Origin of the sequence: Halobacillus halophilus, assembly GCF_020171985.1 — a bacterium.
Lineage (GTDB): Bacteria > Bacillota > Bacilli > Bacillales > Halobacillaceae > Halobacillus > Halobacillus halophilus_A.
Genome location: NZ_JAIVAL010000001.1, coordinates 1 through 57,671, shown reverse-complemented (window position 1 = coordinate 57,671; position 57,671 = coordinate 1). Strand labels below are relative to the sequence as shown.

The 57,671-nt window shown below is 42.2% G+C and carries 58 protein-coding genes (1 of these 58 running past the window's edge); 7 read left to right on the top strand and 51 right to left on the bottom strand.

What is annotated here, in order from left to right:
* On the top strand, positions 1-271 hold the end of the coding sequence (gene guaC, locus LCM11_RS00290) for a GMP reductase (protein WP_224892310.1). It extends 713 nt beyond the left edge of the window; the window shows 271 of its 984 coding nt (coding positions 714-984); its start codon lies beyond the left edge, outside the window; its stop codon occupies positions 269-271.
* A gap of 41 nt (positions 272-312) precedes the next feature.
* Here the strand turns inward: guaC and LCM11_RS00285 are convergent, their stop codons facing one another.
* The 9 genes from LCM11_RS00285 to LCM11_RS00245 form a co-directional block, all read right to left on the bottom strand.
* Positions 313-924 (bottom strand): metallophosphoesterase family protein, encoded by a 612-nt coding sequence (locus LCM11_RS00285; RefSeq protein WP_224892309.1) that lies wholly within the window; start codon positions 922-924, stop codon positions 313-315.
* A 414-nt stretch (positions 925-1,338) separates the two neighbouring features.
* On the bottom strand, positions 1,339-1,833 hold the full coding sequence (locus LCM11_RS00280) for an NUDIX hydrolase (RefSeq protein WP_224892308.1): 495 nt from the start codon (positions 1,831-1,833) through the stop codon (positions 1,339-1,341).
* Positions 1,834-2,235: 402 nt separating this feature from the next.
* Entirely contained in the window at positions 2,236-4,272 is a 2,037-nt protein-coding gene (locus LCM11_RS00275; protein WP_224892307.1) for a heavy metal translocating P-type ATPase, read from the bottom strand.
* Between the two features lie 145 nt (positions 4,273-4,417).
* Positions 4,418-4,744, bottom strand: a complete 327-nt coding sequence (locus LCM11_RS00270; protein WP_224892306.1) for a four-helix bundle copper-binding protein — start codon at positions 4,742-4,744, stop codon at positions 4,418-4,420.
* 149 nt (positions 4,745-4,893) lie between these two features.
* On the bottom strand, positions 4,894-7,299 hold the full coding sequence (locus LCM11_RS00265) for a heavy metal translocating P-type ATPase (protein ID WP_224892305.1): 2,406 nt from the start codon (positions 7,297-7,299) through the stop codon (positions 4,894-4,896).
* A gap of 13 nt (positions 7,300-7,312) precedes the next feature.
* Complete coding sequence (locus tag LCM11_RS00260; RefSeq protein ID WP_224892304.1) at positions 7,313-7,630, bottom strand: metal-sensing transcriptional repressor; 318 nt, start codon at positions 7,628-7,630, stop codon at positions 7,313-7,315.
* A 272-nt stretch (positions 7,631-7,902) separates the two neighbouring features.
* Entirely contained in the window at positions 7,903-9,189 is a 1,287-nt protein-coding gene (locus tag LCM11_RS00255; protein ID WP_412098116.1) for an ABC transporter substrate-binding protein, read from the bottom strand.
* Between the two features lie 246 nt (positions 9,190-9,435).
* Positions 9,436-10,428 (bottom strand): LacI family DNA-binding transcriptional regulator, encoded by a 993-nt coding sequence (locus LCM11_RS00250; RefSeq protein WP_224892302.1) that lies wholly within the window; start codon positions 10,426-10,428, stop codon positions 9,436-9,438.
* A 178-nt stretch (positions 10,429-10,606) separates the two neighbouring features.
* A complete protein-coding gene (locus LCM11_RS00245; RefSeq protein WP_224892301.1) occupies positions 10,607-11,113 on the bottom strand; it encodes a universal stress protein in 507 nt (168 codons plus the stop codon).
* A gap of 1,033 nt (positions 11,114-12,146) precedes the next feature.
* Here LCM11_RS00245 and rlmN point away from each other — a divergent pair.
* Positions 12,147-13,232: a 23S rRNA (adenine(2503)-C(2))-methyltransferase RlmN gene (gene rlmN / locus LCM11_RS00240; RefSeq protein WP_224892300.1), complete on the top strand. Its 1,086-nt coding sequence runs from the start codon at positions 12,147-12,149 to the stop codon at positions 13,230-13,232.
* A 98-nt stretch (positions 13,233-13,330) separates the two neighbouring features.
* Here rlmN and uvsE read toward each other — a convergent pair whose 3' ends face one another.
* Both uvsE and LCM11_RS00230 read right to left on the bottom strand, forming a co-directional pair.
* Positions 13,331-14,302 carry a UV DNA damage repair endonuclease UvsE gene (gene uvsE / locus LCM11_RS00235; RefSeq protein WP_224892299.1) on the bottom strand — a complete coding sequence of 324 codons (972 nt, stop codon included), beginning with the start codon at positions 14,300-14,302 and terminating at the stop codon, positions 13,331-13,333.
* 109 nt (positions 14,303-14,411) lie between these two features.
* Positions 14,412-14,678, bottom strand: a complete 267-nt coding sequence (locus tag LCM11_RS00230) for a hypothetical protein (protein WP_224892298.1) — start codon at positions 14,676-14,678, stop codon at positions 14,412-14,414.
* Positions 14,679-14,821: 143 nt separating this feature from the next.
* Between LCM11_RS00230 and LCM11_RS00225 the strand changes: the two genes are divergently transcribed.
* A complete protein-coding gene (locus LCM11_RS00225; RefSeq protein ID WP_224893061.1) occupies positions 14,822-15,355 on the top strand; it encodes a DUF420 domain-containing protein in 534 nt (177 codons plus the stop codon).
* A 96-nt stretch (positions 15,356-15,451) separates the two neighbouring features.
* Here the strand turns inward: LCM11_RS00225 and LCM11_RS00220 are convergent, their stop codons facing one another.
* The 3 genes from LCM11_RS00220 to LCM11_RS00210 all read right to left on the bottom strand — a co-directional run bounded on the left by LCM11_RS00220 (position 15,452) and on the right by LCM11_RS00210 (position 17,863).
* Positions 15,452-15,898: an Hsp20/alpha crystallin family protein gene (locus LCM11_RS00220; RefSeq protein ID WP_224892297.1), complete on the bottom strand. Its 447-nt coding sequence runs from the start codon at positions 15,896-15,898 to the stop codon at positions 15,452-15,454.
* 83 nt (positions 15,899-15,981) lie between these two features.
* A complete protein-coding gene (locus tag LCM11_RS00215) occupies positions 15,982-17,019 on the bottom strand; it encodes a DUF2332 domain-containing protein (protein WP_224892296.1) in 1,038 nt (345 codons plus the stop codon).
* A gap of 82 nt (positions 17,020-17,101) precedes the next feature.
* Positions 17,102-17,863 carry an SDR family NAD(P)-dependent oxidoreductase gene (locus LCM11_RS00210; RefSeq protein ID WP_224892295.1) on the bottom strand — a complete coding sequence of 254 codons (762 nt, stop codon included), beginning with the start codon at positions 17,861-17,863 and terminating at the stop codon, positions 17,102-17,104.
* Between the two features lie 229 nt (positions 17,864-18,092).
* Here LCM11_RS00210 and LCM11_RS00205 point away from each other — a divergent pair, with 229 nt between their 5' ends.
* Both LCM11_RS00205 and LCM11_RS00200 read left to right on the top strand, forming a co-directional pair.
* The gene (locus tag LCM11_RS00205) at positions 18,093-19,430 is read left to right on the top strand and encodes a sugar porter family MFS transporter (RefSeq protein WP_224892294.1); all 1,338 of its coding nucleotides are present in this window, start codon (positions 18,093-18,095) and stop codon (positions 19,428-19,430) included.
* A 228-nt stretch (positions 19,431-19,658) separates the two neighbouring features.
* Positions 19,659-20,501, top strand: a complete 843-nt coding sequence (locus LCM11_RS00200; protein ID WP_224892293.1) for an STAS domain-containing protein — start codon at positions 19,659-19,661, stop codon at positions 20,499-20,501.
* Positions 20,502-20,571: 70 nt separating this feature from the next.
* On the opposite strand, the gene LCM11_RS00195 is transcribed toward LCM11_RS00200, so the two are convergent.
* Both LCM11_RS00195 and LCM11_RS00190 read right to left on the bottom strand, forming a co-directional pair.
* Entirely contained in the window at positions 20,572-22,236 is a 1,665-nt protein-coding gene (locus LCM11_RS00195) for a DAK2 domain-containing protein (RefSeq protein WP_224892292.1), read from the bottom strand.
* A 30-nt stretch (positions 22,237-22,266) separates the two neighbouring features.
* Positions 22,267-22,629: an Asp23/Gls24 family envelope stress response protein gene (locus tag LCM11_RS00190; protein WP_089752923.1), complete on the bottom strand. Its 363-nt coding sequence runs from the start codon at positions 22,627-22,629 to the stop codon at positions 22,267-22,269.
* A 244-nt stretch (positions 22,630-22,873) separates the two neighbouring features.
* Between LCM11_RS00190 and rpmB the strand changes: the two genes are divergently transcribed.
* A complete protein-coding gene (gene rpmB / locus LCM11_RS00185) occupies positions 22,874-23,062 on the top strand; it encodes a 50S ribosomal protein L28 (protein ID WP_014643160.1) in 189 nt (62 codons plus the stop codon).
* A gap of 93 nt (positions 23,063-23,155) precedes the next feature.
* Here the strand turns inward: rpmB and spoVM are convergent, their stop codons facing one another.
* The 14 genes from spoVM to LCM11_RS00115 all read right to left on the bottom strand — a co-directional run bounded on the left by spoVM (position 23,156) and on the right by LCM11_RS00115 (position 37,282).
* Positions 23,156-23,236 carry a stage V sporulation protein SpoVM gene (gene spoVM / locus LCM11_RS00180; protein ID WP_139205836.1) on the bottom strand — a complete coding sequence of 27 codons (81 nt, stop codon included), beginning with the start codon at positions 23,234-23,236 and terminating at the stop codon, positions 23,156-23,158.
* Positions 23,237-23,279: 43 nt separating this feature from the next.
* Entirely contained in the window at positions 23,280-23,942 is a 663-nt protein-coding gene (locus tag LCM11_RS00175; protein WP_224892291.1) for a thiamine diphosphokinase, read from the bottom strand.
* A gap of 712 nt (positions 23,943-24,654) precedes the next feature.
* A complete protein-coding gene (gene rpe / locus LCM11_RS00170) occupies positions 24,655-25,317 on the bottom strand; it encodes a ribulose-phosphate 3-epimerase (protein ID WP_224892290.1) in 663 nt (220 codons plus the stop codon).
* A 2-nt stretch (positions 25,318-25,319) separates the two neighbouring features.
* Positions 25,320-26,201, bottom strand: coding sequence for a ribosome small subunit-dependent GTPase A (gene rsgA / locus LCM11_RS00165; protein WP_224892289.1), 882 nt, complete (start codon positions 26,199-26,201; stop codon positions 25,320-25,322).
* A 12-nt stretch (positions 26,202-26,213) separates the two neighbouring features.
* Entirely contained in the window at positions 26,214-28,298 is a 2,085-nt protein-coding gene (gene pknB / locus LCM11_RS00160) for a Stk1 family PASTA domain-containing Ser/Thr kinase (protein WP_224892288.1), read from the bottom strand.
* Positions 28,298-29,056: a Stp1/IreP family PP2C-type Ser/Thr phosphatase gene (locus LCM11_RS00155; RefSeq protein ID WP_224892287.1), complete on the bottom strand. Its 759-nt coding sequence runs from the start codon at positions 29,054-29,056 to the stop codon at positions 28,298-28,300. Before LCM11_RS00155 ends, pknB begins: the two co-directional genes overlap by 1 nt.
* 129 nt (positions 29,057-29,185) lie before the next feature.
* A complete protein-coding gene (gene rsmB, locus LCM11_RS00150; protein WP_224892286.1) occupies positions 29,186-30,538 on the bottom strand; it encodes a 16S rRNA (cytosine(967)-C(5))-methyltransferase RsmB in 1,353 nt (450 codons plus the stop codon).
* Positions 30,531-31,478 carry a methionyl-tRNA formyltransferase gene (gene fmt, locus LCM11_RS00145; RefSeq protein ID WP_224892285.1) on the bottom strand — a complete coding sequence of 316 codons (948 nt, stop codon included), beginning with the start codon at positions 31,476-31,478 and terminating at the stop codon, positions 30,531-30,533. The genes rsmB and fmt overlap by 8 nt, the downstream gene beginning before the upstream one ends.
* Positions 31,479-31,495: 17 nt before the next feature.
* Positions 31,496-33,907, bottom strand: a complete 2,412-nt coding sequence (gene priA / locus LCM11_RS00140; protein ID WP_224892284.1) for a primosomal protein N' — start codon at positions 33,905-33,907, stop codon at positions 31,496-31,498.
* Positions 33,907-35,109 carry a bifunctional phosphopantothenoylcysteine decarboxylase/phosphopantothenate--cysteine ligase CoaBC gene (coaBC, locus tag LCM11_RS00135; protein ID WP_224892283.1) on the bottom strand — a complete coding sequence of 401 codons (1,203 nt, stop codon included), beginning with the start codon at positions 35,107-35,109 and terminating at the stop codon, positions 33,907-33,909. Before coaBC ends, priA begins: the two co-directional genes overlap by 1 nt.
* A gap of 100 nt (positions 35,110-35,209) precedes the next feature.
* On the bottom strand, positions 35,210-35,437 hold the full coding sequence (gene rpoZ / locus LCM11_RS00130) for a DNA-directed RNA polymerase subunit omega (RefSeq protein WP_014643150.1): 228 nt from the start codon (positions 35,435-35,437) through the stop codon (positions 35,210-35,212).
* Between the two features lie 3 nt (positions 35,438-35,440).
* Positions 35,441-36,055 (bottom strand): guanylate kinase, encoded by a 615-nt coding sequence (gmk, locus tag LCM11_RS00125; protein ID WP_224892282.1) that lies wholly within the window; start codon positions 36,053-36,055, stop codon positions 35,441-35,443.
* A 13-nt stretch (positions 36,056-36,068) separates the two neighbouring features.
* A complete protein-coding gene (gene remA, locus LCM11_RS00120; RefSeq protein ID WP_014643148.1) occupies positions 36,069-36,332 on the bottom strand; it encodes an extracellular matrix/biofilm regulator RemA in 264 nt (87 codons plus the stop codon).
* An 80-nt stretch (positions 36,333-36,412) separates the two neighbouring features.
* Positions 36,413-37,282 (bottom strand): YicC/YloC family endoribonuclease, encoded by an 870-nt coding sequence (locus tag LCM11_RS00115; protein WP_224893060.1) that lies wholly within the window; start codon positions 37,280-37,282, stop codon positions 36,413-36,415.
* A 193-nt stretch (positions 37,283-37,475) separates the two neighbouring features.
* On the opposite strand from LCM11_RS00115, the gene LCM11_RS00110 reads away from it, so the two are divergent.
* A complete protein-coding gene (locus tag LCM11_RS00110; protein ID WP_224892281.1) occupies positions 37,476-39,212 on the top strand; it encodes an NFACT family protein in 1,737 nt (578 codons plus the stop codon).
* A 193-nt stretch (positions 39,213-39,405) separates the two neighbouring features.
* Here the strand turns inward: LCM11_RS00110 and LCM11_RS00105 are convergent, their stop codons facing one another.
* The 21 genes from LCM11_RS00105 to LCM11_RS00005 all read right to left on the bottom strand — a co-directional run.
* The gene (locus LCM11_RS00105) at positions 39,406-39,573 is read right to left on the bottom strand and encodes a hypothetical protein (protein ID WP_223254276.1); all 168 of its coding nucleotides are present in this window, start codon (positions 39,571-39,573) and stop codon (positions 39,406-39,408) included.
* Between the two features lie 168 nt (positions 39,574-39,741).
* The gene (gene pyrE / locus LCM11_RS00100; RefSeq protein ID WP_224892280.1) at positions 39,742-40,368 is read right to left on the bottom strand and encodes an orotate phosphoribosyltransferase; all 627 of its coding nucleotides are present in this window, start codon (positions 40,366-40,368) and stop codon (positions 39,742-39,744) included.
* On the bottom strand, positions 40,361-41,071 hold the full coding sequence (pyrF, locus tag LCM11_RS00095) for an orotidine-5'-phosphate decarboxylase (protein ID WP_224892279.1): 711 nt from the start codon (positions 41,069-41,071) through the stop codon (positions 40,361-40,363). The genes pyrE and pyrF overlap by 8 nt, the downstream gene beginning before the upstream one ends.
* The gene (locus LCM11_RS00090; RefSeq protein ID WP_224892278.1) at positions 41,037-41,969 is read right to left on the bottom strand and encodes a dihydroorotate dehydrogenase; all 933 of its coding nucleotides are present in this window, start codon (positions 41,967-41,969) and stop codon (positions 41,037-41,039) included. Before LCM11_RS00090 ends, pyrF begins: the two co-directional genes overlap by 35 nt.
* Entirely contained in the window at positions 41,969-42,730 is a 762-nt protein-coding gene (locus tag LCM11_RS00085; RefSeq protein WP_224892277.1) for a dihydroorotate dehydrogenase electron transfer subunit, read from the bottom strand. The genes LCM11_RS00090 and LCM11_RS00085 overlap by 1 nt, the downstream gene beginning before the upstream one ends.
* The gene (gene carB, locus LCM11_RS00080; RefSeq protein WP_224892276.1) at positions 42,727-45,930 is read right to left on the bottom strand and encodes a carbamoyl-phosphate synthase large subunit; all 3,204 of its coding nucleotides are present in this window, start codon (positions 45,928-45,930) and stop codon (positions 42,727-42,729) included. Before carB ends, LCM11_RS00085 begins: the two co-directional genes overlap by 4 nt.
* The gene (locus LCM11_RS00075) at positions 45,909-47,021 is read right to left on the bottom strand and encodes a carbamoyl phosphate synthase small subunit (RefSeq protein WP_224892275.1); all 1,113 of its coding nucleotides are present in this window, start codon (positions 47,019-47,021) and stop codon (positions 45,909-45,911) included. The genes carB and LCM11_RS00075 overlap by 22 nt, the downstream gene beginning before the upstream one ends.
* Positions 46,999-48,294 carry a dihydroorotase gene (locus tag LCM11_RS00070; protein WP_224892274.1) on the bottom strand — a complete coding sequence of 432 codons (1,296 nt, stop codon included), beginning with the start codon at positions 48,292-48,294 and terminating at the stop codon, positions 46,999-47,001. Before LCM11_RS00070 ends, LCM11_RS00075 begins: the two co-directional genes overlap by 23 nt.
* Positions 48,295-49,173: an aspartate carbamoyltransferase catalytic subunit gene (locus LCM11_RS00065; RefSeq protein ID WP_224892273.1), complete on the bottom strand. Its 879-nt coding sequence runs from the start codon at positions 49,171-49,173 to the stop codon at positions 48,295-48,297.
* 146 nt (positions 49,174-49,319) lie between these two features.
* Complete coding sequence (locus LCM11_RS00060) at positions 49,320-50,711, bottom strand: uracil-xanthine permease family protein (RefSeq protein ID WP_224892272.1); 1,392 nt, start codon at positions 50,709-50,711, stop codon at positions 49,320-49,322.
* A gap of 168 nt (positions 50,712-50,879) precedes the next feature.
* Positions 50,880-51,422, bottom strand: a complete 543-nt coding sequence (pyrR, locus tag LCM11_RS00055; protein WP_224892271.1) for a bifunctional pyr operon transcriptional regulator/uracil phosphoribosyltransferase PyrR — start codon at positions 51,420-51,422, stop codon at positions 50,880-50,882.
* Positions 51,423-51,586: 164 nt separating this feature from the next.
* Positions 51,587-52,495: an RluA family pseudouridine synthase gene (locus tag LCM11_RS00050; protein ID WP_224892270.1), complete on the bottom strand. Its 909-nt coding sequence runs from the start codon at positions 52,493-52,495 to the stop codon at positions 51,587-51,589.
* Positions 52,492-52,965, bottom strand: coding sequence for a signal peptidase II (gene lspA, locus LCM11_RS00045; protein ID WP_224892269.1), 474 nt, complete (start codon positions 52,963-52,965; stop codon positions 52,492-52,494). The genes LCM11_RS00050 and lspA overlap by 4 nt, the downstream gene beginning before the upstream one ends.
* 201 nt (positions 52,966-53,166) lie before the next feature.
* Entirely contained in the window at positions 53,167-53,700 is a 534-nt protein-coding gene (locus tag LCM11_RS00040; protein WP_224892268.1) for a DivIVA domain-containing protein, read from the bottom strand.
* Between the two features lie 78 nt (positions 53,701-53,778).
* Positions 53,779-54,552: an RNA-binding protein gene (locus LCM11_RS00035; RefSeq protein WP_224892267.1), complete on the bottom strand. Its 774-nt coding sequence runs from the start codon at positions 54,550-54,552 to the stop codon at positions 53,779-53,781.
* A 77-nt stretch (positions 54,553-54,629) separates the two neighbouring features.
* Positions 54,630-54,902, bottom strand: a complete 273-nt coding sequence (locus tag LCM11_RS00030) for a YggT family protein (RefSeq protein WP_224892266.1) — start codon at positions 54,900-54,902, stop codon at positions 54,630-54,632.
* Between the two features lie 3 nt (positions 54,903-54,905).
* Positions 54,906-55,361 (bottom strand): cell division protein SepF, encoded by a 456-nt coding sequence (locus LCM11_RS00025; RefSeq protein WP_224892265.1) that lies wholly within the window; start codon positions 55,359-55,361, stop codon positions 54,906-54,908.
* A gap of 24 nt (positions 55,362-55,385) precedes the next feature.
* Positions 55,386-56,054: a YggS family pyridoxal phosphate-dependent enzyme gene (locus tag LCM11_RS00020; RefSeq protein WP_224892264.1), complete on the bottom strand. Its 669-nt coding sequence runs from the start codon at positions 56,052-56,054 to the stop codon at positions 55,386-55,388.
* Between the two features lie 18 nt (positions 56,055-56,072).
* Positions 56,073-56,873 carry a peptidoglycan editing factor PgeF gene (pgeF, locus tag LCM11_RS00015; RefSeq protein WP_224892263.1) on the bottom strand — a complete coding sequence of 267 codons (801 nt, stop codon included), beginning with the start codon at positions 56,871-56,873 and terminating at the stop codon, positions 56,073-56,075.
* Between the two features lie 54 nt (positions 56,874-56,927).
* The gene (locus LCM11_RS00010) at positions 56,928-57,203 is read right to left on the bottom strand and encodes a YlmC/YmxH family sporulation protein (protein WP_318246129.1); all 276 of its coding nucleotides are present in this window, start codon (positions 57,201-57,203) and stop codon (positions 56,928-56,930) included.
* A gap of 283 nt (positions 57,204-57,486) precedes the next feature.
* Positions 57,487-57,671 (bottom strand): IS3 family transposase (locus tag LCM11_RS00005; RefSeq protein ID WP_224892261.1); only part of this gene is annotated, 185 nt, incomplete at its 5' end.

Sequence of the window (57,671 nt, the reverse complement as noted above, 5' to 3'; positions counted from 1 at the left end):
ATCTCCAGGAGAGACATTTGAGAAAGACGGCAAACGTTTTAAGGAATACTTTGGGTCTGCATCTGAATTCCAAAAAGGCGAAAAGAAAAATGTAGAAGGCAAGAAAATGTATGTGGAGCATAAAGGCAGCCTGGGGGATACTCTCGAAGAAATGGAACAGGACCTTCAATCTTCCATTTCCTATGCAGGCGGAAACAAGCTGGAAGCATTGAGAACGGTAGATTATGTGATTGTCAAAAACTCTATATTTAATGGAGATCGTGCCTATTAAACGAAAAAAAGGAATGAGCTAATTCAGGCTCATTCCTTTCTTTATGTGGCTGTATAAACTTCATGGGACGGAAGTTCTAACAGAGATAACTTGCCTCCGTATACAGCGCCGGTATCTATATCCACCTGATCTTCATAATAAGCAATGTGCCTCACAGGTGTATGTCCGTGAACCACGGTTTTACCAAGCCCTATCCTGGCCGTCTGCCGAGTCCAAAGCATCGTTTGTTCTTCCTGTTCCTGAAGAGGAATATGCGGCATTAATCCAGCATGTACGAATATATATTCTTCCGTTTCATAATAAAGCCTCAGATTATTCTCCATCCATTCCTGATGTTCCCGAAGTTCATCCATATTTCCATTATAAGACTTAAAAGTTGTGGAAGCTCCGTTCAAATCCCATAGTTTCTTAGCTTCCTTTTCATATTTAGAACGTATAAATAAATCGTCGTGATTTCCTTTAATAGCAATGGCTCCATCATTCTCCACAAGATCAATGACCTTTGCAACTACATCTCTAGAACAAGGACCTCTATCTACATAATCTCCAAGCAGAATCAACTGATCTTCCTTTGGATTGTAAGAAGCCTCTTGTAAGACGTCCTCAAATTTTTCAATATCTCCATGTATATCAGAAACTACAAGATAACGCATGGATCAATTCCTCCTTTAACCTGCCGCTAAATTGCAGTAACAACTTCGTAACCTGGAAAAATAGGTACAGGTAAATACTATTTATCTATTTCTTTTTTTGAAGCTCATCAAACCCTTACATACTAATTGTAACCTATTTGTAATAGAACCCATGAGAAAACAGGCCTTCCCTCCTCTGGAAGAGCCTGTCTTCTATGGATAACCTTTTATTTAGAGGTTCCGGTCAAGGATGGTATCAATCTCTTAAATGGAACCTATGCTCGGATAATTTAAGACTCAGTTTCGAGATTCTAATGAAGAAATCGCTCTCCGAGAATGTACTAAGCCTGTATTTATCTTGAAACTGAGTCTCACAGTATCTAGAGTTTTCCGGAAAGTCAGCACTTCAGAAGAAAGGTATATGCTGTTCATCCTTTAATTTTTAATATAATAAGCATAATCCAATATTTCCTGGCAGATTTCATTCCAGTCGTAATAGTAATGATGTACTTCCCTGGGATCTACAAACATTCTTTCTACGGATTCATACTCTCCTCTGAATACATAAAGATTTTCGATTTCCATTCGGTAAAAAACCTGATAACCCACTTTGGGATAAAGACTGTAATCATTCCATTTTGGTGTATTACAATGATCAACCACAATATGACCTAAGTGTTTACACTCCCCAGAGACATATCCCTCCTCCATCACTTCACGTTTAAAACACTCCAAAGGGGTTTCTTCTGGTTCCAAATGTCCGCCCGGGAAGTCCCAACCTCTATAGTTAAGATTTACTAAAAGCAACCGATCCCCTTTAAAACAAAGACCGTGAACACTTGTAATCAAATTTCTGGCAGGCAGCTGCTTAGCATATCTCCATGTTAAATTCACTCTCGATGCTCCCCAATTAACATGAATCGTAGTCAATAGACCTCCTCCTCTTTAAGTTTACCTATTCTGTTTATCTATTTAATACAATTATAATTTATAGATATTTGAAAAGTCTGACTAATTTTGGCATCTTTTCATGTTAATCCTATTAAATATTTACACGAAGATTGTGATAGTGGTAGAAAAACTTCGAAATTTACAATTTAAGTTTTCAAAGTATCACTAGAAGGAAATTCTGTACGAATTAAGGTTTAAGACAAATGTATTATAGCGATACATCTAATAACCAAATACAAGAGAATAAACTCTCTCAGTATTTTTACCCATCTTTTATTAGTAAAGGGACTCCTTGTTTTTTATACTATTCAGAAAGCCAGAGGGGACGAACTATGTTTCGGAAAACTGCACGCCCCCTGGGTTCTAACTGACAAGATCCACCTAATCTGCTTTTAATAACTTTGCATTGATGGCTACGACAACGGTACTGAAGCTCATTAAGATAGCTCCAACGGCTGGACTTAGAACAATTCCAACTGGAGCAAGAACTCCTGCCGCTAAAGGAATGGCGAAAATATTATAGCCAGCAGCCCACCACAGATTCTGGACCATTTTCTTATAGGTGTTTTTCGATAGTTTGAGAATGGAAAGGATGTCTTTTGGATTGCTTTTTACAAGAACAATATCAGCTGTTTCCACTGCAACATCTGTACCGCTTCCAATAGCGATACCTACATCGGCGGTAGCGAGAGCCGGAGCATCATTTATTCCATCTCCTGTCATGGCGACTTTTCGTCCTTCATCCTGAATTTTCTTTACTTGATCGGATTTATGATCAGGCATGACTTCTGCATATACTTCGTCTATACCGATTTGCTTAGCTACCCAGTCTGCTACCTTTTGGTTATCACCTGTAAGCATAACGGAGCGAATGTTGTTTTTCTTTAATTCAGCTACGGTTTCTTTCGCAGACTCACGTACCATATCAGCTAGAGCGATCATTCCTGCGTAGTTCTGATCAATCAAAACAAAGACAACTGTTTTTCCTTCTTCTGATAACGAATTAAATGTTTTTGTATCGTAAGAGTATCCCTTGTCCTGCACATAGCCCGGACTTACTACTTTTACAAGTCTATTCTCCACTTTTCCTTGAAGTCCCTGTCCAGTCATGGACTCGAACTCTTCCACTTTACTTAAGGAAACAGTTTCTTGTTGAGCTTTGTCCAATATTCCTTGTGCAAGAGGGTGCTCAGAGTTTTGTTCAACACTTGCCGCCCAGTACAGCAATTGATTCGTTTCAAAACTTTCCTGAGGGACAATGTCTGTAACGCCGAATTCCCCTTTAGTAAGTGTTCCTGTTTTATCAAAAATAACGGCATCAATATTTCTCGCATTTTCGAATTGAGTACGATTTCTAATGAGCAGACCTTGCTTGGCGGACAAGGAGGTCGACACGGCTACAACAAGTGGAGCAGCAAGCCCTAAAGCATGGGGACAGGTAATAACCATTACCGTGACCATTCGCTCGACAGCTGTATCAAAAGGAAAGCCCAGAACCATCCATATAATAAACGTACTGATTCCAGATACAAGTGCTAAATAAAACAACCACTTAGCTGCCCGGTTCGCGAAATCCTGGGCTCTTGATTTAGAGTTCTGAGCTTCTTGAACGAGGGTAATAACCTGGGATAGATACGTGTCATCTCCCGTTTTTTGAACTTGAATGGTCAAGCTGCCTTCTTTATTTATAGAGCCGCCTATAACTTCGTGATCTTTTCCTTTTTCTACCGGTACGGATTCGCCCGTCAGCATGGATTCGTCTATGGCAGATTTCCCCTCAGTTATAATACCATCTACCGGTATTTTCTCTCCTGGTTTCACAAGTACCAAGTCATCTGCACCAAGTTCACTGAGTGGCACATCTTCTGTTTTTCCATCTGCATTCAATCGGTGAGCTTCGTTAGGCATGAGTTTTACTAACTCTTGAAGCGCATTTGATGCGCCCATCACGGATTTCATTTCAATCCAATGGCCAAGAAGCATAATATCGATCAAAGTCGCCAGTTCCCAGAAGAAGTTACGGCCTGACCAACCAAAAATAACCAGGGAACTATATCCATATGCAACGACAATAGCCAAACCTATTAGAGTCATCATTCCTGGGTTTTTATTTTTAAGTTCATCAATCGATCCTTTAAGAAAAGGCCATCCACCATAAAAGAAGACGAAAGTTGCTAATCCAAACAACACATATTGGTCATAAGGAAAGGAAAATTCTAATCCAATAAAGTCCTGAATCATGGGTGACAAAATAAGAATAGGTATCGTTACTAATAAGGAAATATAAAACCTGCGTTTAAAATCCTCAATCATACTGCCATGATCGTGACCTTCATGTCCCTCGTGGTTTCCATGTTCATCATGTTCATGATGATGCTCTTCATCTTGAGCATCTGTGTGATTATGTTGATGATTCATCGTTTATTCCTCCTAATCAAAAAATATCACATTTATACTTTTACCGCGTAGGGGTATTTATAAACTTAAAATAATTAATATGACTGCAAAAAAAATCACAAGCTCTTTAAAAAGAGCTTGTGACCTTTAGCATGTACCAATCTTATTAAGCTATGCTTTTACAAGCGTCAACACACTTGAAGCACGCTTCTGCGCACTTCTGGCAGTGGTCATGATCATGTTTTTTGCACTCATTACCGCATGCTTCACACATTTGAGCGCATACACTCGCGAGCTCTTTAGCAAAAGGAGTATTCCTTACTAAGGCCTGCTCAAGGAATCCGCACATATCTGCACATTCGCGGTCAAGACGGATGCAATCCACCATATGAGCTACATTGTCTTCTTTTAGACAAGCATCATAGCAGTGATTACAAGCTTCCATACATTCGTGAAGTGATTCAATTACGGACTGATACTGTTCATGAGACATAAATTAAACATCCTCCTTTAAAATTGATTACATAAATCCAATTACCCTATACCCGTATGCCGTTAAACAATTTTTCCATAAAAAATCCAAATTTGTAAAAATACATAGAAAAAAAACCCGCCAGCAGGCGAGTTTTTAAATTTTCACACTTATATTTTGACTCTTTTTAGACGAAGAGCATTGCTAACCACACTGACAGAACTGAAAGCCATAGCCGCTCCTGCTACCCATGGAGCAAGTAAGCCGATAGCAGCAACCGGAATACCGGCAGAGTTATAAGCTAAGGCCCAAAACATGTTTTGTTTAATATTGGCCATGGTTTTACGACTGAGCTTGATCGCTTTGCTTAAGTTCTCAAGATCGCCGCCGATTAAAGTGAGATCCGCCGTTTCAATGGCTACATCTGAACCTGTGCCAATCGCAATACCAATGTCTGCTGTAGCAAGAGAAGGAGCATCATTAATTCCATCTCCGACCATAGCCACTTTTTCTCCTTTTTCCTGTAGTTCTTTAACCTTCTCAGCCTTTTCTTCAGGAAGAACTTCAGCATAAACCCCGTCAATTTCCACCTGAGAAGCTATCGCCTTAGCTGTTCGTTCGTTATCACCTGTTACCATGTAAATGCTAAGTCCTAATTCTTTGAGGTCCTGGATCGCTTGCTTTGAGGTTTCTTTGATCGTGTCTGCCACCGCAACATAGCCTGCAAGTTCCCCTTCTATAGCAATTAGCATCGCTGTCTTTCCTTCATTCTCATGTTTAGTAATAGTATCCTCAAGCTCGGTGTAATCAATTGTTTCACGCTTCATTAGTTTTCTTGTACCGACGTAGACCTGTTTTCCACCTACTCTAGCTTTAATTCCATACCCGGGGATGGCTTCGAACTCTTCCGCTTCCTGCGGCGTAACGCCATTCTCTTCCCCGTAATTTACAATAGCTTCAGCAAGTGGGTGTTCAGAAGCTTTTTCAGCGGCCGCCAGATAACCAAGAACCTCTGTTTGATGGGACTGGACAGTATCAAAGTTCGTGACTTCCGGTTTACCTTTTGTAACCGTACCAGTTTTATCAAGCAGAATAGTAGTCAGTCCTTGAGTACCCTCCAAGTATTCTCCTCCTTTAAAGAGGATTCCCTGTTCAGCGCCTTTACCGGTACCTACCATGATGGATGTAGGTGTAGCAAGACCAAGCGCACATGGGCATGCAATAACCAATACTGCTATGGCTGCTTCAAGCGCAGGAGGAAGTTGACCGGGAGAAACCAATGCATACCAAACCACAAATGTAATGACCGCAATGCCCACTACAATCGGAACAAAAATACCGGAAATAACATCCGCTGTCCGTTGAATAGGGGCTTTAGATCCTTGGGCTTCTTCCACTATTTTCACAATCCCTGCGAGGGCTGTGTCTTTCCCGACTTTCTCAGCCTTCATTTGGATCGTTCCATTTTTATTGATGGTAGAACCAATCACTGTTTCTTTCTCATACTTCTCTACGGGAAGGGATTCTCCAGTAATCATCGATTCATCTACAGACGTTGTACCTTTTATAATTGTACCATCTACCGGTATTTTCTCACCTGGTTTAACAAGGAGGACATCTCCTACTTCAACTTGATCCACTGGAATTTTCTCTTCTGTTTCATTCCGCAGCACAGTTGCTTCCTTGGCTTGCAAATTCAGAAGTTTCGTCAGCGCCTGTGTCGTTCTCCCTTTAGCTAGAGATTCAAATAATTTACCAACCAGGATTAATGTAATCAGAACGGCACTGGTTTCAAAATACAATTCCGGCATGATGTCTGGATTCAACTGCCATCTGATCCCTTCCGCCACGCTATAAAAATAAGCAGCGGACGTACCTAAAGCTACAAGCACATCCATATTGGCACTTTTATTCTTCAAGGCCCGGTAAGCCCCGATATAGAAAGGAGCACCGATATAAAATTGAACCGGTGTAGCTAAAACAAACTGAAACCATGGATTCATCATTAACTTTGGAACAGGAATGCCTAAATCCCAAGGCAAGTGCCCGATCATCGTATATAGAAGGGGTAAAGAAAGAATGATAGACAGGAATAGCTGGCGTTTTTTCCTTTTAAGCTCTTCCTCCTTGTAATCTTTCTGCTCATCACGGTCTTTTTTAATTACGGCGTCGTAGCCTAGATCTTTAACTTTTTCTATAATTTGATCCGTGGAAACTAACCCTGGCTGATATTCAATCACGCCTGCTTCCGTTGTTAAATTCACCGAAGCTTCTTCAATACCGTTCATACGACTTAACCCTTTTTGGATACGAGTGGAACAGGCAGCACATGTCATTCCGTGGATATCGAGTTCCACTTTGTCTGTCTGTACACCATAGCCTAATTTTTCAATTTTTTCTTTAATTTCTTGAGGCTGTGCTTGCTCGTTGTTATAAGTGATGGTCGCATTTTCCATCGTTAAATTAACGCTGGCCTCGACTCCATCCATTTTATTGAGAACCTTCTCAATACGTGCAGAACAAGCGGAGCATGTCATTCCTGTAATTCCCACGTTCATTTCTTTTTGTTCACTCATGCATTCATCCTCCTTATTTGGAGAACTGTTGGACAACCTTCATCAATTCATCAATGGCTTCTTCGCCTTCGCCTTTTCTAATCGCACTGGCTACACAATGATGCGTATGCCGCTCCATTAATGAATAGCCTACTCGGTTCAAAGCTTTGTTAATAGCCGATATCTGAATAAGGGTATCCACACAGTACCGGTCTTCTTCAACCATCTTTTGTACACCGCGAACTTGACCTTCGATTCTCTTTAATCGATTAATGACAGATTGTTTTTCTTCATCTGTTCTAGGTGTAACCGGCTTTTTCCCGCTATTTTCTGGTAAGGTATTCTCTTCCATTTTTCTCGCTCCTTCTTTATCAATATACCCCTTATAGGTATTTTCAGTCAACAATTTAACTCTAAATATAAGAGGATCGTTTCTTTTATATTTCATAATGACCAAATTTTATTAACTTCATTATGTCTGTGAAAGGAATTGTTGATTTCCCTACCTCAATAATAGTCGTTAGGATAAGTTTCGACAAATAATGAAGGTTTAATTTTGAACTTTTTCCTTAATTTCATAAAAAAAAACCATCCAGTGCTAACTGAATGGTCGATCTGCTTATATTATTGTTGTTGGTCCATTTTTTCCCACTGCTTCTTGGAGTCAGCTTCAAGTTCCTCCCAGGTCATTTTGTCACTTAAATACTTTTGAACATTTCCCCCGAGATAATCTCCCCATGTGCCCGGATATCCAAGAAATACCCAGCCTGTGGTTTTTTCTTCCGATGCATACTTGTAAATTTCCTGTGAAATTGGATCAGCGATTTTAGAAGTATCAAACTCTTTATAAGCTGGAATAAATTTAAAGTCTTGCAGTACAGCTTCTTTTCCGGCTTCTGAAGTGTACATCCAGTCAATAAAATCTTTAGACGCCTGAATGATTTCATCGTTGCTGTTTTTGTTTACAGCCCAGTAATTAGGAATTCCTACCGGCAGTTTACCCTCTTGTCCTTCTACAGGAATTGGAATAATACCCATATTATTTTCAGCGAATTCTGGGGCAAGTTGATGAACCGAAGGATAAATCCAGTTCCCCTGCTGAATCATGGCTACCTCTTCTAGCGCAAAGTATTTCTCTACTTGTTGGGAATAGTCTAAATTCAGTGTTGGCTGAATCGAATAATCCACCTGTAAGTCGATCATTCTCTGAAATTCTTTTCCTTTGGTAAACTCTACAGATTCTGCTTCATAAGCTTCTAAAACAGATTGATTGAACTCAGGCGCTAAATAAACATTTGATAAGTGATTACCCGGGACCCATTTTTCCTTTCCCGGAAAGGCAAAAACTTCTTTAATGCCTAATTGATCTTTTTGACTATCGAGTGTTTTCACAGCTTTCTCCAGATCTTCATAGGATTTAATCGATTTTGCATCAATGCCGGCTTCTTCAAATATTTTCTTATTATAGATGAAACCGTACCCTTCCTGATTAAAAGGAAGACCGTGTACTTCCCCATTTTTAGTGACTGGTTCCAATGATCCCTTAAGAGCAAGTTCCCTTGCTTTTGTATCCGATAAATCAGCCAAATACTGTTCATAATTAGCTGCTTCGGTCGGTCCAGCAATACTGAATATCTCCGGTTCCTCCCCAGATGCAAATTGTGTTTTAAGTGCGCTGGCATAATCAGATCCTCCACCCACACTGTTAATCTTAATATCAATCTTTGGATTCTCTTCTTCGTATTGTTCTGCCAAGGCTTCAAACTGATCATTAAATTCTACTTTCCCTTGAAAAATTTCAATGGTCGTTTTATCTTCTGAATTATCCGAACTGCCACCTGATGAAAATGAGCAACCAGCAAGCAAAGTACCTGACAACACAATCGGAGCTAATAACTTAAAAGTTTTCATACTTTCCATCCTCCCTTTATATGATATCGGTTTCATAAGCTCTCAAAAATTTTTTAATTCTTTATTGCTTATTATACCAGTCTTTTCAGGAATCCCTCCTCGAACCATAACAGAATCACCAAATATGATATCGGTTTCATATTTATCCGAAATATTAATTCCTGATAATATACTAATCAAGAATTAATTTGTATTATACGGCACTATGAAATCGTTTTCAACAACAAAATTAAACTATTCATAAAATTACGTAGATTCTCTTTCTATTAATTGAATGGGCAGTTGAACCTCTTCAGCCAAACTATCTTTATTATTCATCATCTTGATCAACAGTTCTACAGATTTAATTCCCATTTCATCAATGGGTTGTTTAATCGTGGTCAGTTTGGGTTCTACGATTTCGGCAAGAGGCTGATCATCAAAACCGACTACAGCTAAATCGTCTGGAATCCTTAAACCATTTTCTTTCGCTTCGATAATAATTCCTGCCGCTACTTCATCACTGCCAGAGAAAATGGCAGTAGGTTTATCATTCATAGATAGTATTTCTTTCACCACACTTTTTCCATCCTCAATGGAATGTCTCTCAATAAAAATCCAGCTGGGATTAGGGGTTAAATGGTGTTTATCCATAGCTTTTTGGTAACCAGTATTTCGATCAAGATCACGTCCGTACCCGGCAAATAATCCCCCAGTACAATAGGCGATTTTTTGATGTCCTTTGTTAATTAAATGTTCCGTACCCATATACGCGCCCTTATTCTGATCCAACCTTACTTTAGATACAGAAGATTGATTAACATACTCATTGCATAGCAGGATGGGACCATATTGCATGAAAGGTTCTATTGTCTCCCAATCATTTTCTATTGACGTCATAATGATCCCATCTACCTGTCTGTTTTTTAATAAGTTAAGAAAATATAATTCCTTATCTTTGAGATCATTGCTTTGGAAAATAATAACTTGATAATTGTTTTTAAATGCTTCCTGTTCAATAGAGTTCACTAAATAAGAAAAAAAAGGGTTCACAATCCTGGGAACAATTACACCTATCGTATTCGTCGTGTGGCCTCTTAATCTTCTCGCGGAGGGGTTTGGATAGTACCCGATTTCTTCCATAGCCTTTAATACTTTTTCTCTTTTATCGCTTGATATATAAGGATGATTATTAATCACTCGTGAAATCGTCGATTTTGATAGCCCAGTAATCCTTGCTACATCTGAAATCGTTGGCATTTTAATTCTCCCCTCAGGTACGCTCGTTATGAAATCAGTTTCATATTCATTTTACCCCTTACTTTGTTTATAATTCAATTTAATTTTAAATCTTTTATTAATCAGACCTTCTTAGAAAACCCATAATTAGGCGACACTATCCAAAAAAGAAGTCCAGGCAATCTGCCCGGACTTCTTTTCATTTTACAATTAAAACGGGAATATCCGATTCTTTAGCTACTTTTTCACTCACACTGCCGATCACAAATTTCTTTATCCCACTGTGACCACGACTTCCTATTACAATTAAATCTGCTTCGTGAGTGGAAGCAAAATTACATATTTGGTTCACTGGATCGCCTTCCAGCCATTCATATTGAACAGGAAGCCTTTCATGTTCAAGTTTTCTTTTAACCTCTAGAAAAATGGGGTGGTTGCCTGCGTAGGCCCTTGGCTCACTCTGGATCACTTCTTTTTCACTGATACGCTCCTCAGAGCCCCCTACGTAAGCACCTCCTTCTTCAAGTGTCATGTCATTACGCATGGTCATGTTAAAACCTGTATTATTTTTGTATTTATCCTTTTCTTTCTCTACAAATACCACAGAGATTTTTGATTGCTGGGTTCTGCTTAATTCTACTGCATGAGTCAAAGCTTTCTCGCTTCCTTCTGAGCCATCAAATGCTACGACTACTTTGTTATACATTAAACTACATCCTTTCCACTATTGAATAAGGAATATCCAGCATCACCCATATTTTGTTGGGCTTATTTAATATATACCCGCTGTTGACTGTATTAATTTAATAGTTAGATAACAATTGCTTAACAGATTATGTAAAACTTTATTTTCTAATGTTAGTCTGACCTAAACTTTTACACCTCTCGCCTATTTAAGTTCTTTCGCAAAAGCTTTTCTGATAAGAACCTGGAATAGTGAAAAGATTTTCTAAGGCAGTAGTTAAAATTTGTAATTAGGGACTCTTATTAATCTTCTTACTCCGATTCTTATAATTTGGCATCGGTAAAGTTAGTTTATAGTAAATTTCATAAAAGCTTATTACGCTAAAGGGCCGGATTGTGGAAGGCTCCGTTTCGAGATATTGGTTATGAGGAAGGTCCTTCGGGGGACGATTCCGCTTTCCGTGGGCATGTGCTGAGCCTCCTCAAGCTAAAGCTTTCCGGGGTCTCACCGATCATGTTTATCCCACAGGAGTCTTCATCGTCCCCCTCCGGACCTGGCCGAACAAGAGGCTCGAAACCACTTAGCATCATATCTTCTTAGTTATCATGATATCAGGGAATTAATTCCTGCTTTTTGCTTCATTTCAATTGAAAACGCTGATATAAAGGCGTTTGCTGAAATGAGTGATGAACAATTCCTCTTCTTTAATAGGTCCGTTTTTCTGCCTATGGTTGGGCTGGTGGGGAAATGGGGAGACTCCCATGGGAGAAGGAACTAGGTGAGATCCCGCAGCGAGTGAAACGAGAGAGGAAGCTCACCGTTCCCCCATAGGAAAGCGAGTCATTTCCCCACCACCCCTCTTCCACATAAAGTAACGGACCCGTTTATCTCGAAACTGAGTCTTCAAGTAACGGGAGCTTTATCTTAATATCAACATGGAAGTTTAGGAGAGTCTATAATTAAGTAAAAATTATAACATTTAGTGGAAGGTTGTAAGTTATAGCTGTATCCATTATGATAGAAATAGTGAACTTTTTTAAAGAGGAGCGTATTTATGAAACCATCCATTTATGGTTTAACGTTTGATCAATTGACGGACTGGGTCACAGAGCATGGTGAGAAAAAATTCCGTTCTAAACAAATCTGGAACTGGCTTTATCAAAAGCGCATAACTGATTTTTCTCAAATGAAGAATGTGAACCAATCTTGTATTGATCTTCTACAGGAACATTTTACAATTGAAACGTTAACCGAGGAAATAAAACAAGAATCACAAGACGGAACGGTAAAATTTCTGTTCAAATTGCATGATGGAAATATTATAGAAACTGTTCTTATGAGATTTAACTATGGATTATCCGTATGTGTTACAACACAAGTAGGATGTAATATCGGGTGCTCCTTCTGTGCGAGTGGCGTACTGCGAAAAAACCGTGATTTATCAGGCGGTGAGATTGTCGAGCAAATTATGCAGGTGCAGCAGCACCTAGACAAACAAGCGAATGATGAACGGGTAAGCCACATTGTGGTAATGGGAATAGGTGAACCATTTGATAACTATGATAACTTGATCGACTTCCTTAAGGTGGTTAACGATCAAAAAGGGCTATCTATTGGTGCTCGTCACATTACTGTTTCTACAAGTGGAATTGCACCTAAAATGTACGAGTTTGCCGACGAAGGTATCCAGATCAATCTAGCGCTTTCCATTCATGCGCCGAACAACAAGCTGCGAACAGAAATTATGAAAATCAACCGCGCTTATCCACTCGAAAAGCTTATGCCGGCCATTGACTATTATCTCGAAAAAACGAACCGGCGCATAACCTTTGAGTATATTTTGCTTAAGGACGTTAACGACCATAAGAAAGAAGCTGAAGAACTTGCTGATCTTCTACAAAATAAAAAGCATCTCTCTTACGTAAACTTGATTCCTTACAATCCTGTAGCGGATAATCCGTATGAACGTAGTGAGAAAGAATCCATTCTTACCTTTTATCAAACATTGATGGATCGCGGCATTAAATGCGGTGTCCGTACCGAACATGGAACAGATATTGATGCAGCATGCGGTCAGCTTAGAAGTAAACAAATTGAAAAAGAAAAAGCACGCAAACAAAAAAAATTACAAACCAACTAAAAGCATGAGGCTTAGGCCTCATGCTTTCTTACGGTGTTTCGTTTCTTTTCATAGAACCGCTGCTTCTATTTAGTTCCGTCATTTGCTTTATACTTTTCTCAATCTGCTTTCCATCTAAATGTACTTTCGCTCTCCATAATTACATTCGGATGTTTTTTCAGTTCGTCTACTAATACAAAAAGTGCTTCGTCCTTCTTTTTAGCTTCGATCATACAGTCAATTTGATCGGTTGATCCGGCAGTTTTTGTAACAAAATCAAGAAATAATTCCACATCCACAAAATCTGCATGACTTTTAAATTCGTGCTGACTTTTCGGACTGGATATATGCATTTTAACGGGTAAGGGTGAACGGGACCATGTATGTAATACACGTTCCCAGTTGTAATCCCACTGTTCGTTGTCATAATTGGCCAAATGGTGATGGATATCAAAAACAAGAGGGATATTTAACTTCTCACAAACGTACAAACAATTATCCAGTGTGTACGATGTATCGTCATTTTCAATCATGATCATCTTTTGAATACCCTTCGGAACGAAGCCCCAGTTGTCTATAAAGCGTTCCAACGATTTTTCTTTATCCTGGTACCTTCCTCCCAGGTGAATGACACATCGATGAGTTGGATCAAGACCCATGTGGTGCAGTAAAAGATAGTGATATTTTAGAACCTTCATTGATGCCTTGAAAATTTCTTTATCGATTGAGTTCATGACCACAAAATGGTCAGGATGGAAATCAAGCCTTATCCCCCATTTTTCAGCTAAAACTCCAAGCTCGCTAAGATCCTCTTTAATGGCTGAAAGGTAATTCCACTTTTCTAATGCTTCATGGGTAGCAAGTGGCACCAGGCGGGAGCTTAACCTGAAAAATGAGATATCATGAGTTTTATTATGCTTTAAGAGTCTTATACAGTTCTGTATATTGGATTGAGCAAGCCGCTCAAGTTTTTTAACCGCTGCTTCGCGGTCTCGAATCGATGAAAACCGTTTATACGTCATGGTTTGAGATGGGGAAGCATTTTGAAGATTAACGCTCATGGCCACATAGCCCAGTCTGTATAATGTCATCTGCCATCACCCGGTTCATTTTTAACCTAGTTTCTGCGAACCCGCAAAGATTATGTAACAACACCTGATGAAAAGAACTATGAAATACAAAATGTCCTCATTAACAGGTTCACACTATGTACAGCCACAACGATAAACCTGAAAATATTGTGATAAATACAGCGGTGAAAACCCCTTTCTCCTTCTTGCTAAATCCCATTTTCTTTTCTAGATCGACTATATAAATATTCATTAACAAAAATCCAAAAAAGGTAAACGCAAATCCGGCTGAATCATTTATTACAGCCATCATTCTCATAACTCCTAAGCCTACAAGGATCATTCCCAAATGCCCCAGCGCCATATAAAGATATTGGTTTTTCTTTTCAAATCTCATACTCTACCCTCCTTTATCTTCAAAAAATTTCTCATAAGATGTTGATATGTAACATTATCGTCACCTTTTCCTTCCTTTCTTTAATGAAGTGAAAGCTTTATTTCGATATACTTAACATGACTTGTTTTTTGAGGTGGTGAATCATAGTGGAGTTAAAAAAGGATTTTAATTATGTTCCATGGGTGGTTGGTCTTTCTATAGCGATCAATCTCATTGTGTTAGCTTTATTGTTTGTTCCTGAAATTGAAAGTGGGACTGGTTTCAACATTAAGCTGCTTCCCCTTTTGAATGCGATATTAAATTCATTTACTTTTGTCTTCTTACTGGCTGCGCTTTTTATGATCATTCGCAAAAATGTGATGTGGCATAAGCGTTTTATATTTGCAGCGTTTACAACTACAGCCCTTTTTCTAGTCTCATATCTTACGTATCACTCTATGTCTTCGTCCACATCCTATGGAGGTGAAGGGGTTTTACAGTATATTTACTACTTCATCCTTATTTCTCATATTTTACTGGCTATTGTCATTGTTCCCCTCGCCTTGATCACTCTGTTCCGAGGTCTAGCTATGAAAGTAGACAAGCATCGTAAAATTGCAAGATGGACCATGCCTATTTGGCTGTACGTGAGTTTAACAGGAGTGATTGTGTACTTAATGATCTCTCCATACTATTAATCATAACGAAAAGAGCCTGCGTTTGGAAATGGATTCCAAGATGCAGGCTCTTTTAAATTGGGGAAGCATGAAAAAAGCTTTCCCTAAGGAAAAGCTTTAGTTAATATCTATATACCCACTGTTTGAATTTCTTTTTGGAGTTTTAATCGTTAAAATCCCATTTTCGAAATGCGCCATTGTTTCTTTTTCAGAAATGGTGAAAGGCAGAGTAACCGTCCGTTCCATAACCTGCCGAGTCTGCTGCCTTTGATATTGATGGCGCTGGTCATTCCTCATTTCGGTAACTTCTGAATGTTGAACAGCAATACGTATATGGTTTCCTATGATCTCCACTTCAATCTGACTCCGTTCAGCTTCAGGAAGCTGCGCTTGAATAATGACCTCGTTATTGATTTCCTGTAGAGTAACTGGAAAGGTATGCTCATGTAAAAAATCCCCCAGTTGTTTTATGGACTGACTAAAGTACGAATCCATTGATCGGACGATTTTATGGAAGGCATCATTCAATAGTTTTGGAAATTGCTCATCCTGATTACTCATCATACTCATCCCCCTTGCTTTCCTAACAATTTATGTTGGGTGGTGCAGAAGGTTCTGGGCAGATTCACCAATGTAAGTGAAAGAATTTACTCAAACCTGATACTTGGAGACTGCCACTCAAACCAGCGGCCGTGTCCATCGGTCCGTCCAATGGTATGCTTTTGTTCCTCCTGATTGATAACAGCGTCTACGTGGAGCTTCTGATCATCCATATTGTTATAAATGTGAAATACATCCCTTCGTCTGCCAATATCCTGGATTTTATAAAGCAATTTCTTTTTCATCAAAGGTGAAAACTGGTTAGCAACATGGGTATGAAAAATACATAGGGTTTCACTCTCAGATACAATTGCAGCAAGTTCTGGCACAAGTTCAACAGCGTCCCCTTCTACAAGCTGCGGGGGATTTTCAGCATAATGTAAGGCAGCTTTCTCAAATAGCAGCCTTCGTTCATTATGCTCAGGCCAAATCAGGGCTTTTAACCACAAGTACTCTTCTTGATTAGACAAATCTGAAACATTCAGATCCACTCCGATCCGTTTACCAGCAGGTGGAGACGTTTTTAATAAAAAAGGGGTAGAACTTGTTCTTACTTCTGAAGACAAAAGAAGCGATGATTGCCTGTTTCCATATACTTCTTCTCCTCCATATGCATATGAATATTGATCCCATAACAATTGTAACCCCGCACTAGTACCAAGCTCGATCATAGCCAGAGGCTTTTTAGTTAAGCGATAAATTTCGCAAAAAACCGGGTAAAGATAAGCACATCTGCGTACTTCATTTGTCTGTACTAATTTCGTCTTCAGAAGTGATTCAATTTCCTTCGAGTACATCCTGCAGAAATTTTTAAAATATGGAAAGACATTTTCAGGATTTTCTGGCTGCTCCGTAATGCTTCTGTAGAAATGGTTAAGTTTATGTGGCTTGCCTTGAAGTAATAAATAGTGTACAGCTCCAAAAAGTAAATTAGGTACGGGCTGTCCTTTATTTGCTTTTTCAGAGAGTTTCAGAATATCCTCATCTTCAGCAATATTCCTGGCTAGTACTTCATATAAGCGGCTTACTCCTCTGCACTCTTCTTGAGCAAATGTACGGTAGATACTGGCTAACTTGCTATTCATGCTCCTTATCCCTCCAGTAGTATGTAAACAAAAAAGCGCAATTCAGAGTTTTGAATTGCGCTTTTTCTTTTATTCATGAATCTTAATCAGTAGAGCGGGACACATACGGATAAATAGGATCTTGTAAATGAAACTCGTAGGTTTCTCCATCCACGATTCCAACTACTTGCTCGCTATCATATAATTCTAATAGAAATTGAGCCATTTCTTTAGCTGTATGGTATTGAGGGACATTTCCTTCGTATTTCAGCTCATCATTATCAAACGAACGATTTATAAATTCCGTTTCAGTAGCTGCCGGTGCGAGTACTTTAGCCTGCATGGCAGCTCCTTTACCAGATAACTCCTGGGCTAGTCCCTCCGTAAACGCACTCACAAAGAACTTCGTTGCACAATAGGTTACAGCGTTAGCCACGATGGTGTAACCTCCGCCTGAGGAGACATTGATAAGCTGGGTTCCTGCTTTATTTTCATAATCTCGCACAAATAAGGAAGAGAGAATTGTTAGAGCTTCGTTGTTTAATCGAAGCATCTTCTCTATTTTAGAGAGGTCATGTTCAGCTATAGGATCAAAATTACCAAATCCAGCATTATTGATCCATGTTTCTAATTCATACTCACTAAGGTCTTCGTATAATTGATAAACATTTTCGGATACTGACAGATCTGCTGGCATTACAAGCACATTTACATCAGGGTAATTTTTCTGAATCTCACGTTTTAATTCTTCCAGCTTTTCTTCTCTTCGAGCGACTACAATTACATGTTTGCCGCGCGCTGCAAAGGCATGAGCTGTCTCATAACCTATACCTGAGCTGGCTCCTGTAATAACTGTGTACTTCATATTAAATCCTCCTGCATCTTTTATGATATATGATTCCCTCTTATCATAACCCTTCCCATTCCTTACAAGGCAAATGATAAGACTTACATCAAAAATATTTGTCCAGTTACTATCGTGAAACTTATTAAGTTTTCAATATTTTTGTTAAATTCATACATTCATGTTTGCGCTTTCCATTCCAGTGGAAAATATTTGGACACACAAAATTGTAAAAAGGTGGTTACATTCTATGAATAAGAACTTGAGTAAGGGCTGGATATTTTTCTTCGGTGCCTTAGGCGGTTTGCTGTATGGATATGATACTGGGGTGATTTCAGGTGCGCTTTTATTCATTAATGAGGACATTCCGCTATCCAACTTTCTTGAAGGGGTAGTTGTAAGTTCACTGCTCGTAGGGGCAATCGTTGGTGCAGGAATGAGCGGGTATGTATCAGACCGCTTCGGGAGGAGACGCGTAGTATTTGTTATTGCGCTCATCTACTTAATAGGCTCATTAGTATTAGCTCTATCACCTAACGCTGGAATTCTGATTACTGGTCGTGTCATTCTAGGTTTAGCTGTCGGTGGTTCAACAGCCATTGTACCCGTTTATTTATCGGAAATGGCACCTACACACCAGCGTGGCTCACTTGCCTCCCTTAACCAGCTGATGATCACCATTGGTATTGTGCTTGCTTACTTAATCAATTACGCCTTCACTCCCATTGAAGGCTGGCGCTGGATGCTTGGACTAGCTTCAGTACCTGCTCTTATCTTAATGATTGGAGTACTATTTATGCCAGAGAGCCCAAGGTGGCTCATCAAACATAATCGTGAAAAAGAGGCCCGGAAAATCATGGCTCTTACTCGTCAGCAAAGTGAAATTGATGACGAGATTAAACAAATGAAAAAGATTGAAGAGGTCGAAGAAAGTACTTGGGACGTACTGAAATCAAAATGGGTACGCCCTATGCTGCTTGTCGGAAGCGGAATTGCGGTCTTCCAGCAATTTATAGGGATCAATGCTGTCATTTATTATGCGCCCACTATTTTTACTAAAGCCGGGCTTGGAAATGCGGCTTCGATCTTAGGTACACTGGGAATTGGTATCGTTAACGTCCTAATGACGCTGGTTGCTATTGCAACGATTGACAAATTGGGCCGCAAGAAATTGCTGCTAATAGGAAATGTGGGGATGACCCTCAGCCTCGCCGTGCTTGCGACGATATTATTCACAGCCGAACTGACCACAGCTATAGCGTGGATGACCGTGGTATTCTTAGGATTGTTTATCATGTTTTTCTCAGCAACTTGGGGACCTGTTGTCTGGGTAATGCTGCCTGAGTTATTCCCTCTTAAAGCGAGAGGAGCAGCCACAGGCTTCACCACTTTATTACTTTCCTTAGCTAACCTGATTGTGTCGCTTTTCTTCCCTGTTATGCTGGGAGCCCTGGGAACAGCATGGGTTTTTGTCATATTTGCAGGGATCGGAGTACTTGCTTTCTTATTTGTCATGAAATTTGTACCTGAAACCAAAGGACGTAGTCTGGAGGACATCGAAAGGGATTTAAGAGGTGAAGCTTCATAGATAATTCTTGTTTTTAAGAGCACTATGCTATCATAGTGCTCTTTTTACATGAGGAATTCAAACTTCCTTAATGATTCTGGTAAGTTCATTCATACTATTGGATCGAATGAATAAAAACAATTTAATTAAGTAAACAGTTACTATTATCCTGATTTATGTAAATAAGTTACAATAGATCTAAAGACTACCAGGATTCAACTTTTTTTAGATAGAGAGAGGAATGAATATATGTCAAATGGACCGCAACTAATCGGGGAATTAATTTTACAACATAAGAATAAGATTGCTCAGCAAATTCACGATGAACGCATGGCTCAAGTTCAAATGACCTCTGCGCAAAACTTGGATTTTCAGAAAATCGAACAACATGTTATCGATACCCGAGTCAAATTTATACAGATTTTTGGAGAATCATTAGCAGAACAATTAGATTCCCATACCTCCTCCAATAAAATAAAAAAATGGGCAGAAGAGAATGGAAATTATTTCTTTTCATTAGGAGCAGACTTGGATGAATCTTTAAAAGATACAAGTTTCTATAGAGATTATTTATGGAAGTTTATCCGACATCACTCGATCAAAAATCAATTCTCAGCTGAAACGATCTTTAAGATACGCGCGATCATAGATCCTTTACTGGATACAGCTGTGTATCATTTTGGTCATTCCTATGTAACCTCTTTGCAGCAGTCACTTGAGAGTGCCCGGACCTCTTATCTTGCTTTATCTGTTCCTGTAGTTCCGCTTGGTCCAAGTACAGGCATTTTACCCTTGCTTGGTGCAATAGATACGGAGAGAGCTCATTACTTAATGGAGGAAACGCTGAGCCAGGCAGAAAAGTTGCATCTAGATCATTTGATCATAGATCTTTCAGGAGTCTCTACAATTGATACAATGGTGGCTAATCAACTGTTTAGAATCATCGAATCCCTTGATTTAATAGGTGTAGAAACGATTATAACCGGGATACGCCCAGAAATCTCTCATACGATGGTATCATTAGGTTTGAAGCCAAGTCATCTCAAAGTTAAAGGCAACCTCCAGCAAGCATTAAAGGAATTTAATTTTTAGCCATAAAAAAGAGGAACCTTTTCAATAGGTTCCTCTTTTATGAAGCTATAAAATATCGCTTCCTTATTTCTTATTCCACTGCAAAGATATAAGCATAAATCGGTTGTCCGCCTTTGTGAATCTCTACTTCAAGATCTTCAAACGTCTCTTCCACATAGGCTTCCAATTCAGCTACCTCTTTTTCAGCCACTTCTTCACCGGATATGATGGTGAGGATCTCATCTTCATCTTCATCAATCATTTGGTTAAGAAGTGTCTTTGCGGTCGTGAATTTGTCTTTATCAGTCGCGGATATTTTGCCATCGGCTATTCCCATAAAATGGCCTTTCTCAATCGATAGCCCTTCGATCTGGGTGTCTCTTACGGCATACGTAATCTGGCCAGTCTTTACTTCTCCCATAAGACTGGTCATTTCATCTTTGTTTGTATCAAGATCGGCTTCCGGGTTAAACCCTAAAAGAGCACTCATACCCTGAGGAATCGTTTTTGTAGCGATCACAGCTACTTCTTCTTCAGCCATATCTGCAGCCTGTTGGGCTGCCATAACAATATTTTTGTTATTAGGAAGAATAATAATGTGCTTTGCGTGCGCCTGTTTGATGGCTTCAGAAATGTCCTGGGTACTCGGATTCATCGTCTGGCCACCTTGAATGACAACGCTTGCGCCAAGGCTTTCAAACAACCGTTTAATGCCATCTCCCATGGAAACTGTAACTATACCGTATTCAGCTTTTTCTTTAGGCTTTTGAACCTCTTTTTTATTCCCGACAATGGAGGTATGCTGTTCGCGCATGTTTTCGATCTTCATATTAATCAAGCTGCCAAACTGCTGACCGAGATTCATGGCTTCTCCAGGGTATTCCACGTGAACGTGTACTTTAACTAAGTCTTCATCCGAAACAACGAGCAGCGAATCTCCCATTTCACTTAATGACTGACGGAAATTTTCTTCATCAAATGGATTTTCTTCTAACTTCTTTTCTTCGAATTTCACCATAAACTCTGTGCAATACCCAAATTCAATGTCTTCCGTGTTCATGAAATCCTGTGCCAGTTTATGGTGTTCTGCACTAACCATTTCATCCATTGATACACTTTGGTCTAATTCAGGGAGTTCTTCCCCTCTTAGGTTAGCGAGAAATCCTTCGTAAATAGTCAAAAGACCTTGCCCGCCGCTATCCACTACACCTACTTCTTTTAATACAGGGAGCAGTTCCGGGGTTCCTTTTAACGATTCACGAGCTGCATTCACTACACCTTCAATGAAAGAAATAATCTCTTCTTCTTCTTCAGCCAGATTAGCAGCTTCTTCAGCTGATTCTCTGGCTACAGTAAGAATCGTACCTTCGACAGGCTTCATCACTGCTTTATAGGCCGTGGTTACTCCACCTTCAAAAGCCTCTGCTAAATCCTTGGTTGTTAAGACTTCCTTTTCTTCAATAGCTTTTGAGAAGCCTCGAAAAATTTGAGAAAGAATGACACCTGAATTGCCTCGGGCTCCCATTAAAAGTCCCTTAGCGAAGGCTTTCGAAACTGCCCCGGCATGATTTTCTTCCACGTTTTTAACTTCGTCTGCCCCTGAAGTCATAGATAAATTCATGTTCGTCCCTGTGTCGCCATCCGGGACAGGAAATACATTTAACGCATCGATCATTTGGGAGTTCTTTTGTAGGTTATGAGCTCCTTGTAAGATCATTTCGGCTAATGTTTTGCCGTCTATATTTTGTAACGTCACGCTTGCTTCCTCCTTTGACTACAACGAAACCTATTCACTTGTCACGCGAACACCCTGAATGTAAATATTCACAGAGTCCACGGATAAGCCTACCGTTTTATTTAATGTATATTTCACTTGTGATTGAACGTTATGAGCGACTTCGGAAATCTTCGTGCCATAGCTCACAATAATAAACATATCTATATGAAGGCGGTCATCGATTTGTCTGACCACTACCCCTCTGGAAAAGTTCTCTTTGCGCAGCATTTCCGATAACCCGTCTCGGATTTGATTCTTGGACGCCATGCCTACAATTCCGTAGCATTCCACGGCTGCCCCTCCTGCAATTGTAGAAATGACATCATTGCTGATCGTAATATGACCATACTGATTAGTGAGATCAACAGACATATGAATCCTCCTTTTAAACTCCTCAACTTCGTGCTCTTATTATAACACAAGGTAGGCAATTGATTAGACGTTCACTTTTCAAAAATTGTATCTGATTTCCCTATTATACTTTGAAACAAATGAAAGTATCTGTCAAGAGAAAATTCTTGATATAATTCTTTTCACTATATTGCAAACATGTAGTGGGTATGATACATTAGTTAAGTATCTGAAGATTTATGTATGTAACAGGAGGGATTATCATATGGCACGTAAAAGTGTAATATCCGGTAAAGGAACAAACACTGGAAATCACCGTTCACACGCAATGAACGCTAATAAACGTAAGTTTAAAGCTAACCTGCAAAAAGTACGTATTCTTGTAGATGGCAAGCCGAAGAAAGTTTATGTAACAGCACGTGAATTGAAGTCAGGTAAACTTACCCGCGTATAATTCAAGACTTCCTATCAGCGTAAGATTTACTTGCGCTCCGTGTCGAAGAGGTTCTTCGACCAAAAAAAGCACCCTTCCGGGGTGCTTTTTTTGTTAATCTTTTTTAAAAGTAGTTATGACTGCGCGTACCAGGCCCCCGAGAAACCTTGGGAGTTTGATCGTATAAAATCTCAAAGAGCTCCCTCCTCCTATATCAAGCTAATGCAGAATGCTTGTTTCAGCCTCTATTAGTCAAGTCTTTACTTCTTATTACTAATAGTATGCCTGAGCGAAATGAAAAAGTACCTGTATTATGAATCAGACAATTAGAGACACATAGGGTTGAACCATAAGGTAAATGGGCATTTTGCAGAGGATAATAAAAACCTTGAAGGGTAAGATCAGTTACTTCAAGGGTCATCGGTAAAAAGGATACATAAGGAAATTCATGATCTGCTTTAAGCGTATGCTCACCTTCAGCTGCTAATTCCACTTGATTTTGATGGTCCCTTATTGTACAGCGTACTCCTTTCTTTAATAAAGGGTAAAGAAGTTGCAAATTAGCCATTGAGTGATCGATTCTTCCACCCGTCACCCCGAATAATAGAATATGCTCTGGTTTCCAATTAAGTGCCTGATTGATCGCAAGTTCAAGATCCGTTTCATCTTTTTCATTCGGATATGGCTTAAACTGGATGGATCTCTCTTTAATTCTTTCCAAAGAGGCCTGATCCACCGAGTCAAAATCTCCTATGGATACGTCCGGACATATATCATGTTCAAGGAGAACTTCGGCCCCCTGATCAGCTCCAATCCAAATACGCTCTTCTTGGTCGAATGATTTTAAATCGGGGATATAGGCTTTTGGACCGCCTCCTACAATCGCTATTGATTTCGCCAAAGAGGTCCACCTCCTTACTTAATGAATGGTTATAAACTTCGTCGTGGTTTTAAAGTAAAGCTCCCGTTTGTTAAGACTCAGTTTCGAGATATCTAGTGAAAGAGTTAGGTCCTGAGGGGAACGACTCGCTTTCCGTGGGCATGTGCTGAGCCTCCTCAAGCTAACGCTTTCCGGGGTCTCACCGATCATGTGTATCCCACAGGAGTCTCCCCGTTCCCCTCCGGACCTGGCCGAATCTGAGACTCGAAACCACCTAACACACTATTTGCTTGATGAAAAAAAGCATGGGGTGACGTCGTAATTTTCATACTAGAACGATGTGAAAAAGCTTGTTATAGAAACAATTTAGGAACTATTTAGAATAAGAGCAATCTCTCTTGAAAAGGGTCCGTTATTCTGACGTGGCTGGGTGGCGAAGGAAACGACGAGACTCCCGCGGGAGAAGGAGCTAGGCGAGACCCCACAGGGAGTGAAACGAGCGAGGAGGCTTGCCAGTTCCCCCGCAGGAAAGCGAGTTGTTTCCTTCGCCACCCTCATCAAATTCTTGGAAACGGACCCAGATTATCTCGAAACTGAGTCTTACAGTAACCGGCCCTTTAGCTCAATAATTCTTTTATAAAAATTTACAAAACGGTATGAAAGCCTTCTAAATAAAAAGCCTAAAGGAACTGCCATCAGGCACTCCTCCAGGCGTATAAAACGGCCACGTTTATTATCTTTCAGCTTTAACAGATTGACGGATGGCTTCGATGGCTTGGCCTCGATCTTTTTCTTTAAAAATGGCACTGCCGGCCACAAGTACGTCCGCTCCCGATTCAATGCAGATCGGAGCTGTTTCTTCTTTTACACCGCCATCAATTTCTATCTCAAAGGATAGCGAGAGCTGCTCACGCCAATCAGCCACCTGCTGAATCTTTGGAACTACAGACTCAATAAACGATTGTCCGCCGAAGCCAGGGTTAACCGTCATCAGGAGCACGAGGTCAACATCCTGGAGCACAGGTTTAATAGATTCAGCGGGTGTAGCTGGATTAATCACAACACCGGCCTTAACCCCAAAGCTCTTAATTAGCTGCAGAGTCCGATGTAGATGTGGACAGGCTTCCTGATGAACGGTAATAATATCCGCTCCGGCTTTTGCAAAAGCTTCAATATATTGATCAGGATTTTCAATCATTAAGTGTACATCAAGAGGCAGGCTGGTTACTGGACGAATAGCGTCTACGATAAGAGGACCAATCGTAATATTGGGTACAAAATGACCATCCATCACATCCACGTGAATATAGTCAGCGCCGCCCTGTTCCACATCTTTAATTTCTTCTCCCAATTTAGAAAAATCGGAAGCCAGAATAGAAGGAGCAATCTTTGTCATTATTAATACCTCGGCTTTCTGTTTTGTATTTCTTCTAAAAATTGCAAATAATGTTCATAACGCTGCTTGGAAATATTCCCTTCTTCTACTCCATGTTTTACTGCACATTTTGGCTCTTTATTGTGCAGACACCCACGGAACTTGCAGTCATCCTGAACTTGGACAAACTCCGGAAAACACTCCGGTAATTGTTCCAGCTGCAAATCACCGAATTCCAGTGAACTGAAGCCGGGTGTATCAGCTACAAGACCACCAGATATGTCGTATAATTCCACATGTCTCGTGGTATGCTTTCCGCGTCCCAGGCTTTTAGAAATTTCATCTGTGTCAATTGAAAGCCTTGGGTCTATCGTATTTAAAAGAGATGATTTCCCGACGCCTGACTGCCCGGCAATGACAGTAGTGCGGCCAGCCAGATGTGCCCTGATCTGTTCCATGGATTCAGCATCGTTCACTGCAGAAAGGATAACAGGATAGCCAACCGCCTCATACATCTGTTGATAGACTTTCATATCATTTGCTCTTCCTTCATCTAACTGATCCATCTTGGAAATCACCACGAAAGGTTCAATTCGTTTTGCTTCCACTAAAACAAGAAAACGATCCAATAGTAAAGCGTTGAACTCTGGATTGGCTGCAGATGTTACAATTAATGCCTGATCCACATTAGCAATTGGAGGTCTTACGAACTCATTCTTTCGTTTATCTATGGATAATATATACCCTTCATCTTGTTTTTCGGCTTTAAATTCTACGGTATCCCCTACGAGCGGACTCACTTTCTTTTTCCTGAAGTTACCACGGCCTCTGCATTGATAAACATGTCCTTCGTATAGAACATAATAAAAACCGCTCAACGCTTTAATAATTTTCCCTACTGGCATTCTTTCACCTTCTTAATACGGAACACTTCCTTCTTCAATGACCTCGTCACCTCTTTGTACTTTGTAGGATGCTTCGGTTCCTGGCTGAATGGTTAATGGAATTTCAAACACGGTATCCTCTGTAATGGTTTCCTCTTTAAATACATCGGATAATCGATGATCCATATCTTCAATATATATGAGTACTTTCTGTTCAGGCGCTTGAGTGTCTTCAGACGGTTCAGGTCCTTCACCGGAGTCTTCCCCCGTTCCGCTTTCTGGATCCTGCCCCTCATTGGACTCTTCTGTTGATTCCTGTTCAGAATTCTGTGCTGTGTCCGGTGCAAAGGGAACTTCTATCTGAATGGTTTCTGTCCTTGGAGGTTCTTCCTTAGGTCCTAGTGAAATCGTAATGGAAACCGTAGATCCTTCTTTAACCTGGGTTGCAGCTTCTGGATTCTGAGAAATCACTTCACCTTGCGGAACCTGGTCTGAATAATTCTCAGATACGTCAACTTTAAGGTTTCGTTCATTCAGATATTTCGTTGCCTCATCCTCAGTCATTCCTTCTAAGACGCCAAGATTCACTCGAGGAGGTCCACTGCTGACCCGAAAAATCACTCGCGTTTCATCCGGAATAACTTCTTCTCCTGCCTGAGGGGAAAGTTGAGCTGTAATCTCACCTTCAGGCTGCTGACTGCTTTCTTTAAATGGAATGATGGTCTCATATCCTTTATCTTTAAGTTCCTGCTCCACTTTTTCATACTTCTGTCCCGTATAATCTTCAAACTCGGCCTTCTCTTTCCCCAGACTTGCATACACTACCACTTCAGACTCTTCCTTTATAATCTTACCGGGTTCTGGGTCAGTGTGAATAACCATCCCCTCAGAAACCTCGTCGGAATATTCAGTTTCCCTCTTCACTTCCAGGTTCATTTCCCTAAGCTCACTATAAGCTTCTTCATACTCCATTCCTGATACATCCGCCATCTCTACATTTGCAGGCTGAATAATACCCGGAATTAGAAACAGGGCAGTCATTCCGCTAAGTAGTAAGATTAAAATGGGAATCAGCCAGAATCGCGCCCCTTTTTTCTTTTTGTGGCCCGGTGACTGAGCTGCTTCATCTTTAGATGGTTTGCGCTCACGTACGGGAGGGGGTGAACCATTCTGACTGTGAACGATTGTATTCTCTTCTTCCTGGGCGCCGTATGTGTCAGCCGTAATGACAGGAATTGCTTTTGTTTTCTCATCTTCCTCTTCATCAGGTGTTTCGAAAGCCGGTTCATTTACGCGGTCCGGCTCCAGACTGGTTTCTAAATCCGCTTCCATCTCCACAACCGATTCATAACGGTGAAAAGGATCTTTGGCCGTAGCTTTCAGTACAATATTTTCTACACTTTGAGGCAGGTTGTTAATCCATCTTCGAAGCGAAGGCGTCTCATGCTGAAGGTGCTTTAGAGCTATGGACACAGGCGATTCTCCCGAAAAAGGAAGCCTGCCGGTTAATAGTTCAAAAAATACAATCCCCAGTGAGTACACGTCTGATTTTTTTGTGGCCATCCCTCCGCGAGCCTGCTCAGGTGACAGGTAATGAACCGATCCAAGTACTGAGTTGGTCTGGGTTAAAGATGTAGCACTCAAAGCCATCGCAATACCGAAGTCGGTTACCTTTACATGCCCGTAATGATCAATCAGAATGTTCTGAGGTTTGATATCACGATGAATAATTTCATTATCATGGGCATGAGAAATGGCTGATGTAACCTGTCTCATAATATCGACTGCTTCCGCAACGTCGATCGGACTATGCTTTTGGATATACTGCTTAAGTGTCATGCCGTCTACGTATTCCATGACCATATAGTAAATATCTTCTTCTTCACCTACATCATAGATATTGACTATATTCGAATGCGCTAAACTGGTTGCAGACTGAGCCTCTCTATGAAACCGCGCAATAAATTCATCATCGTTTTCATGCTCTAAACGAAGAATTTTAATCGCAACTTCTCTGTCTAAAATGACATCATGCGCCAAATAGACGTTGGCCATTCCACCGCCGCCTATCATATCCTGAATTTGGTAACGGTCATTAAGTAGACGGTCGTTAAGCATTAATCCGCACCTCTTTTCTCATCCGTGCTGTCATAATGCACAACGGCAAGCGTTATATTGTCTTCTCCCCCGCGATCATTAGCAAGATCCACAAGTTCCTGGCAGAACTCCGCCCATTCTCCTTCAAAAGAAGCGAGCTTAGACAGTTCATCATCACTTACTTTGTTTGTGAGTCCATCGGTGCAAAGGAGCAGTCTGTCTCCAGGCTCAAACTCCAGTGTTTTTGTATCCACTTTAATGTCATACTCCGTCCCCAGTGCTTTAAGAAGTACGTTTTTACGGGGGTGATGCTCAGCCTGTTCCTCCGTGATTTGTCCAGATCGGACAAGTTCGTTAACGAGAGAATGATCTTCCGTGAGCTGTTTAAATCCATACGCATTAGCAAAGTAGCAGCGACTGTCTCCAATATGGGCAATCGTTATAAAGTCTTCTGTGCAAATCGCCGCGACTACAGTTGTTCCCATACCATGACAGTCCTCATTCTGATTAGCATAGGAAATAATTTCATTATTAACTGCCTGGATGGCAAGCTTTAGCCAGGATTGAGATTCGTCAGGTGTATGAAGCTTCTCTGCTTCCTGCCATTTGCTATGTAGATGAGTAGCTGCTTTCTGACTTGCTACATCTCCTGCACGGTGCCCTCCCATTCCGTCTGCCACTACTGCTAAGGTTTGACCGGAGTCATTCTTAAATACACCGCCGGCATCTTCATTATGATTCCTTACCCTGCCTTGATCTGTAAGATAAAAGCCATTCATGGACTCACCTCATTTTCGGTAAGCTCTGCGGCACAATCGTAACGGCATACTTCCTTCGATCCTCACCGCTAACCCTTGCGCACGAAAAGCAAAAAATTGGAAGGAGGGGGCCATGATTGACCCCTCCCATTATTTTGATTGTTTGACTAGTCTCGTCAAAAAGAATCCATCTGTATCAAAATCCTGCGGAAACATCTGTAGGCCAAAATCGCTTTGACCTTTCGAACCTCTCGTGACCTCAGGAAGATCATTGAAGAATTCGTGGTCGACCGTAAATTCAGGATGCTGTTTCAGAAAATGCTGTACAGCTTCTTCATTTTCGTGGCGATCCACTGTGCATGTACTATAAACCAGTTTTCCACCTTCTTTGAGAAGCGGTGCGACCCGATCCAGCAGTTCATCCTGTATTTTCCGAAGTGAAAATACGTCTTCAAGTTGTTTGTGATACTTAATATCCGGTTTACCCCTAAGGACCCCGAGTCCCGAACAGGGTGCATCGAGTAAAATCCGATCGAATGATGCTGCCTCATGCAATTCAGCAAGATTTCTAGAATCAGCTTGACTTGCCCGAATAGATGTTAACTGCAGCTGTTCAGCTTTCTTATTTACCAGTTTAGCCTTTTTAGCATGTAAATCATACGCAATAATTTCGCCCTGGTCTTCCATTTTCTCAGCGATATGGGTGGTTTTCCCCCCTGGGGCACTGCAGGCATCCAGGATGGTCATCCCTTTTTCAAGATCCATCATCTCAGCAACAAGCATAGAACTTTGATCCTGAATTGTTACTTTACCCTCAGTAAACAATGAATGCTTCAGCAGCTCGCCCTCGCTGACTACCATCCCTTGCGGCGACAACAGACTTTCTTCCACTTTGAAGCCATCTTCTCTTAACTGCTCCATAGCTTCCAACCTTGAAATACGCAGTGGCTGCACGCGAACAGATAGAGGCAGATGCTGCATGTTAGCGCGGCACATTTCTTCCGTAATGCTTCTGCCATACTGATCCATCCAGCGCTTTACCAGCCACGCAGGATGGCTCGTTTCAATCGCTAAGCGTTCCACTGGGTCCTCAATCTCATCCAGACTGCGCAGGCCTTTTCGCTGAACACTTCTCAGTACTCCATTTGTAAAAGAAGAAATTCCTTTGTGCCCGCGTCTCTTTGAAATTTCAACGGCTTCATGAATAATAGCGTGGTCTGGTACGCGCTCAAGAAACTCCATTTGATAGACGGACATATATAAAAGCCAGCGTACCCATGGTTTGATTTTCTTCTGCTTTGCCACAAAGGGCTGAACATAATAATCAATCAAGTCTCTTCGCTGCAGAGTACCATACACAATTTCTGTAAGAAGAGCCCCGTCCTGGCGGGACAAGTTCTGTTTCGTAATCTCGCGATCTAACAGAACGTGACTGAATCCGCCCTGCTCTCCGATTCGGGTTAATAGGTCAAGAGCCGTTTCCCTCAAAACATATTTATTCATCGTGCTCCCCCAGACGTTCGCCTTCGGTTAGTGACTGACCGGTTCCATTAATGAAGGAGCGACCGTCCATTCGTTTTTTACCAGAAGGCTGCAGATCCACAACTTTAACAGCCTTGCCATCACCTGTCTGCACAAGGAAACCGTCTTCTGCAATTTCCACAACAGTTCCCGGCTTCTGATTAAATGTACCGTTCACTTTTTCAAGCCACCAGACTTTGAGCGGTTTTCCATTCCACGAGGTATAAGCTACCGGCCACGGATGCAGACCGCGGACGTGATTATAAACTTCCTGTTGATCCTTGTGCCAATTAATAAGTTCTTGTTCTCTTTTGATATTTCCGGCAAAAGTGGCATGAGAATGATCCTGTGGCTGTGGTGTGATGGAACCTTCCAATAAAGAAGGAAGTGTCTGCATAAGCAGATCAGCTCCGGCCACGGAAAGTTTATCATGAAGGGTGCCAACGTGATCGTCGTCGTCAATCGGAACAACCGTTTTAGCCAGCATATCACCTGCATCAAGCTTCTTAACCATATACATAATGGTCACACCGGTTTCCTTTTTCCCTTCAAGAATGGCGTAATGGATCGGAGCTCCTCCGCGGAATTCAGGTAATAACGAGGCGTGAACGTTAATACAGCCGTATTCAGGCGCTTGAAGCAGATCTTCTGTAAGGATCTGTCCAAAGGCCGCCGTAATGATGAGGTCAGGCTCATATTTCAATACTTCCTCATACTCATTCTTAATCTTTTCCGGCTGGAAAACTGGAATACCGTGCTTTTCGGCTGCCACTTTAACAGGCGGCGGGGTCATGACCTTCTTTCTGCCTTTTGGTCTGTCAGGTTGAGTTACAGCGAGAACTACATTATATTGATCTTCCATCAGCCGGTCTAATACCGGCACAGCAAAATCAGGCGTCCCCATAAATGCAATGCGTGTCATCAAACAAGTCTCCTTTCCTACATCAACTGGTACGGTTGAAAATCGACCACGATCTGAAGTCCATTTTCCTGTTTCATTTCATCTTCATAGTAATGCAAAATCCGTTCTACGAGCTTTCGCTGCTCTGGTTCCTTCTTGTATTTTACCATGCATTGATAGCGATATCTATTATTGATCCGAGTAAGTGCGGAGGGGGTTGGTCCAAGCACCATGGACTGATCCGATAACTTCTGTCGCATAAACTGCACAATTTTTTGTGTGACTTCCTGAACCTTAAATTGGTTGGGATGAGAAACCGTAAATAAAGTTAAAAAGTAATAAGGAGGATAATTAAAAGCTTTTCTCAGTTTCATTTCTTCTTGGAAAAACTGCTCGTATTCATACTGACTGGCGAGTTCCACACTGTAATGCTCAGGTGTGTAAGTCTGAATAATGACTTCTCCTGGTTTCTCATGACGGCCGGCTCGTCCACTTACCTGGGTAATGAGCTGGAAGGTTTTTTCAGAGGCACGAAAGTCAGGAAGATTAAGTAAAGCATCTGCGGCCAGCACTCCCACCAGGGTCACGTTACCAAAATCCAATCCTTTGGCAATCATCTGGGTGCCGAGCAGTATATCAGCTTTTTTATCTCCAAATTGCTGCAGAAGTTTCTCATGAGCGCCTTTTCTTCTGGTAGTATCTACATCCATCCTGATCACTTCCGCCTCCGGTATAAGCTGCTGAAGAACTTCTTCTACCTTTTGCGTTCCGGTACCAAAATAACGAATGGTTTTGCTTTCACATTCAGGGCATTCGGTTGGCATAGGTTCTTCATGAGAGCAGTAGTGACACTTCAGGCGATTTTGATTCTTATGATAGGTCAGCGCAATATCACAGTGCGGACATTCCATTACGTGTCCGCAGTCCCGGCACATGACAAAAGTGGAATAGCCCCTTCGGTTCAGGAACAAGACAACCTGTTCCCTGCGTGCCAGCCGCTCTTCGATTTTCTCTTTAAGTACTCTGGAGAACATAGATCGATTGCCTTCATGAAGTTCCTCCCGCATATCCACGAGTTCTACCTCAGGCATCACGGCATTATTCATCCGCTTTGATAACGTTAGCAAATGATAATTACCTTTGGCTGCGCGGGCATAACTTTCAAGAGCCGGAGTTGCACTCCCCAGAACCACCGGAGAACCATGGCGGCTCGCCCGCTCGATAGCCACATCTCGTGCATGGTAACGTGTCCGGTCTTCCTGTTTATAGCTGTTTTCATGCTCTTCGTCGATAATGATGATTCCAATATTTGAAAAGGGAGCAAAAATGGCCGATCGGGCACCTACTACAACCTGAACTTCTTTCCGCTGAATCTTTCGCCACTCATCATATTTTTCTCCTGCAGAAAGGGCACTGTGCAGCACGGCTACTTTTGAGCCAAACCGTCCTTTAAATCGCTCTACCATCTGGGGAGTTAAGGCAATTTCAGGTACAAGCATGATTGCCTCTTTTCCATCGTCTATGACCTGCTGGATAGATTGTAAGTAGACTTCTGTCTTACCACTTCCGGTTACACCATGAAGCAAAAACACTTCATGCTGTCTTTGTTCTATGGATGATAAAATCGGTTCTATAGCCTTCGATTGTTCCTCAGTAAGAGGAAATGGCTCGGTCCTTTCGAAATTTCGGTTTTGATAAGGATCTCGGAAAACTTCCTGCTCATATTCCTGAAGTACTCCCTGATTCACCAGAGGTTTAACAGAGGCAGCAGTTGTGCCTAGTGTCTGAAGCAGTTGTTTTTTTGGAATGGGTTCTTTATGATCCATAAAATATTCGACAATCGCCCGCTGTTTTTTCGCTTGTTTGGATAAGTCCACCAGCACTTCTTCAAGCTGCATAGTATCCATTTGGGGCTCCAGCATGCTGGTGACTTTTTTGGTTTCCCTGCTTTTCACTTCATAATGAACATCCACTTCCCCGTCATCTATATGCTTCCTGAGCATTTTATAGCTAAGATTGGATTGTTCAAATTCTTCATAGTCAATGACAGCTCTTCCATCAAACAATGGATCTAAATCCGATTGAAGATTCTCGTCTGTAAGCTTCCAGAGTTCTTTTCTATATTTTGCTTTCATCACTTGTGGAAGCATCACCTGCAGACAGGAAATATAGTAGCTAAGAGTCTTTTGCGAGAGCCATTTTCCAAGCTCGAGCAATTCTTCTGTGAGAACCGGTGTCACGTCCAGCACATCGATAATATTTTTTATTTTTGAAAAGTCGCTCTCCTCTGAAAGAGATACGACATAACCCATTATTTTTCGGGGGCCAAAAGGGATAATCACCCTGACCCCCGGCTGGACAATTCCTTCAAACTTCTCCGGGATTCCGTAATCAAAGGGGCGGTTCGTATTTTGTGAAGGGACATCAACAATTACATTGGCAATGGTCACTAAGATTCACCCTTCATATCACGAACAGACTCTTCAAGAATATTACGGGCCAGGTCATCCTTGGACATTAAGGGATATGAGTATTCTTTACCTGTACTGAATATCATGAGTGAAGCATTCGTATCATGACCAAACCCAGAGCCTTTCTCAGCCACATTATTAATCACAATCGCATCAAGATTCTTTTTCTCAAGCTTTTGTCTCCCGTATGCCTCAAGGTCATTCGTCTCTGCCGCAAAGCCGATTAAATATTGATGTTCTTTCTGCCGGCCAAGCTCTTTTAGGATGTCCTTTGTTCGTTCCATTTCAACAGCATAATCACCTGATGATTTTTTCATCTTATGCTCATAGGTCACCTTAGGCTTGTAGTCTGCAACAGCTGCAGATTTAATCACGATATCCTGCTCAGGATATTCTTTTAATACGGCCTGATACATATCCTCAGCTGTTATAATGTTCATTCTTTTGACACCTGCTGGGGTGGTTAAATCGACCGGACCTGTGATAAGTGTGACCTCTGCTCCCATAAGCGAAGCCTGGCGGGCCAATGCAAACCCCATTTTACCAGTGGAAGGGTTGGTGAAATAGCGGACGGGGTCAATATTCTCTCGTGTAGGGCCTGCCGTGATAAGAACTTTTTTCCCTTTGAGGATTGTTGTCTTTTTGAATTCGTTTTCCAACACCTGAACGATGCTTTCCGGTTCTTCTAAACGACCTTTACCTACATAACCGCATGCTAAGTATCCTTCACCCGGTTCTATAAAACGAAAACCCCATTCATCCAATTGCTTCAGATTCTTAATTACCGCAGGGTGGCTGTACATATGCACATTCATCGCCGGTGCTATATAGACAGGAGCTTCTGTTGCAAGCAGAGTAGTTGAAAGCATATCATCAGCAATTCCTCCTGATAATTTTCCGATAATGTTCGCCGTGGCAGGGGCAAGCAAAAATAAGTCTGCCCAGTCTGCCAGATCAATGTGCTGGATTTGAGTCGGGTCTACTTCTTTAAACGTGTCGGTGTAAACCGGTCGTCTGGATAGAGCCTGAAAAGTGTTAGGCCCTACGAAGTGATGAGCACTCTCCGTCATAATTACTCTTACTTCAGCACCCGCCTGCGCAAGCTTACTTGTTAAGGCTGCTGCTTTATACGCTGCAATTCCTCCAGATACTCCTAAGACAATCTTTTTCCCTTCTAACATAGGTCCGTCCTCCTCTGTTCCTGTAAAGGATAGGAAAAGCCGCGCTATGACAACCAGGAAGCGCGGCTTTTTCTACAAAATATTCAAGAAGCTCGTAGCTTTATGTGGTTTCTGTACGAGATTGTATTTCGTCGGAATACGTGTAGTCTAGTTTACCATCACGAATTTCTTCCAATGCTACACCCACGTGCTGATGGGAAGTTGGTTTATCCACCATTGGAGCACTGCCCTGCTTCAATTCACGGGCTCTTCTTGCTGATAAGGTTACCAACGTGTACTTGGATTTGATTTGTTTCTGTAAAGAATCAATGGACGGTTCTAACATCATAATTTATTCATCCTCCAATGCTTTTTTATACTGATGAGCAACTCGCTCACGCTTGCAATGTTCACTTGCGACAATGGATTGCACTTTCGTAACCGCATTATCAATTTCATCGTTGACGACGACATAATCGTAGGCGTCCATCATATCAATCTCTTCTTTAGCTGCATGCAAACGGTTCTTCACTTTATCTTCCGTTTCTGTGCCACGATTCACAATTCTGTCTTTTAATTCCTCGAGGGAAGGTGGAATTAGAAATATGAACACGCCTTGAGGGAAGTTTTCGCGGACTTTAAGTGCGCCCTGCACTTCAATCTCTAAGAAAACATCCTTGCCCTCGTTCAACGTTTTTTCCACATATTGACGGGGCGTTCCATAATAATTGCCTACGTACTCAGCATGTTCGATCAGCTGACCTTCACTGATCAGTTTTTCGAACTCATCTCTTGACTTGAAGAAATAATCAATCCCGTCTACTTCCCCTTCCCGGGGGTTACGGGTCGTCATAGAGATCGAATAACGAAGGTCGGTAGATTGGTCGAACAGCGCTTTTCTTACTGTTCCTTTTCCTACACCCGAGGGGCCGGAAAGTATAAATAGTATTCCCTTCTCATCTATCACTGCAAAAGTCCTCCTAGTTCTCGTCGGAAATCTCGTCGCTGCTGATTACACGCTGACCTACCGTCTCCGGCTGTACAGCTGACAGGACTACATGATCACTGTCAGTAATAATAACGGCGCGTGTACGACGACCGTATGTAGCATCTACTAATTTATTATTGTCACGAGCAACCGTAATAATACGTTTAATAGGTGCAGACTCCGGTGACACGATAGAAATGATTCGGTTGGCAGATACTACGTTACCAAAACCGATATTGATTAACCTTAGACTCAAAGCTGACTCCTCCTTCTTTTGACCAGGACAATATAATCATTACCTCTATTATAAGAAAAAACTAGTCATAAACACAATTACTATTCAACATTTTGTACTTGTTCTTTCATTTTCTCTATTTCACTCTTTAATTCTATAACCCACTCTGTCACTTTTGAATCATTGGATTTCGATCCAATAGTATTTACCTCGCGGTGCATCTCCTGAACAATAAAATCAAGCCGCCTTCCAACAGATCCTGTCTGTTCAAGTGTCTTGGTAAATTGAAAGATATGAGAACGAAGCCTTGTAAATTCCTCGGTAACATCCCCTTTTTCAGCTAACAGCCCTACTTCCTGAAGAATACGGGCATCATCCGGCTGAATTTCTTCTTTCACGTATTCTTCAATTCTAGTACGAATCCTATCCTTGTATTCAGTAACAACAACCGGGCGTCGGGTTTCCAGTTTCTCAAGCAGATGACTTACGCTTGATACACGGGTCTGCAGGTCTTCTGTAAGTCTTCTTCCCTCGTTCTCCCGCATAATAATTAACTGATCGATAGCGTGTTCCAATGTAGATAAAAGTGATTGCTGGAGCTCGTTTGTGTCCTCCTCCATATCCTCGGTAAAGAAAACATCGTCTAACTTGGATACCATATCAATAGATATATCCCCCGTCAAATCGTACCGATCCTTCACTTCATGCAGTCTGTTTATGTATTGATCAAGGACATTCCAATCCACAGACACTTTCTTTTCAAATAGTCCCTGACCCTCCAGCGAAATAAAGAGGTCTATTCGCCCCCGCTCCATTTTATCCCTGACGATTTTTTTAAGTTTTTCCTCTAAAAAAAGCAGGGTTCTTGGTATTTTGGGAGAGATGTCCAAATATCTATGATTGACCGAGCGTATTTCGATCAAAACCCTGGATCCCCCTACTTCGGCGGAGCTTTTCCCATACCCTGTCATGCTATTAACCATAATCCATCACCTTTACGTTCGTTATTTAATCCTATTTTACCAAAAGGGGGACTGTAAACGCGAATCATTGACCTAAGGTCTGACTTATAAGAGAATCGCATAAGTAGTGATATTCCCAGCCTTCGGTCGTGTGGAGGCGGGCAAAACATGCTATACTGTCAACATTAGAGAGGTGAAGACAATGTCTTTTGACGGAATTGTAACCCGGGCGATCACCCATGAATTGGAGGAAACGATCCAGTCCGGACGAATTATGAAAATCTATCAGCCTACAGATACAGAACTTGTATTTACAGTTCGTGCACAGCGTAAAAATCATTCCTTATTATTATCCGCTCATCCGAGCTATGCACGTTTTCATTTAACCAAGGACGATTATAATAACCCTAAAGAACCGCCGATGCTTTGTATGCTTCTTCGTAAGCACTTGGTCGGAGGATTTATTGAAAGCATTGAACAGGTCAGCATGGAGCGGATTGTAAAATTTAAAGTCCGCACTCGCAACGAAGTAGGCGACGAAACACTTAAGACTTTAATTATCGAAGTCATGGGCAAACATTCGAATATCCTGTTAGTTGACGAAGAACAGGGACACATTCTCGACAGCATTAAACATCTCCCTCCTTCTCAGAACCGGCACCGGACCATCATGCCCGGCCAGCCTTATAAGCTGCCGCCGGAACAAGGGAAAATAAGCCCCATCGAGCTTGAGCCTGATACATTGTTAAGAAAGCTCGATTTTAACGCTGGAAAAATCGATCAGCAAATCCTTAAAACCGTAATGGGCTTTTCCCCGATGATCACTAAAGAAATTGCTCACCAGGCAAAACTTGGTGGACAAAAAGCCTATGCCGAGGCTTATAGGGATGTACGGGAGCGTATCCTGAATCATGACTACGAACCTCGCGTTCATTTAGCGGAACGGGAACAGTTTTATGTGTTTCCCCTTCACTCTTTCTCAGAAAAAGTTGAAACTTATGACACGGTCAGTGGAATGCTGGACGGCTATTATTCAGGGAAAGCAGAAAGAGACCGCGTAAAACAGCAGGCCGGAGACCTTTACCGCTTCCTGAAGAATGAACGGGACAAAAATAAGCGAAAAATTAAAAAGCATGAACAGACGTTAAAACGTTCAGAATCAGCGGAAGAGTATCAGCGTCTAGGCGAATTGTTAACCGCTCACATGCACATGGTGCAAAATGGAGACTCTGAAGTTACTGTCGTAGATTACTATGATCCTGATCAGTCAGAGCGGACTATTGAACTGAATCCAAATAAGTCCCCAAGTGAAAATGCTCAAAACTATTTCCAAACGTATCAGAAACTGAAAAAATCTAAGCAGGTTGTTCAGCAGGAAGTTAAAAAAGCAGAAGAGGAAATTCAGTATTTCGAGCGGTTAATTCAACAAGTAGAAACAGCCCGTGAGCAGGACATTGAAGAAATCAGGGACGAACTAAGAGAACAAGGGTATATGAAGAAGAAACCTTCCTATCACGGCAAGAAAAAGAACAAACCTCAGAAGCCGGCACCGGAAAGCTTTTTATCAAGTGACGGTACGCTGATTTATGTCGGCAGAAACAACAAGCAGAATGAATATTTAACCAATCGTATGGCTAACAAATCCGATATATGGCTGCATGCGAAGGATATCCCAGGCTCTCACGTAGTCATTCGGAATGATGATCCGAGCGAAGATACTCTGCTTGAAGCAGCTCAGCTGGCAGCTAATTTCAGTAAATCAAGCCAGTCTTCTTCTGTCCCTGTGGACTATACTCAAATCAAGCATGTTAAAAAGCCGTCAGGCGCAAAACCCGGCTTTGTCACCTATGACCATCAACAAACGCTTTTCGTTACACCTGAAGCCTCTTTTGTTAGAGAATTAAGACGGGCAGCCAAAGAGAAAAGCAATGAAAGTTAAGCGGCTTCCTCTCTGGATGTTTATAATCTCTGGTAAAGCGAGCCTTTACAGCTTCCTAAGTTTATGAATTAAACAAAAGCTGCTACCGGTAGAAAAGTGTCAAAATAATAATGGAGGGTGCCCGAGTTGAACTCGGGCACCCTCCATTATTTTATGGTCCTTGCTGCTTCAAAGTCATCAGAAAACTGTTCTTTCACGTTAAAAAATAGGCAAAAATAACAATAGAGCCAACATAAGAAAAAATAGCCTGCGCCCAGTACCGGTTTCTTTCTCTCTTCAGCATATACATGTTCCATAGGATAAACAGCGTAATCGAACCTGCCAGGCTCAACAGAGGCTGCCAGGAAAACATGGATTCCATGAAAGAAAAAGCCACCCACGTATATAGATAAACAAAGCACGTGAGTAACCCCAGGGACGCGTTCATTAATATGAAAAAAGAATGCTTTCTAGATTTCAATATCATCACCATTACTTTCTGATGATTCCATCCTACTAGGAGACGCTCCAAATAGCAACTGACGCTATGTTAATTTTGCGTAAAGACAGCGGGATCTTTTTTCCACTCATTCAGTAATTGGACCTCTTTCTCTTTCAATTGACCTTGCTGAATTAATTGAAGTAACAACTGATCAAAGCTCGCCAGCGATTGATAAGAAAGCTGACTTTCCTGAAAGGCCTCATTAGCTCTTTCTAAATTGTACGTAAATATAGAAAGAATCGTCTCTACTTCTACTCCGGCCGTTCGTAAAGCCTGAGCAGACTCAATGGAGGACTTGCCTGTAGAAATCAGATCTTCAATTACAACAGCGCGCTGCCCCTTTCCAATATGCCCTTCGATTTGATTGCCTTTCCCATGCTTCTTCGGGGATGAACGTACATAAACCATCGGCAGATCCATTCTCTCAGCTACCCAGGCTGCATGGGGAATACCAGCTGTTGCACATCCAGCAATTACATCGACATCAGGCTCAAGGTCTTTAATTAATTTCACAAATCCATCAGCCACACGGCGCCGAATTTCTGGATATGACATGGTCAGCCGATTGTCGCAATAGATAGGTGAGCGAAGCCCTGACGTCCAAGTAAACATGTCATCGACTTCAATTTTAACGGCTTCAATTTTTAATAAGTCCTGTATCAGCTGATCATCCATTGGTAAATGCCTCCTTCACGGTTTCATAGGCGTGCCGAGGGTTTTTGGCGTCTCTGATTGCACGGCCTACCACAATTGAATTGCTTTGTTCCTTCTTAGCTTCTTCAGGTGTTGCTACACGCTTTTGATCATGCGTCTCCCCTGAAGGCAGACGGATGCCAGGAGTCAGAGTGTAAAATTCTTGTCCTGCAGCTTCTTTTATTAGACGTGATTCTTTAACAGAACATACTACGCCATCAGCTCCATTTTGTTCAGCCATCTCTGCGTAATGACCCACCATACTTTCTAATGACCGGCTGAGAAGCAGCTCATTCTGGATCATGGCAGCATCAGAAGATGTGAGAATGGTAACCGCGAGCAATAATGGGCGTTTTGATTCGTCTACCTGTTCAAGTCCTTCACGCGCAGCCCGAATCATGTCAGAGCCTCCCTGGGCATGGACGTTCACTACATCGACTCCGAGGCGGGCCAGGTTTGCCATTGCTCGCTGCACAGTTTTCGGAATATCGTGAAGTTTCAAATCCAGAAATACAGGGTGATGATTTGCTTTTAACTTCTGGATAATTTGCGGGCCTTCTCTGTAGAAAAGCTCCATACCCACTTTTACCGGTATGCCTTCAAGTTGATACGATTCTAAAAAATGAAGAGCCTCTTCTCCCGTTTCAAAATCAAGCGCGAAATAAACCGGATGCAGCTGTTTCATGGTGAGCCCCTCCAATCACTTCCTCTATAGATGAAAAACCATATCTTTCAAGTGCTTCAGGTAATTGTTCGATCAGTTCTTTACATATAAGAGGATTCTTGAAATTCGCGCTTCCTACTGCAACAGCGCTCGCACCTGCAAGCATATATTCGATAATATCATCTGTCGTTTCAATTCCGCCCATGCCGATAATCGGCAGGTTCACGGCTTGATAGACCTGGTGGATCATCCGGATGGCCACCGGTTTTACGGCTGGTCCGGACAGCCCTCCTGTCTGGTTGGAAATAATCGGTTTTCTCGTTGCTGGATCAATTTTCATACCTGTTAGTGTATTAATCATTGATAATCCATCCGCTCCACCAGACGCTGCTGCTTTCGCGAGAGCAACGATATCCGTCACATTCGGTGAAAGTTTAACGTAAACCGGGACCGTACTAACCGATTTGACCCTGGATGTTACTTCTTCGGCAAGTCTTGGATCCGTACCAAACTGCACGCCGCCTTCTTTTACGTTCGGACAGGAGATATTCAGCTCCAGTGCATCAACTTCCTTACAAATAGTTGCGGCTACATGTTCATACTCTTCCATCGTGCTACCGGAAACATTGGCAATTAAAGGAGTATCGTAAGCTTTTAGAAAAGGAATTTCTTCGTTCACAATTTTCTCTACGCCTGGATTCTGAAGACCGATCGCGTTCAACATTCCACTGGATGTTTCAGCTACTCTCGGCGCCTCGTTTCCGTATCGCTTCTCACCAGTAGCAGCTTTTAAAATAATCGCCCCTAAATCGGAAAGATCATAAAACTGAGCAAACTCTTTTCCAAATCCAAAACAACCGGAGGCTGGCATAATAGGATTCTTCAAATCCAGTCCAGGCAGGGAGATTGAAATGTCCATTACAGCACAACCTCCTTCGCTTTAAAGACTGGTCCATCACAGCAGACGCGTCGATACCCTTTTTCATCATCTTCCGGTGTATGAACGACGCAGGCAAAACAGGCGCCAATACCACAGCCCATTCTTTCTTCCATTGAAAGATAACCGCGCACGTCATCAAGCTGATTGGCTATTGCCTTCAACATGACCGTTGGACCGCATGCAAAATACGTATCGAAGCTTCCTTTCAGCTCCCCCGTTCGATCAGTTACAAGTCCCTGTTCACCAAGACTGCCATCATCCGTCGTCACATATACCGCTCCTAGATCCTTGAATTCCTCCACCAAAAAGGATTCTTCCTTACTTCTGAATCCAAGCACTGTCGTGACCTTTATACCTTGTTCGACGAGCTGCTTCGCCAGGTAATAAAGGGGAGGGACCCCAATCCCCCCACCTACTATTAAGGCTTCACGCACATCTTCTTCAACCGGAAAGCCCTGCCCGCCTGGTCCGAGAACATCAAGTTTATCTCCTGTCTGTTTCTCGGTAAGAGCCTCCGTCCCATCTCCCAACACTTTATAAAGCAAGGTAATCTCGCTTTTGTCTGGATGTACATCTGCAATGGAAACAGGGCGTCTAAGAAAAAAACGCTCACTAACCTGAATGTGCACAAATTGACCTGGATCTTTGACTTCTTCCGCAATCTGACCTTTCAAGACCATTCGATAGGTATCTTTCGCTACAGCATTGTGCTCAACGATTTCCATCCATTCTCTTCTCATGAACTTCTCACCGCTTCCATTGGCGGAATGGCGCGGGCTGTAAAGGTCATAACATTAATCACATCTACGATCGCTTTTGCAGTATCGAGACTTGTCAGGCAGGCAATTCCGTGTTCGACTGCTTCCCTGCGAATACGGAATCCGTCAGATCTAGCTCTTGATCCTGTATTCAATGTGTTAACGACGAACTGGACATCTCCATTTTGGATTAGATCAATTACATCTCTCTGATCCGATCCTACTTTTCCGACCGCTTCTACAGGAATGGAAGCTTCTTCAATAACGGCTGCCGTTCCTTCGGTAGCAAACAGCTGAAAGCCTAACTCATAAAAAGTCTGGGCGATTTCCAGCATTTCTGATTTATCTTTATCAGCTACGGTTAATAAGACGGACCCCTGGGTTGGTATTTTAAGTCCTGCGGAAATCATTCCTTTAAATAAGGCTTTTTCGAGCGTCTGATCATATCCAATTACTTCACCTGTGGATTTCATCTCAGGTCCAAGCGTCGTATCAACGCTTCTTAATTTCTCAAAGGAGAAGACCGGCACTTTCACGTACACACCGTCCGGCTTAGGAGCTACCCCTGAAGGAAAGCCTAGCTCAGGCAGCTTTTCACCTAGAATAACTTGAGTGGCCAGTTTTGCCATTGGTACGCCGGTAATCTTACTGAGGAACGGTACGGTACGACTGGCTCTAGGGTTCACTTCAAGCACGTAAGCTGTATCCTCAAACACCACAAACTGAATGTTGATTAGCCCCTTCATGTTTAACTCTCTGGCGATTTTCGTTGTTGCCTCAATGCACTGATCTTCAAGAGCCTGCGCCAGACGCTGCGTTGGATACACACCCATGGAGTCACCGGAGTGAACACCAGCACGTTCAATATGTTCCATAATTCCTGGAATAAAGACATCGTTACCGTCTGTGATGGCATCCACTTCAATCTCCATCCCGGTCATATATTTATCTATTAAGATCGGGTGGCCATTGTGGACCGTTACGTTCGTTTCCAAGTAGGTCTTCAACTCTTCTTCGGAATAGACAATCGCCATTGCGCGGCCGCCGAGTACATAGGAAGGCCTTACAACGAGTGGATAACCAATGTGAGCGGCTGCCTGAAGGGCTTCCTCTTCACTAGTTACGCTCTCCCCGCCAGGCTTAGCGATCTCAAGCTTGTTCAGAAGCTGTTCGAATAAGTCACGATCTTCTGTCTGATTGATGGCATCCATCGTGGTTCCTAATATTTGGACTCCCTGGCGGCTTAACCCTTCGACAAGATTAATGGCCGTCTGTCCGCCAAACTGGATGATCACGCCTTCCGGCTCTTCCAGGTCGATGACGTTCATAACATCCTCAAGCGTAAGCGGTTCGAAATACAGCTTGTCCGATACGCTGAAGTCGGTAGAAACCGTTTCTGGATTATTATTCATAATAATCGCTTCATAACCCATTTCTTTAAGAGCTAGAACAGAGTGAACCGTAGCATAGTCGAACTCTACCCCCTGGCCGATCCGAATCGGTCCAGAACCAATTACGAGTACTTTTTTGTTATTGGAAGGCAGGGATTCATTCTCGTCTTCATAGCTGCTGTAAAAATAAGGCGTTTCTGATGCGAATTCCCCGGCGCATGTATCCACCATTTTGTAAACGGGCAGAATGCTCCGTTCTTTACGGTAGTTCATCACATCATCAATTGAACATTCCGCAAGACGAGCTATTTGACGATCCGCGAATCCTGCCCGTTTCACTGTAAGGAGTAAATCCTCCTGCAAACCATACTGCTTGAGTTCTTCTTCTAAATGGATAATGTTCTGAAGCTTGTTTAAAAAGAAGTAATCGATTCCTGTTTGGTCGTGCAGTTCCTCTATGGTATGTTTTCTTCTTAAAGCTTCTGCTAAGATGAAGATCCTTTCATCATCTGCGGACTTCATACGAGTAAACATTTGCTCTTTTGAAAGATCAGCAATCGAACTCATGTAAAGTTCTTCTGTTTCGCCCTCCAGAGAGCGGACACCTTTTAACAGGGATTCTTCCAGCGTCCGTCCAATGGACATGACTTCACCAGTCGCTTTCATTTGAGTCCCAAGCTTTCGGTTTCCTTTAGCAAATTTGTCAAAAGGCCAGCGTGGAATTTTCGTGACCACATAGTCGAGTGCTGGTTCAAAACAGGCGTAAGTAGTTCCGGTAATCGGGTTCTGTATTTCATCAAGTGTCATCCCTACCGCAATCTTGGCTGCAAGCTTGGCAATTGGATACCCAGTAGCTTTTGAAGCAAGCGCAGAAGAACGACTGACTCTCGGATTTACTTCAATGACATAATATTGAAAGCTATGAGGATCTAAAGCAAGCTGAACATTACATCCTCCTTCGATTTCAAGCGCGCGTATGATATCCAGGGACGCATTTCTAAGCATTTGGTATTCTCGATCACTTAGTGTCTGGGACGGTGCTACTACAATAGAGTCTCCCGTATGAATACCTACCGGGTCAAAGTTCTCCATGTTGCATACGACAATTGCGTGATCGCTTTTATCGCGCATTACTTCATACTCTACTTCTTTAAAGCCAGCAATGTTCTTTTCAATTAAACACTGTTTAACCGGTGACAAGGCGAGACCGTTTCTTGCGGTTTCCCTAAGCTGGGCTTCGTTATCGCACATGCCTCCCCCAGCGCCGCCCATTGTATAAGCCGGGCGGACGATAACAGGATATCCAATATCCTCGGCAAAGCTGAGCGCTTGATCAACAGAACTTACGATTTCACTTTCTGGTACAGGCTCGTTCATCTGGTGCATAAGAGAACGGAACTTCTCACGATCCTCCGCTTTTTCAATGGCTTCAAGCGGTGTACCTAACAATTCGACTCCATATTGCTCAAGAATACCGGATTCACTTAAGCCAACGGCCATATTCAAACCTGTTTGGCCGCCCAGGGTAGGCAGGATAGCATCAGGTTTTTCTTTACGAATAATTTTTTGCAGAAATTCGACTGTCAGTGGTTCCATATATACTTGATCGGCAAAGGTGTGATCGGTCATAATTGTTGCCGGATTGGAATTGGCGAGAATGACTTCGTAACCTTCTTCTTTTAGAGATTGGCAGGCCTGTGTCCCTGAGTAATCAAATTCAGCCGCCTGGCCGATAACGATAGGACCGGACCCGATCACCATGATTCTTCTTATATCTGTACGTTTAGGCATGCTGAGTCCCCCTTTTCTTTAGCTAGGTTTTCTTTTACTTGGCGCAGAAACTCATCAAATAAATGAGATGTATCTTCCGGTCCTGGCGAGCTTTCCGGATGGTACTGAGCAGTAAATACCGGAAATTGCTTGTGCTGGAGTCCTTCTACGGTCTGATCGTTCAGTGAAACCTGCGTCAAAACGAGCTCCGTATCAATGAGCGAATCTTTATCAACTGTGTATCCATGATTTTGGGAGGTAATATATGTCCTGCCAGATTCAAAATCTTTTACCGGCTGGTTTGAACCGCGGTGACCAAATTTCATTTTCGTCGTATCGCCTCCTGAAGCAAGAGCGATGAGCTGATGACCCAGACAGATCCCGAAAATTGGAACGGATCCAATCAATTTTTTTACGGTTTCAATTGCTTCCGGTACGTTCTTTGGATCTCCTGGTCCGTTTGACAACATCACACCATCAGGCTTAAGACGCTCGATTTCTTCTGCGGAGGTGTTATAAGGAACCACCGTCACATGACAGTTTCGCTTCGTGAACTCTCTTAAGATCCCGTGTTTCATACCGTAATCAATCAGTACAATACGATGGCCGCGTCCAGGCACGACATATGGCTTGACCGTAGACACTTGTTTAACCTGATCTGTAGCAAGCTTTGTTTCACTTAAGATTTGCAGCACTTCATTTACAGGACGTTCGCTTGCTGTAAGCATGGCCTTCATCGTTCCATGTTTTCTAATAATCTTAGTAAGCTTTCTTGTATCAACGCCGCTGACTCCAGGAATTTCTTTAGCCTTCAAAAATTCATGCAGTGTTTCTTCGCTGCGGAAGTTCGATGGCTGTTCACAGTGCTCTTTCACCACCACGCCGAGTAAGGATGGATTCACTGTCTCAAAATCATCTCGATTAACTCCGTAGTTTCCGATTAAAGGATAGGTAAAAGTGACGAGCTGGCCACAGTAAGAAGGATCTGAGATTACCTCCTGATAACCGGTCATTCCTGTGTTAAATACGATTTCCCCTATTGTTTCCCTTTCACTTCCAAACCCTTCTCCGACAAAAATGGTGCCATCTTCAAGTACGAGCTGCTTTTTCATTTTGTGCCTCCTCCCAAACGATTTCTCCATTTGATAATGTTAATACTGGAAAACCTTTAGCTGTCCAGTTATGAAACGGACTGTTTTTGCCCTTAGAGATAAATCGATGACGGTCTATGACTTTGCTCGATTTCAGGTCAATAAGCGTAATATCTGCAGGGGCCCCTTCTTCCAGGCGCCCGTAAGGCAAGCCGAACACGTCAGCCGGAGCTTGTGTCATCCAGTAAAGAAGCTCTTCCAATGTAATTACTTCTTTTTCGACTAATTCTGTATAAAGAAGAGGGAACGCTGTTTCGAATCCAGTGATGCCAAAAGGAGAATTCAAGAAACCTTGCGTTTTGTCCTCTTCCGTATGAGGGGCGTGATCGGTAGCGATAAAGTCGATCGTTCCGTCCCGTAAGCCCTCAAGAAGAGATTGCTGATCCTCAACAGATCTGAGTGGAGGATTCATTTTAAACATGGCGTCATCTTCAAGAATCGAATGTTCATTTAAAATTAAATGGTGAGGCGTGACCTCTGCCGTTACCCGGATACCGGCCCGTTTGGCATCGCGAATGACCCGGACGGACTCTTTAGTAGAAACATGACACACGTGATAGTGACAGTCAGCGGCTTCAGCCAGAAGAACGTCTCTCGCTATTTGAATGGATTCGGCAATGTTTGGGATTCCCGGAAGGTTCAAACGTTCACTAACCTCTCCCTTATGAGCAACTCCTCCGTAAACGACCGAATTATCTTCACAGTGGGCCACCACAGCCTTGTTCACACGGCTCGCTTCAAGCATGGCCTCATACATTTTTCCGGCTGTCTGAACCCCGACTCCATCATCGGTAAAAGCAAAAGCTCCATTCTCACTTAAAGCTTTCATATTCACGAGCTCTTCACCGAGCTGTCTGGTTGTAATAGATGCGTAAGGAAGAACACGTACAGAAGCATGTTGGTTAATCTTGTCCCATAAGGCATTTAAGTTTTCCTCTGTATCAGGTACCGGTCTTGTATTTGGCATTGCGCATACAGTAGTGAAACCGCCTTTTGCCGCCGCTTTTGTTCCAGTTTCAATCGTTTCTTTTGCTTCCCCGCCCGGTTCTCTCAGGTGGACGTGAACATCAACGAGCCCAGCAGATACCAGCTGGCCTTGAGCGTCAATTACTTTATCTGCTTCCTCTTCGATTGAGGAACTTACTCTTTGGATGAGGCCCTCTTTAATGAGTACCTCACATGCTTCCCATCCTCCGTTAATGTGCCTTTTTCCATTTACAATTTTCGTCTTCATTTACAGCTCCCCTTTCAATAAGGCTTGAATAATAGCCATTCGGATCGTCACACCATTGGTCATCTGCCTGAAAATCCGTGATTTTTCTGATTCGACAAGGTCGGCATCTATTTCTACTCCCCGGTTTACCGGGGCAGGATGAAGAATAATCGCATCATCCTTCATTCTTGATTCTCTTTCTTTCGTTAAACCGTACTCTTTCAAGTAGGATGAGGCAGATGTCTTTTCTTCGTGTCGTTCATGTTGAATTCGGAGCAGCATGAGTACATCGCATTGTTCAACTGCTTCATCCATCGTTATGTACCGATGGGAGAAAGATGGATCTTTCCACTCTGGTTTAGTGACAAATGATACCTTGGCCCCAAGCTGTTGAAGCGCATGAGCGTTGGAGCGTGCCACCCGGCTGTGCTTAAGGTCACCTGCAATGGCTACGTGGAGATCTTCAAACTCTTCAAATTGTTCTTGTATGGTATATAAATCAAGCAGAGATTGAGTCGGATGTTCGCCGCATCCATCGCCTGCATTAATAAGAGATAGATTTAAGTTCTCTGCGCAGCTGTCCAGAATTCCGACTTCAGACTGCCGGACGACGGCAACATCCGCACCGATCGCTTCCAGCGTTTTCAAGGTGTCATATAAACTTTCTCCCTTTGTAAGGCTAGAATCCATTCCATCGAGATGCAGAACATCCAGTCCAAGTTTCCGCTCTGCTATGTGAAAACTGCTCTTCGTTCTTGTACTTGGTTCTAAAAACAGGTTAGCCGCAAATTTTCCTTGAGCCTGCCAGGAGAGATCTCCATTTTCCAAATCCTTTGCGATTTTGAATAGATGATGAATTTTATCGTTTGTTAACTGTTTCATGGAAAGTAGATGCTTCATGTTTCTTCTCTCCCATCTCATAAGAATTTTATAAAAAAAGCACCCCCAGGTGTATGGGGGTGCTGAACTCGCATGACAAACGAGCCCAACCCGTTACACCTTTCTAAGCCTCACGGGACTCGGTTAAAACGTGTGCGTTGGTCAAACTATACGGCTCTTTTATTTTCCTCTTCCATTTCTTCTTCGATCGGTTCTTCAAACATACTGCCATTTCCTTCTCCTTTTTCTTTACCAGGAAGGATTTGGTTAAGAAGCACACCAATAATGGCTGACAGAGCCATGCCTTCGATTTGAAAGCTATCTGTGAACTGAATAAAGGCTCCTCCGATTCCGATAACAAGTATAACCGAAGAGATGACAAGATTTCGTTTTTCACCCAAATCAATCTGATTATCAATGAGCATCCGCAGGCCGCTTGAGGCAATGATTCCGAACAGCAGGATGGAAACGCCGCCCATCACAGCAGATGGAATAGAACTGATCAGTGCTGTAATCATCCCCAGGAAGCCGAATAAAATGGCAATTACTGCAGCCCCCCCAATAACGAATACACTGTAAACTCGAGTAATGGCTAGCACGCCAATGTTTTCACCGTAAGTCGTGTTTGGCGGTCCGCCCAGGCAGGAGGCAATCACAGTTGCTACTCCGTCACCTAAAATTGAGCGATTTAATCCGGGATTTCTCAGAAAGTTCCTGCCTACGACTTTTGACAGGACCATTTGGTCACCAGTATGCTCGGCTATCGTTACAAGCGCAAAGGGAACCATCAGAAAGACAATCTCCCAGCTGAACACCGAAGCCGGTGAGAAGTCAACAAAAGGTATAACAAATTCCGGCATTTGAAAAACGGCTCCTATAACTCCTCCAAATGAATCTGCTGATGTAAGAGCTGTCCACTCACTTCTCAGCCCACTCGTGTCTACGATCCCTTGAGAGAGTGCAAATAAATAACCGCCTACGATTCCGAACAAAATCGGTAGCAGTGAGAAAAATCCTCGGAAGAATATAGAGGCGATAATGGTTATGGCTAAGGTGACCAGCGCTACCATGAAATGAGTGCCGCTGTACACATTTCCTTCCTGGCCTGGCAAGTACATAGCCATATCGATGGCGGTAGAAGCTAGTCCCAGTCCAATCACCATAATAACGGGGCCAACAACGATCGGCGGAAGCAGTTTCGTCAGCCATTTGGTTCCAAACAAGGAGATGAAGAGGGCGACGAACCCGTACACAATCCCCGTCAGAAAGCTTCCGATCATGGCTCCGGCTATACCGTGGTTCTCGGATACTTGAATAATAGGAGCGATAAAAGCGAAACTCGATCCGAGATAAGCCGGTATTTTTCCTCGTGTAATTAATAAATAAGCTAGTGTGCCAAACCCACTGGATACTAAGGCAACAGACGGCGGCAATCCGGTTAAGAACGGAACAAGTATAGTCGCGCCGAACATCGCAAATAAGTGCTGCAGGCTTAAGGTTAACCATTGATGCATTTTTGGAACTTCGTTAATATTAAGAGCGGCTTTTTGTTGGCTCATCGTTGATTTCCTCCTTTATATTTACATACAGATAGTGAGAAATTCTGGTCATAAAAAAACCTCCTTGCTTAAAAGTACGCAAAGAGGTAAACGTGTGAATGGAACACGTGTATCATTACGACCTTTTAAGCCTCACGGGACTTTCTTAAAGGTAGCTATTGGTATGATTTATTTTTCAAATATGGTCACTTGATCCGCTTCGTCGGTCTCAGAAAGAGTGACGGTTACTACTTCATCCTGAGAAGTAGGTACATTCTTTCCTACAAAATCTGCACGAATCGGAAGTTCCCGGTGTCCCCTGTCCACAAGTACAGCCAGCTGTACTTGAGATGGCCGCCCGAGATCAATGAGAGCGTCCATTGCGGCACGCACTGTTCGACCTGTATAAAGGACGTCATCTACGAGAATTACTTTTTTACCATCGATATTAGCTTTAATATGCGCCGCTTTCAATTCCGGCTCCACCTGGTCCTTCTTCGGAGTCAAATCGTCACGGTAGAGGGTAATGTCCAGCTCACCGCCAGGCAGGTCTTTGCCTTCGATTTCCTGAATTTTATTTTTCAAACGTTGAGCAATAGGGACCCCTCTCGTTTTGATTCCAACAAGAACTAGATCCTCTACTCCTTTGTTCTTTTCAATAATTTCATGAGATATCCGTGTTAGTGCGCGGCGAATGGCTGCATCATCCAGAACGGTTGTTTTCGATTTCATATTCATTCCCCCATGCAAAAAACCCCTTTTCCGCGAAAAGGCAGAAAAGGGGTTAGTGTACACACGAATGTCGTGTAATATCCGTCACCTTTTCAGCCTCACGGGACTGCTCTTAAAGGACTTTTTTATTCTAACCATGATTATGTCATGGCTTGTCCGGTTTGTCAACGGCGGTTCTTCAGAAATGTAATCATATCCGTAAAGTCTTCTGGAGGCTCGGCCTCAAATTTCAACCATTCTCCTGTACGGGGATGTTCGAATCCAAGAGATTTGGCATGCAGGGCCTGACCCTTAAGCCCCCATGTTTTCCGCGGACCATACTTAGGATCACCGACAAGCGGATGACTTATATACTTCATATGAACACGGATCTGGTGGGTACGCCCCGTTTCCAGCGTACATTCAACCAGGGAAAAGTCTACATAATGATCAAGCACTCTGAAGTGAGTAACCGCTTCGCGTCCATTTTCTACAACCGCCATTCTCTGACGATCTTTAGGGTCCCGTCCAATCGGAGCATCAATCGTTCCATATTCATGAGAGATCAGACCGTGAACGATCGCTTCATATTTTCGCTCGACTGATTTATTCGATAACTGCTCAGCTAAAGATTGGTGTGCCTTATCGTTCTTAGCTACAACTAATAGGCCGCTCGTGTCTTTATCAATACGATGGACAATTCCGGGGCGTTCAACTCCATTAATTCCGGAAAGTCCCTTACAATGATACAATAAAGCATTTACGAGCGTTCCGCCTGAATGTCCGGCAGAAGGATGAACGACCATTCCTGCGGCTTTATTCACGACCACTACGTCATCATCTTCATATACAATATCAATATCGATGTTTTCAGGGGCAGCTTCCAAAGGTTCTGGTTCAGGAATACTCCACGTAATAGTTTCCCCCTGCTGTACTTTATAATTACTTTTAACCGCTTCTCCATCTACTTCAACCAGCTTATCTTTCAGCCAGCCTTGTATTTGAGAACGCGAGGCATCGGTTATGACTTCTGTCAAAAGCTTATCAATCCTTTTAAACTCGTCATCCTGCCTTACTTCGTATTGTTCACTCACTGTTCCAAACTTCCTTTCTTCTTTCGCTCATCCAGCAATGTAGCGAGCATGACTAATATAACTCCAATGACTAAAGCAGAATCCGCAACATTGAAAATAGGGAAGTCGTACGTAAAAATTAACGTGTCAGCAAAGTCTACCACTTCTTTACGGAACACACGATCAATAAAGTTACCGATTGCGCCTCCAAGAATTAAAGATAAGGCCCCTCCCGCTAATCTGCTTTCCTTTGCGAACTGCTGCATGTAATAAATGACGACCCCAATCACGATGAGGGTAATAATATAAAAGAACCACATTTGTCCCTGCAGTATTCCCCAGGCAGCTCCCTGGTTACGATGGGAAGTCAGGTAGAAAAAATTCTCTATAAGCGGAATGCTCTCCCCAATCTCCATGTTCGATACAACAAGCCATTTGGTCCATTGGTCAAGAATGATAATAGCAATGGCTATTAAATAATACACGTACATAGGCGGCCTCCATCAAGTATATTCCTTCGCTATTGTACCATAAAATAAGCGGGCAGCATTTACCAATCAAAAAGTAGATTGCCAGCTCTCAGTTCATTGGTTCGGTTATCGCGCTAGTTCTCTCACACCATGAAGTTGAAAATGCCGCCTCCCCAAGAGACGGCATCTGCACACCTGCTGTTCATTCACACTATGTAGAAATTAAGAACGCTTTTGATTCGGTGTAAGTTCTTTATCAATGGCTTCTTCCAGGGTTTCACTTCCATCAAGCTCCGTCTCAAACATATCTTCCCAGCCCTCGTGGTCAATCATTTCCATTTGGGCTTCTACAAGCTTGCGTACGCGAATTTTGAAAAATTTGGCCTGCTTTTTCATCGTTTCCACTTCTGAAGAAATTCGACGAGATTTCTCTACGGCTTCATTTACAATTCGAGATGCATCATTTTCAGCTTCTTTAATAATTAAACTGGACTCTTTATTCGCATTGGTTTTTACTTCTTCTGCCGTTTGTTTAGCAACTTCAATTGATTTATTAAGGGTCTCTTCAATGTTGCTGTAGTGGCTGAGACGTTCATTCAACTCACTGACTTCCTGTTCAAGTTCTTTCTTCTGCCGAATCACCATTTCATAGTTTTTGATAATTTGATCTAAAAACTCATTCACTTCATCTTCGTCATATCCTCTAAACCCTCTTGTGAATTCCTTATTATGAATATCTATTGGTGTTAATGGCACACCAGACACCTCCTAGATGTATTCCATTCGTAGATTAGTTTCGACTATTTGTTGAAAGATTCCTTCTTGAATAAGCTTTTAATTCAATTTAGAAGTGGATACTTTATATTTTTCTTTTTTAGTGAGGCCTTGAATTTCCTCAAGCTTACTTCGCCCCTGGCCTCTCAAGGAAATGAGATCTCCCTCTTGCAGCTGAAAAGCTCCGTTCTCTACCACACGAAAATTAACTTTTACGTGCCCGCTGTCGATGTGCATACCTGCTTTCTTCCTGGACATGCCATAAATTTCTTTCACAAGAACATCAAGTCTTAATGAAGAAACCGTTGTATCTTTCGTAACCCATGTCTCTTCGCTCTCAATCATTTGAGATAAAGGCTTTTCTTCAAAGTTGACGGTTGCTCGTTTGACACCTGTAAAATTCATCCGAATATAATCACTGATGTCCTGGTCTGTGATAATCTGGATGGTGCCATTCTTTACAACTAAATCGCCCAGTTTTTCCCGTCTGATCCCTAAAGACATGAAGGCTCCAAGGACATCTGGATGTTCAAGAGTCACAAATTTTGCCGGATAAGATGCTTCCAGCATAATGAGCTGGTAATCATCCTCTTCAATAATTTCGTACTCAGGAGCAATAATGGCCCTTTTGCGCTCAGCTTGATTCTTTCCACCGCTCAGACCAAAGTTGAAGTCCGGGTGATTTCCCATAACTGCTTTCACAATGTCCTGCTCCCTTGGATTTAAAAAGTCGCTCAACTTTCTCTGATATTTGAGCTCTACATCCTCCCTCCAAGCTAAAACCTGGTCAATGAAAGGTCGTTCTTCTTCCCTGAAATGCTGATAAATATCCATAGCAACCTCCAACCAAAAATAAAGGGAACAGATATATGGGCGCTGTAAAGCGTAATTCCCAAGACCTGTTCCCGTTTTTAAACTATTCCTGCAAGTACATAATACAGCTCACGTAAACCAGCTGAGGCAAACCTGAGTACCAGGATCGCTACAATTGGTGAGATATCAATCATTCCAAGAGGAGGAATAATTTTGCGGAACGGCTCTAGAAAAGGCTCGACTAAACGTCCTAACGTTTCCCCGAAGCTCGATTCCCTGGCTCCTGGAAACCAGGATAACAGAATATAGATTATGACAATCCAGCTGTATATTTCTAATACACTCGTTAAAATATTAAACAAAAACGCCATGACTTACCACCTTTTATAAAGTTCATCATCTTCTTGTGCAATCATATCAGAAATAGAGCCCGATATTTCCACGTTGTCCGGAGTACATAGAAAAGTCTGAGAACCTAACTTCTGAATGTCTCCCCCTATAGCATATACTGTACCGCTCAAAAAATCTACAATTCGCTTCGCCTGATGATGGTCCACCCTTTGAAGGTTAATAACCACGGCTCGACGATTAACAAGTTCATCGGCTATTTCCTGAGCTTCATTATAACTGCTGGGTTCATTCAATACCATTTTGGAAGAGGACTTCGCACTTTTCAAACTAACGATATTCTGCGTATCTTCTTTTCTACGGCTCCGCTGTTTCTGTTCGTATTCTTCTTCCATAGGTTCATCAATCTCCTCATCTACATATTCATATTCATATTCGTCATCCAAAGTAAAAAATGACCTTAATTTGTTTTTCATACTCACGCTGATCACCTCAAGTTTTATTAGTTAACCTACAAGGCTGGAACCAATCCGGATATGAGTCGCACCTTCTTCAATGGCTAAACGGTAATCATTGCTCATTCCCATAGATAGATATTCGCAAGGAGCATAAGGCAAATGTTTATCTCGAATTTTATCACGCAAAGCACGAAGCTGCCTGAAAATCCCACGCAGACGCTCATCGTCAGCATCATGAGGTGCCATGGTCATTAACCCTGCGACTTTGACGTTTTCATAGGATTCCATTAAATGGACAAAGTCTTCCACCTCTTCAGGCGCAAGTCCATGCTTGGACTCTTCCTGACTTACATTAACTTGTATGAAGCAGGAGACTGGTGCTGAGGCTCGTTTATTAATTTCTTTTGCTAAAGACTTCCTGTCCAGAGAATGGATCATGGTGATCTTATCAATAACCTCTTTCACTTTTCTAGACTGCAGAGATCCTATAAAATGCCAATTTGCGCGGGAACCAATGGTTTCGTATTTTTCCAGCAGTTCTTCTTTACGGTTCTCGCCAAGATTAACGATTCCCGCATCAATAGCCTCTTGTGCACGCTCAACGGATACGTACTTGGTTACTCCAATAATCGTAATATCATCAAGAGAGCGTCCACAATTATAGCAGGATTCCGCAATATTTTGTTTTATTTTTTCAAGATTTTCAACTACCGACATCTTTCTCTCCTTCCACCATCAGCCCTTCAAACCAATAAACCCAAGCATACGCCCTGTTTGTCCCTGGTCACGGCGATGGGAGTAAAACAAATTCTCTTCCTCGTATGTACAAAGCCTCGAGACTCTGACGTTCTCTTTATGCAGCCCTGATTGAAGTGCCATAGACTCATTCAATTTCTTTAGGTCCAGCCTGTACTTTCCAGGAGAAACAGATACAGCTGATTCTTCTTGGAATTCTGCCGGTATCTGATCATATACACGCTGATCAACTTCATAGTTCTTGCCACCTATGCACGGACCAATGACGAGTTCAATTTCCTCAAGAGAACAGCCTTGCTCAGTCAAATGGCCAATCATCTGTGAAACCATATTTCGGACCGTTCCCTTCCAGCCCGCATGGGCGATCCCAATCCAACCGGAAACCGGGGCATAAAAGAATAAGGGTACACAGTCCGCATAGAAGCCTCCGAGTAACAGATCTGGCTGATTAGTAATTAATCCGTCAACTCCCGCGACTGCTGATTCATGAGAAAATACTCCTTTACCTTTTTCCCCATTTCCTGCCACTTTTACACGGATATCATGAATTTGTTCTCCTATTATCCAGTTTTCTAAAGGAAAACCGGTTTCCTGCGCTATTTCTTGTCTATTTTGCAATACGGTATCAGATTCATCCTGAACATGGAGCCCCATGTTCAGGGTATTAAATGGACGTTCACTATGACCACCTTGTCTAGTGGTAAGACCTGCAATTATATTATCACGATTCGTAAAACAAGAATGTTGTCGCAGCGTTTCTGCTTGAAAAGGTTCATACATGTTACCACCTCAATTTCCCTTCATTTTAACACATTATTCATCTTATTTCTTGTATTATTCTTTCGAATCTGACTTTTGGGACACAGTAAATCCAGCCGATCCCGACTTTTTAATAAGAATCACGTCAGCCCCGATGTTGACAATCTGGTCCCATGGTATGACCATCTCTTCCTCTTTGCCAAAAAGACCCATCGCTTTCCCTTTCATCGTCAACACAAGTCCACTTAATCGTCCGCGCTGGGTGTCTATATCTAAATCGCTAATATATCCTAATCGTTCTCCTGTTTCCATAGCAATCACGTCTTTGAGCTGCAATTCTGAAATTTTCATCATTCATCCCCCTTTCCTTAACTATATGCTTCAATGTCTCTACAGTTGTGAAAATAAAAGACAAAGCAAGGATAAATGATTTTTAAGAAATGCTCAGTTAAAGCTTATTGGTGATTTTTTATAAGAAGCTTATTACACTAAATGGCCGGATTGTGGAAGACTCAGTTTCGAGATATTCTGGGACCGTTGCTAAGAAAGAAAGGGGGATGGCTACGGAAACAACTCGCTTTCCTGCGGGGGAACTGGCAAGCCTCCTTGGAATGTCAACACTTGATTGGACAACTTAATTAAGGTGGTAAGATTTGTATTCTACTGGACTTAAGTAGCCCAGAGTACTATGAGTTCGGATATTATTAAACCAATGCACATAATCAAATAATTCAATATCCAAGATCGATTGATGGGCATATACCTGGTTATGGACAAATTCAACTTTGATAACCTTAAATGTTGCTTCAGCTACGGCAT

Coding starts and splice junctions, on each gene's coding strand:
- LCM11_RS00030 (WP_224892266.1), bottom strand. CDS start 54,902: ATGGCGTTTTTGTTTAATATTTTAACGAGTGTATTAGAAATATACAGC.
- pyrF (WP_224892279.1), bottom strand. CDS start 41,071: ATGAAACAGCTGCATCCGGTTTATTTCGCGCTTGATTTTGAAACGGGA.
- pknB (WP_224892288.1), bottom strand. CDS start 28,298: ATGCTTAACGACCGTCTACTTAATGACCGTTACCAAATTCAGGATATG.
- rpe (WP_224892290.1), bottom strand. CDS start 25,317: ATGACAAAGATTGCTCCTTCTATTCTGGCTTCCGATTTTTCTAAATTG.
- LCM11_RS00060 (WP_224892272.1), bottom strand. CDS start 50,711: ATGAGCCAACAAAAAGCCGCTCTTAATATTAACGAAGTTCCAAAAATG.
- LCM11_RS00085 (WP_224892277.1), bottom strand. CDS start 42,730: ATGAGAAGAGAATGGATGGAAATCGTTGAGCACAATGCTGTAGCGAAA.
- pyrR (WP_224892271.1), bottom strand. CDS start 51,422: ATGAAATCGAAAACAACCGTTCTGGATGATGCAGCCATTCGCCGCGCA.
- LCM11_RS00265 (WP_224892305.1), bottom strand. CDS start 7,299: ATGAGTGAACAAAAAGAAATGAACGTGGGAATTACAGGAATGACATGC.
- rpmB (WP_014643160.1), top strand. CDS start 22,874: ATGGCACGTAAAAGTGTAATATCCGGTAAAGGAACAAACACTGGAAAT.
- LCM11_RS00270 (WP_224892306.1), bottom strand. CDS start 4,744: ATGTCTCATGAACAGTATCAGTCCGTAATTGAATCACTTCACGAATGT.
- carB (WP_224892276.1), bottom strand. CDS start 45,930: ATGCCTAAACGTACAGATATAAGAAGAATCATGGTGATCGGGTCCGGT.
- lspA (WP_224892269.1), bottom strand. CDS start 52,965: ATGTACGTGTATTATTTAATAGCCATTGCTATTATCATTCTTGACCAA.
- LCM11_RS00205 (WP_224892294.1), top strand. CDS start 18,093: ATGAATAAGAACTTGAGTAAGGGCTGGATATTTTTCTTCGGTGCCTTA.
- LCM11_RS00035 (WP_224892267.1), bottom strand. CDS start 54,552: ATGGATATTTATCAGCATTTCAGGGAAGAAGAACGACCTTTCATTGAC.
- LCM11_RS00105 (WP_223254276.1), bottom strand. CDS start 39,573: ATGGAATCCATGTTTTCCTGGCAGCCTCTGTTGAGCCTGGCAGGTTCG.
- LCM11_RS00210 (WP_224892295.1), bottom strand. CDS start 17,863: ATGAAGTACACAGTTATTACAGGAGCCAGCTCAGGTATAGGTTATGAG.
- LCM11_RS00285 (WP_224892309.1), bottom strand. CDS start 924: ATGCGTTATCTTGTAGTTTCTGATATACATGGAGATATTGAAAAATTT.
- LCM11_RS00230 (WP_224892298.1), bottom strand. CDS start 14,678: ATGAGATTTGAAAAGAAAAACCAATATCTTTATATGGCGCTGGGGCAT.
- LCM11_RS00190 (WP_089752923.1), bottom strand. CDS start 22,629: ATGTCTGTTGATCTCACTAATCAGTATGGTCATATTACGATCAGCAAT.
- LCM11_RS00090 (WP_224892278.1), bottom strand. CDS start 41,969: ATGGACATTTCAATCTCCCTGCCTGGACTGGATTTGAAGAATCCTATT.
- rsgA (WP_224892289.1), bottom strand. CDS start 26,201: ATGCCAGTAGGGAAAATTATTAAAGCGTTGAGCGGTTTTTATTATGTT.
- LCM11_RS00110 (WP_224892281.1), top strand. CDS start 37,476: ATGTCTTTTGACGGAATTGTAACCCGGGCGATCACCCATGAATTGGAG.
- pyrE (WP_224892280.1), bottom strand. CDS start 40,368: ATGGATGATCAGCTGATACAGGACTTATTAAAAATTGAAGCCGTTAAA.
- LCM11_RS00065 (WP_224892273.1), bottom strand. CDS start 49,173: ATGAAGCATCTACTTTCCATGAAACAGTTAACAAACGATAAAATTCAT.
- LCM11_RS00020 (WP_224892264.1), bottom strand. CDS start 56,054: ATGTCGGTAGTTGAAAATCTTGAAAAAATAAAACAAAATATTGCGGAA.
- fmt (WP_224892285.1), bottom strand. CDS start 31,478: ATGACACGCATTGCATTTATGGGGACGCCTGATTTTGCTGTGCCGGTA.
- LCM11_RS00155 (WP_224892287.1), bottom strand. CDS start 29,056: ATGAATGGCTTTTATCTTACAGATCAAGGCAGGGTAAGGAATCATAAT.
- pgeF (WP_224892263.1), bottom strand. CDS start 56,873: ATGTATGAACCTTTTCAAGCAGAAACGCTGCGACAACATTCTTGTTTT.
- coaBC (WP_224892283.1), bottom strand. CDS start 35,109: ATGTTAGAAGGGAAAAAGATTGTCTTAGGAGTATCTGGAGGAATTGCA.
- uvsE (WP_224892299.1), bottom strand. CDS start 14,302: ATGACATTATACAGACTGGGCTATGTGGCCATGAGCGTTAATCTTCAA.
- LCM11_RS00220 (WP_224892297.1), bottom strand. CDS start 15,898: ATGATGAGTAATCAGGATGAGCAATTTCCAAAACTATTGAATGATGCC.
- LCM11_RS00115 (WP_224893060.1), bottom strand. CDS start 37,282: ATGACAGGGTATGGGAAAAGCTCCGCCGAAGTAGGGGGATCCAGGGTT.
- LCM11_RS00260 (WP_224892304.1), bottom strand. CDS start 7,630: ATGGAAGAGAATACCTTACCAGAAAATAGCGGGAAAAAGCCGGTTACA.
- rlmN (WP_224892300.1), top strand. CDS start 12,147: ATGAAACCATCCATTTATGGTTTAACGTTTGATCAATTGACGGACTGG.
- LCM11_RS00200 (WP_224892293.1), top strand. CDS start 19,659: ATGTCAAATGGACCGCAACTAATCGGGGAATTAATTTTACAACATAAG.
- rsmB (WP_224892286.1), bottom strand. CDS start 30,538: ATGAATAAATATGTTTTGAGGGAAACGGCTCTTGACCTATTAACCCGA.
- rpoZ (WP_014643150.1), bottom strand. CDS start 35,437: ATGATGTTAGAACCGTCCATTGATTCTTTACAGAAACAAATCAAATCC.
- LCM11_RS00010 (WP_318246129.1), bottom strand. CDS start 57,203: ATGAAAATTTCAGAATTGCAGCTCAAAGACGTGATTGCTATGGAAACA.
- LCM11_RS00245 (WP_224892301.1), bottom strand. CDS start 11,113: ATGTATAACAAAGTAGTCGTAGCATTTGATGGCTCAGAAGGAAGCGAG.
- LCM11_RS00250 (WP_224892302.1), bottom strand. CDS start 10,428: ATGCCAACGATTTCAGATGTAGCAAGGATTACTGGGCTATCAAAATCG.
- LCM11_RS00215 (WP_224892296.1), bottom strand. CDS start 17,019: ATGAATAGCAAGTTAGCCAGTATCTACCGTACATTTGCTCAAGAAGAG.
- LCM11_RS00075 (WP_224892275.1), bottom strand. CDS start 47,021: ATGAAAAAGCAGCTCGTACTTGAAGATGGCACCATTTTTGTCGGAGAA.
- LCM11_RS00255 (WP_412098116.1), bottom strand. CDS start 9,189: ATGAAAACTTTTAAGTTATTAGCTCCGATTGTGTTGTCAGGTACTTTG.
- LCM11_RS00070 (WP_224892274.1), bottom strand. CDS start 48,294: ATGAAGACGAAAATTGTAAATGGAAAAAGGCACATTAACGGAGGATGG.
- LCM11_RS00275 (WP_224892307.1), bottom strand. CDS start 4,272: ATGAATCATCAACATAATCACACAGATGCTCAAGATGAAGAGCATCAT.